A 57671-nucleotide genomic window follows, 5' to 3' on the forward strand; every position below is an offset into this window, starting at 1 on the left:
TCGTGCGGAACGCGGCCGAAGGCCTCATCGTCGACCGCCTCACCTTCGGCTACACCATGTCCTACACCGCCAACCCGCTGGGCCTGATCTGCTTGATCACCGTGCACAGCGGCACCATGGTCGACACCACCGAGGGCCGCTCCGACGTCTACGGCCCGGGCGAGACCTTCCTCATCGCCCCTCCCGACCGCCCCTATACCGGCGCACTGCACTCCGCGCGCTACACCATCACCATGTTCGACCCGACGGTGCTCGACAAGGCTGCCGCCGTCGGTGCTCAGGCCGCACCGGGACCGGTCCGGCTCACCGGTCAGCGCGCACTCGACGGCGGAGCCAACCGTCGCTTGGGCAGCACCATCGCCTTCCTCCGCGATCATGTCCTGACGGGACCTCCCGCCCCGGACCCTCTCGTCGTCACCACCGCCACCCAGCATCTGGCCGCCGTCGCCCTGGCCGCGTTCCCGAGCACCACACACCGGGAGGAACACCACCGCATCGACAGTCGTGACGCGCACACCGACACCCTGCGCCGGGCAAGAACCTTCATCGAGGAGAACGCCCACCGCGCCATCGGCCTGTCCGACATAGCCGCCGCCGCGTTCGTCACCCCACGCGCCGTGCAGTACGCCTTCAGCCGGCACGCCGACACGAGCCCACTCGGCTACCTGCGCCACGTACGCCTCACCCGTGCGCACCACGAACTGAAGACCGCCGACCCGGCCACGTCCAGCGTGACCCAGATCGCGGCCCGCTGGGGCTTCGCGCACGTCGGCCGCTTCGCAGCGGCGTACCGCCAGCTGTACGGCGCGACCCCCGCCACCACTCTCCGCGCCCGCGGCTAGGCCCGCTCCGCCTCCTGGCCTCGGGAGGTGCCGTAGGTGAACCCCGCCCGTGGTCTCACCGGGTTCCGGTCGACCGTCCCACCGCGGTCTGTGCGTCGGCTGCCGCGAGCACGAGGTCAGCCAGCTCGGCGGCGGACTGTGCACCCCCGGCGTCGATGTGCTCCAGGCCGAGCCTCTCCACGGCCTCCCTCATGAGTGCCTGGTAGCGCTCGGTGCGGGCCAGAAACGTGTCCATCAGTACCTGTTCCTCGCCCAGGGCTGTTTCATAGCAGCCCGCCGCGTGCACGCGGGCGCGTACAACGGAGGCGTCGGCGGTGAACCACACGGCGGCCGTGCGCGGGAACCGCAGCGTGGCGACGCGGACGGGCCAGAGTGCCGACCCTTCCAGAACCAGGCCTGGTCCGCCGGAACCTTCGGAGGCATGCGTGCTGATCAGCTCTTCGATGCGGGGCCACAGCCGGTCGTAGTGGCCGAGAACGGACGTGATCAGCTCGTCGACCGTATGTGATCCATAGTGCTCGGCCACGTGCGCCGGCACCTCCCTCTCCGGGGTTCGCCAGGGTCGCCCGGGATGCCGGGCCAGCCCGTCGGTGCTCATGCATGCGAACCCGAGCCTCTCCGCCACCACGTGGGCAACGGTCGACTTTCCGACGTTCGACGTCCCGCCGATCAGAACCACCCGTACGTCCTGCACGCCGACGACCCTACTGATCATCCCGGGCCCGTGCTCGCTTCCGCACCTGGTACCGGACCGGACCAGGTCACCAGGACGGTGGCGGTGCGCGACGGTCCGCCCGCGACGGCACCGGCATCCGTGACGGCACTCCCGCCGCCGGGTCCCTCGGCGCGGTTGAGCGCCTCAGCCACCTGGTCGGCGAACCTCCGGTCCTGGGCGAGCATGTCCGCGAGAGCGGCGCGGAACGTGCCCTGCCACAGGGTGCTTTCGGGCTCCTGTGCCAGGCGGTCGAGCAGGAGCGCGGTGGCGGGCTCGACGTCGAAGCGTTCGCGGACGACGGCGTAGACGGGTTCGGCGCCGGCCGGCAGTGGCTGAAGGCCGGTCTCGTCGCCTGCCGTCTCCTCCCGACGGCGTCCCAGGAACTGGAGCACAGGCGCCAGCATGGACGACACCGCCGTGACCATGGTCTCGATCTCCACCGATCCCCCTCCAGCGGACCGTGTCGGCCCTCGTGACTGTCACAACACCGTCCTGGTCACCCGCCGGACGTCGAGTCCGCACCGGCGACCGCCGGATACCGCAAGATGTAGACCATGAGCCGTCAAGCTGGCTGTTACGACGACGAGTTGGCCACCTACGCAACGGCGGAGCCACTGCTGGACGGCTTCTTCGGCGAGATCCCCCGTGCCCGGCAGCTTCGCGTCAGAGCCAGACGAGTCGTCCTCCGTCGACCTTGCAGACCGGATGGCTGCCATCGGCGATCTTCGTCAGCATCTCCGCCACGGAGTCGAAATAGTGAGCCAGGGATTCGTACTCGCCCGTGACCGTGATCTCACCGACGAACCACCTGCCGATACGCCCGTCCCGCGCATCGATGAACTTCCCCGTCCAGCCGTCCTGGTCCGACAGGAAGGGGATCCACTCATTGCGCCAGAACGGATTGTCCGGCTGGTCCGGAGGGTCGAAGCCGCCGGGCCTGGAACGGTTGGCATGGAGCTTCTCCATCGCTCGGACGCCCAGATAGAAGCTGCCCTCATCCGGGAACCCGGCGAAGCCGCAGCATTGCACATCGTCGTCCACATCCTCCTCCGGAAGATCCAGATTGTTCTGCAGCAGCCACACCCGCAGATCCTGAGGGAGGGGGACACCCATCCTCTCCTCGGCGGCCGCGAGCATCTCTTCCGTAGCGGGCCCAGGCAGATCCGCGTGCTCCGCCGGGGCGTGCAGCTCCAGAAGACTCATCACGCGGGACCAGCTCTCCACCACATTCATGCCCTCTCCCCTCTCCGCACGGACGGCCCTTGTGACTGCGCCACTGTGGGGGTTGCCGTGCGAGCGTCGATGCCGTGCGCCGCGCTCCCCGACGTGTGTGCAGAATGCGCACGCCGGGGAGCGCCGGCGGAAACCTCGGCAGGGAGGGTACTCGAAGTAATGTCCTGCCCCGCCCGGTCGACGACGGGACGGACCTTTCCGGCGTCGACGAGGGGGGGAGTTCGCGCAGCTGGTCGGCGAGCTGGTGACCGCCGAGGCAGAGGGAGGGGAACGGCCTCAGGCCAGCCGCACCGGGTTGCCATCGGTCCGCTCCGTCTCCAGCACCCACACCTCGTTGGCCCCGGGACGCAGTACGGGGCCGGGGACGTACAGGGCGGACTGGGGGCCCATGGACCAGTACCGCCCCAGGCAGAAGCCGTTGACCCAGACGAAGCCCCTCTCCCAGCCGGGGAGTTCCAGCATCGCGTCCCCCGGGCTTGATACGTCGACGCTGCCCCGGTAGAGGCCCGGCTCGCTATGCACCGGGAGGCGGGACGGTAGCCCGGCGACCGCCTTTGCGTCGTCGAACGCGTCCAGCCGTAGGCCGCGTGCGCTCACCCCGTGCAGGTACTGCCGCTCGTGCAGGATCCCGCCGGTCAGTCCCTTGGTCTCGCCCAGGCGGGGACCGTAGTTGACGCGCCCCAGGGATTCCACCCACAGTTCCAGCTCGGCAGGGCCCGCGACCGCCGTGCCGACCGGGGTCTCGATGCCGTCGACGGACAGCCGGACCAGGTCCCGTACGCCGGGCAGGGTCAGCGGTAGTGGCGGGCGGGGGCCGGGAACACGGACCCGGTAGCGCACCAGGCCCCGGTCGACGCCCAGGTCCTCGAAAGTCGGCGCCGTACCGAAAGCTTCCTCTGGTCCGCCGAGTGTGTCCATCACCTCGTCCAACGGCGTCCACGCATCGAGCACGGCCGTGGCCGGTGCCGTGAGGACCGGCGGGGCTGCCGGCACGGGAGGCGGCGGGGTGTCGGTGAAGTCGGCCAGTACCTCGCGGAAGCGCCGGAACAGTTCCGTGGGCCTGCCCCGTTCGTCGACGGGGGCACCGTAGTCGTAAGAGGTCACCGTCGGCTGGAAGGCGCCGTCGTGGAGGTCGCCCGCGCGGTTGGCGCCCGCCCAGCCGCCGAAGCTCGTCCCGCCGTGTGCCATGTAGATGTTCACCGACGCCCCGCAGCCCAGGATCTCGCGCAGTACCGCCGCCGCGTCCCGGGCTTCGCGCGGCTCGGGCTCGTCGGCGCCCCAGTGGGCGAACCAGCCGCACCAGAACTCCATGCACATCAGAGGGCCGGTGGGCTGGTGACGGCGCAGGGTGCGGAAGGCCTCGGCCGGGTCCGAGCCGAAGTTCACGGTGGCCAGGACACCGGGCAGCGAACCGCCTGTGAGCATGTGGTCCTCGGGCCCGTCGGAGGTGAACAGGGGCACGGTCACCCCGCCGTCCCGCAGGATTCCGGCGAGCTCGCGCAGGTATTCCTGGTCGGAGCCGTAACTGCCGTACTCGTTCTCGACCTGCACCATGATCACCGGCCCGCCGTGGTGGACCTGGCGCTCGACGACCTGCGGCAGCAGGCGGCCGAACCAGCGGCGCACCGGCTCCAGGTACGCCCGGTTCCTGGTGCGGACCTGCCCTGCCAAGGTGCCGGTGAGCCACTGTGGCAGCCCGCCGTTCTCCCATTCGGCGCAGATGTAGGGACCGGGCCGGACGAGGGCCCACAGGCCCGCTGCGTGCACCGCGTCCAGAAACCTGCCCAGCGCCTCCGCGTCCCGGTACTCTCCGGGAAACGGCTCGTGCAGATTCCACGGCACGTACGTCTCGACGCAGTTGAGCCCCATCGCTCGAAGCATTTCCAGCCGGTGCGCCCACTGGGCCTCGTGCACCCGGAAGTAGTGCAAGGCGCCCGACAGCAGTTGCACAGGCCGGCCGTCCAGGGCGAATCCGCTGTCGGTCACGGTGAAAACGCCGTCAGCCGGTGGTTTGGTCATCGACGGTTCACCTTGTGTCTCTCGTTGTGCATGTCAGGTCAGCCGACGTCCGCGTGGGCGGTGCCCACGCGCAGCCGGTCCAGTCGGTTCACGGCGTCGCTCTGTGGGGTGTCCCGGTCGTAGATGCCCCACTTGGGTTCGTTGGCGCTGTCCCAGGTGCGTGCGGCATAGCGGGAGCCGCCGCTGGTGAAGGTCTGCTGGGACCCGTTGAAGGACAGCTCCACCCAGCCTGATTCGGCCGAGGCAGAGGTGTGGATGCCGAGGGCGAACCGGTTCCACGCCCCGGCTGAGACCGGCGCCGACCAGATCAGGCGCCACGTGGCGTCCGTGCTGACGTGGAAAAGGCGTACCGAGCCGTCCTTGACAGTCATGATCAGTGGGTAGTTCTGTGCCGCGTCGGGATACGACTTCCACTGCCACACCACGAAGTCCCCGCTGACGGTGGACAGCTGGGACTCCCAGCCCAGCCAGTAGGTGGAGCCGGGCGCGAAGGCGTACCGGGCGCCGCCCACCGAGATGCCCCGGGACTCACAGCGGACGAGACCACCAGGCTTGGTGAACCGGAAGACGGCCCCGTGACCGTCAGGGTTGGCGGCGGTGACCAGGCTGCCGGGCTCGGCGCACTCCACGCTCCCGAAAACCCGGGTGCCGCCTGCCGCGTCACCGTCCCATACCGTTGCCGCGCGAGCCGGGGTGGCGGAGATCAGGAGGCAGGCCAGCGCCGCCGGCACGGTGATGGAACGTCGTACCGTCATCCTCATGCTGTCCTCACAGTGATCTTCTGCGTGGCGCCCGCCTCGGCGGTGAGATCTCCGAACGTGACGGTCAGCTTGCTTCCGGGTACGGCCTGTCCGACCGTGGCGGGGCGGGATACGACTGCGGTGACACGGTGCCGCCACGTCACGGTGAGCGTGGTGAGGGTACGGGTCGGGTCGGAGACACATACGACCGCGGTGCCGTCGGCCCGGTGCCGGATCAGCACTGAACAGGGGGCGCTCACGGTGAGGTCGCCGACCGTTCCCGCTGCCCAGAAGTTGACAGCGGTGACGCCGAGGGAGGGGACGTGGACGCCCTGGGCCCGTGACGTGTTGGCGAGTGTCCTGAGGAGTCCGCGCGTGCTCGCGGCACGGGCCGCGGTGCGGGCGGCACTGGCGCCTGGCAGCAGGACGTAGGCGTAGCCGCCGTCGACCGGGTCGATGCCGTGGTCGACGTACAAGGTGAGGTAGCGGTCGGTGAGGAGGGCGGTGGACGAGCCGGTTCTGATGTCGCTCCATCGGCCGGTGCGCTCCTCGCGCAGCGCGGTGATGCGGCCGCCCGCCGGGAAGACGTAGCCGCCATGGCCGGCGATGTGCGCCCAGCCGGGGTCGCTCAGCGTCTCCGTCCATCCCTGGGCGCCTGGCTTGCGGTGGCGGTCCACGGTCAGGGCCTGGGTGCCGGTGGGACCGAGGCGGCGGTTGTCGATCACGGTGTCGACCGCCTCGCCGTCCGTCGCGGTGACGCCGGCACCCAGACAGACGATGCCCTCGTCCAGGAAGAACCAGGATTTGCGTGCCTCCAGCGTCGAGGCCAGGCCCTTGAGGTGCTGGCCCACCGCGGCGTACGTGCCGTCGGTGGTGCCGCCGACCCATCGCACCGCGGGGCGTTCGGCCCCCCACTGGCCGCCCTGGCCGTCGGCGAGCTGCTTCCTGGAAGCGGTGATGCCGGGCAGCCGATTGGGGTCCACGGTGGCCCAGAAGGTCTGCGAATACTGCTCGTTGGCGGAGTCGTCCCCCCACCAGGACAGCCAGCCGGCCCCGGTGTGGTAGCCGCGCAGGTTCTCCCCGTTGCCCCACTCGTAGTGCGCGACCCGGTCGGAGGCCATGGACAGGCAGGCGGCCCACCCCCGGCGGCGGTGCACCGCCCGGTCCTGGGACGGGAAGAGCCGGTGTGCGACCGGCTCGGGCAGGGGCTTGACCGAGGAGTCGTCCACGACGCCCTGGAGCTGGGCGAGTTTGTAGACGCCGAGCATGGGATTGGTGTGCGGAGGGCTGAAGTACGCCCGCTGGATCCAGCCCTTGGCCAGGGCGCGCCAGCGCGCGTTCTGCTCGGGGCTCGCGGCGCGGCCCAGGGCGACGATCGACGCGATGATCGAGTGGCCGCGCAGATGGTCGTCGTTGGCGCCGCCGGGATCGCCGGGGGGCAGGCCCCGTGCGACGGCGCGTCCGGAGACGGCGTCCATGCACAGGCCGTTGTAGAGGAAAGGGGCCCAGGCCCGTTCGACGGCGTCGAAGTAGTTCTCCCGGGCCGGGTCGGTGATCTCCCAAGGGGAGTCCGCGAGCAGCGCGCACAGCAGGCTGAGACCGGTGAACAGATCCGCGCCGTACGACCCGGCGTAGGGCACCCACGTGTGCTGGACGAAGGAGCCGTCACGGTAGAGGCCGTCCCCGGATGTCACGTAGGGGAAGACCGGGGACAGGGCCCTGGACGCGAGAGCGAGCCGATCGGCGTCCTCACCGACCAGACCGCTGAGCGCGATCGTCCGGCAGAGGTCGACGCGGTTGGCGCCCGTCGAGGTACCCGTGTACGAGGCCACCGCACTGTCCGGCACGAAGGCGCGGACGGCTTCGGTGATCGTGGCGATCAGGTCGGCGTCCAGGTGCTCGTGAAGGATGGTCGCCGCGTCCAGCAGCGCGTGGGGCCCGCCGATCTGCCAGTTGTACCAGTTGCCGTAGCGGGCTTGACCTGCGTGGTAGACGTCGGTCACCACGTGCCGGATCCCGGTCACGACTTCCCGAGCGAAGGCTGCGTCCCCGGTCAGACCCGTGGCGGGCTGGGCATACGCCTCCGCCATGGAACGCAACCGCTGAAAAGTGAGCTGGATCTGCGCGGAGTGGGCGTACGACTCGGTGTCCGTGTCGGGATCCGGGTCCAGCCACACCATGCCCGGCCACAGGGAGCCCGGCGCGGGCAGCATCGTGGTCCGCCAGGCGGCAGCGTCCCTGCCCAGCCGGGCGAGCTTGGAGGCGAACGGCTCCGCGGTGGGGCTGAAACCGGAGCCGAGTATCAGGCCACGCCAGGTGGCTCTGAGGCTTTCGAACTCGGCGGACGCGGCCGACGCGGCGTGGGCGGGCCCGGAGGTGGTCAGGACCGTCGCCGATGCGGTTGCGGGGAACCCCAGTGCTGCGGCGGCACCTCCCGTCGCCTTGACGAATCCGCGGCGGGACCAAGGTGTGGGCATGGCGTCTCCAAGGACGGGACAGAGGGAGGAAGACCGGAGGGGAACGCGAGAAGGCGGAGCACGAGTGCGGTGGTGGGTTTCTAGCACGGTACGCACAAGATGCTCAATACGTAAGACTCATAAGAATCGATCACTAGAGTACGGTGGGACGTGCACCAATCGGGGGATCGTCAGGAGGGCGACAGATGCGGTCGCATGTCAATCAGCGCCACGAACGGGTGCTGGAGATCGTGCGCAGGCGAGGCGGTCTGCGGGTGACGGAGCTGGCGGAGGAGCTGGGCGTCTCGGCCGTCACCGTGCGGCGCGATGTCGAGACGCTGGCCGAACAGGGGCGGCTGATGCGGCTGCACGGCTCCGTCACGTGCCCTGAGCCGCCCGTCTCCGGCCCGCCCGCCCCCGGCCCGGCCGCCGACGGCGCCGGCGTGGACGCCTCCGTGCGATCGGCGCCTCCCGGACTGGTCCTGGGCATGGTGGTGCCCAGCATGGAGCACTACTTCGCGGAGCTGGTCAAGGGAGCTCAGGACGCTGTCGCGGCGCGCGGCGGCCGGCTTGTGCTCGGGATCGCCCACTGGCGGTCCGAGGAGGACACCGCGCAGATCGGACGGATGCTCGACGCCGGTGTCGACGGCCTGCTGATCCAGCCCAGTTGGCAGCGCGGGGTACCCAGCGCCGAGCAGGAGCAGCAGCTGCTGGCACTCCGGGTCCCGGCCGTTCTGGTGGACCGGCGCGTTCCCCTCGGGAGCAGGCTGGCCGGACTGGACAGCGCGCGCTCCGACCACGCCCTCGGAGCCGCCGCCGCCGTCCACCATCTCGCCGGGCTGGGCCACGAGCGAATCGCCCTGCTCGCGCAGGACAACCCGACGTCACCGCAGGTCCGGGAGGGATACGAGGCTGCCATGGCGGCGCGCGGCCTCTCGGTGTCGCCGCCCGTGACCGTCGACCCGGGGGATCCGGCCGCCTTGGAGGCGGCGGCCCGGTCGCTGTACCGGTCGGTGGCGGCGGGCGGGGTCACCGCCGCGATCGTCCACAACGACCAGACCGCGATCGGCGTGGTGCAACGGCTGCGCGAACGCGGCCTCTCCCTCCCGGGCGACATGTCGTTGGTGGCGTACGAGGACGAGATGGCGGCTCTGGCCGATGTGCCGCTGACCGCCTTGGCGCCGCCGCGGCAGGCCGTGGGGGAGACCGCCGTCGAGATGATGTTCGCCAGGCTCGGAGCGGGGCCCGAAGCAGCGGCGCCGAGCCGACACGTCTCACTGGTGCCTCGGCTCACCGTGCGGGCGTCCTGCGCTCCGCCGCGCTGATCTCCAGAAAACTTGATTGTTTTGATCGAATTGGTTGTTTGGTCTTGACGGGCGATCGTTCTGCACGAAAGATGACCGCAATCGCCTCCGGTCGTTGAGGCGCCTTGCTCATCGAGGAGCCAGTGCAGATGAAGCCCGCCCACCGCATACCTCGCCTCGCCCTCACGGCCTCCCTGGCCTGTCTGGCCCTCCTCGCCACCGGCTGTGGCGGCGGGGGCAGCGGTACGTCCGGGGCCTCGGACGGCAAGCCGGTCACCCTCACCATGTGGTCCTGGATGGTCGGCACCAAAGAGGTCGTCGAGGAGTTCAACGCCACTCACGAGGACATCAAGGTCGAGTACACCGAAATCACCGCCGGTGCCGACGGCTACTCCAAGATCGACAGTGCGATCAAGGGCGGCAACGCACCTGACGTCGTGGGCATGGAGTACGCGATGCTCCCCGAGTTCGCCAGCCAGGGGAACCTGGAGGACCTGACCGGACACTCCGGGAAACTGGTCAAGTCGTTCCCCGAGAGCCTCCAGTCGCTGGTCACGCCCGGCGGCCGTACGTGGGGCGTCCCCTTCGACGTCACTCCGCAACTCCTCTACTACCGCACCGACCTGTTCGAGAAGGCAGGCGTGGAAGTACCGGTCACCTGGGCCGAGTTCGAGACGGCGGCGAGGAAGATCAAGGCCGCCGGCAAGGGGGCCCGCATCCTCAACGTCCCCAAGGGCGGCGACATCCCGTTCATCAACGGACTGGCCTGGCAGGCTGGTTCGCAGGGCTTCGGCGTCAAGGGCGACGCCTGGACGGTGCACGTCGACGACGAGCCCGCCCTGAGGGTCGCCGGGTTCTGGGACGGTCTGGTGCGTGACGGCCTGGTGCTCAACCACCCCGCCTGGAGCGAGGAGGAGAGCACCGCCAGGAAGAAGAACCAGGTCGCCGCGTTCATCGGCGCCCCCTGGAGCGGAGCCGGCCTGATATCCCAGACACCGGAACAGAAGAAGAAGTGGGCCGTGGCTCCGTTGCCCACATGGGACGGCACACCGGCCACCGGAACCTGGGGCGGCACCTCCTTCGCCGTGCCCAAGGGGAGCGACCACATCGAGGGCGCGGCGGAGTTCATCGAGTGGCTCACCACCGATCCTGCCGCGATGAAGGCCCGACTCGCGAACGCCGAGGCACCGAGCAGCGTCCTGCCCGCCGACTCCGGCTTGCAGAAGGTCGCGGCGACGGAGTTCACCCGAGCCGCCGACGGTTACTTCGCCAACGACCTCTACCAGGTCGCCGCCGACCAGGTGGACACCGTCCGCGACGGCTGGACCTGGGGCCCGGTGCAGGGTTCGGTGAACGAGGCGTTCGAGAGCGCCGTGGCCGAGGGCGGCTGGAAGGCCGGGTTCGAGGCGGCCCAGCGGGCGGCGCTGAAGGCACTCGACGACCGCGGTCTGAAGACCGCCGGCTGACCCCACGCCCGGCGGACCCGCGCCACCGGGTGCGGCCGCGACACGGCCCGACCTGGTGGCGGCCACGTGACGCGGGCGGGTGCCGCAGAGGTGCCTGACCTGGTGGACCGGCCCGGTTGGCGTGAGCGCCGCGCAAGCCCCGTCCGCCCCACATCAGCATCCCACGAAAGCCGCCGGCCCCGCCGTCTCGGGCACGTCGCCCCCATCTCAGGCACGTCGGTCCCGATCTCAGGCACGTCGGCCCCGCGGCACACCGTCGGCCTGCCACATCCGGCCGCCTCGCCACCCTGATCCACCACTGTTCCGGCCCCGCTGCCCCGGGCGCCACGGTCAGAAGGACTTCATGACAGTTCCGGCCCCAGCCCTCGTCCGCCGCTCGGCCGGGCGCGCCCGACAGCGTGCCGCCGCGGCCTACCTCATACCCTTCTTCATCCTCTTCACGCTCGTCATGGTCGCCCCCATCGGCTACGCGCTCTGGACCAGCCTGTTCAAGGAAGAGTCCTCCGGCCTCGGCTTCGGGGGCGCCGAGAGCGTCTTCGTCGGCCTCGGCAACTACGCCGACGCACTCGGCGACACGGCCCTGCGCGCCTCGTTCCTGAACGTCGCCGCCTATGTCACCGTCTACATCCCGCTCATGACCTGCACGGCGCTGCTGCTCGCCCTGCTGCTGGACTCGACCGTCGCACGGGCCAAGCGGCTGTTCCAGCTCGCCCTCTTCCTGCCCTACACGGTGCCCACCGTCATCGCGGCGATCATCTGGGTCTATCTGTACTCCCCAAGCCTCAGCCCGGTCATGGATTGGTTCGGCGCCGCAGGCGTCAGCGTGGACTTCTTCTCCGCGTCACTGGCCGTCCCCTCGGTCGTCAACATCGTGACCTGGCACTACGTCGGATACAACATGGTGATCCTCTACGCAGCGCTCCAGGCGATCCCCCGGGAGACGCTCGAAGCGGCCACGATGGACGGCGCCGGGGCGATCCGCACCGCGCTACGGATCAAGGTTCCCCACCTCCGCTCCGCCCTGGTCCTCAGCCTCCTGTTCACCTGCGTCGGCGCCATCCAGCTCTTCAACGAGCCCTACATGCTCACGACCCAGTCAGAGGCCATCAACCGCGACTGGTCCCCCGTGATGTACGTGCACAAGGCGGCGTTCGTCGATCACCAGCCCGGCCTCGCCTCCGCAGCGGCGATCCTGATCGCTCTCCTGGCCGGCGTCCTGTCCTACGCAGTAACCAAGCTCGGCAACCGCTGGAAGGCAGCATGACCCCGCACACCGTCACCGGGCAGCCCACCCCCCGCACGGCCGGCGAGGAGCGTGGACCGAAGATACGAACCCGGCCGTCCGGCCCACATCCGAGCGGCCGGGGCCACGCCCGCCCGAGCCGCTCGTGGACCTCCAAGGCCGTGGTCAACGGCCTCCTCGCCCTCTTCGCCTGCTACACCCTGATGCCTCTGACCTGGCTGTTCGTCGCCAGCACGAAGGACCACGGTGATCTCGTCGGCACCGGCGGATTCACCTTCGCCGACTTCAACTTCTTCGCCAACCTCGGTGACCTGTTCACCTACGGCGACGGAATCTACGGCCGCTGGCTGCTCAACAGCATCCTGTACTTCGGCCTGGGCTGCCTGGCTTCCACCCTCGTCAGCACGGCCGTCGGCTACGCCTTCGACAAGTACGACTTTCCGCACAAGGAGAAGCTGTTCGGCATGGTGCTGCTAGGGGTCCTCGTCCCGAGCGCCGTCCTCGTGCTTCCCCAGTACCTGCTGGCCGGCAAGGCGGGCCTGGACAACACCTACTGGGCCGTCCTGATCCCCCTGCTGGTCAACCCCTTCGGCGTGTACCTCGCCCGGGTCTTCTCCGAGGGGTACATCCCCGGCGAGGTGATCGAGGCCGCCCGGATGGACGGCGCGGGGGAGTGGCGCGTCTTCCGCTCGGTCGGCCTGCCGATGATCGCCCCCGGCTTCGTTACCTTGTTCCTCTTCACCTTCACGTCGAGCTGGAACAACTTCGTCCTGCCGCTGTACATGCTGAGCGACGACAAGCTCTACCCCGTCACCCTCGGCCTGGCGATCTGGAGCAAGTCCTCGCAACAGAACCCGGAGTTCTACATGCTGACCATCGTGGGGGCCCTGGTCTCGGTCCTCCCCCTGATCATCGCCTTCGTCTGCCTCCAGCGCTTCTGGCGCTCCGGGCTCACCGCAGGCGCGGTGAAGTGACAATGACCGCACGGCACACCACGGCGCAGGCCGCCGAGGCCGTTCTCCCGCTCGCGCCCGACCCCCGTCCGCGACGTCCCCGCACCGTCCTCGCGATGTCGCGGGAGACCCGCGACGCTCTGCGCGACGAGGGCGCCATCGACCTGTTCCGCCAGGCGGCCGACCTCGATCCGGACCTGCTCGTCACCGACTTCGCAGACCCTTCCGTCGCCGAGACCCTCGGCCGGACAGAGGTGCTGCTCACCCACTGGGGCTGTCCGCCACTGACGGAGCAGGCGCTTGCGGCCATGCCACGGCTGCGGGCCGTCGTCCACGCCGCAGGATCCGTCAAGCACCACGTGACCGACGCCGTGTGGGAGCGCGGCATCACCGTCTCCAGCGCCGCGGCGGCCAACGCGCTGCCGGTCGCCGAGTACACGTTGGCCGCGATCCTCCTCGCAGGCAAGCGGATCCCGCAAAGCGCACGTGCCTACCGTGAGCGGTGCGCCCCGTATCCACTGCTGCCCTACTTCGCCGGTCACGGCAACTACCGGCGGGTCGTCGGCATCGTCGGCGCCTCGCGCACCGGCCGGCGCGTGATCGAACTGCTGCGGCCGTACGATTTCACCGTTCTGGTCCACGACCCCTATCTGGACGACGCCGGTGCGGCCCTCCTCGGGGCGCGGCCCGTCGGCCTCGACGAACTGACCCGGCTCAGTCACGTCGTCTCCATCCACGCTCCCCAACTGCCCGACACACATCACATGTTCGACGCCAGACGCCTGGCCCTGCTGTCCGACGGTGCCACACTGATCAACACCGCGCGCGGCTCCCTCGTCGATACGGACGCGCTCATCACCCACCTGACGTCCGGACGCATCCACGCAGTCCTCGACGTCACCGACCCCGAGGTACTGCCCCCCGAATCGCCGCTGTTCCGGCTGTCCAATGTGCTCCTCACCCCGCACATCGCGGGCTCGCTGGGCAGCGAGCTGGGCCGCATGGCCGACTACGCAGCCGCCGAGATCACCCGCTACGCCCGGGGCATGCCCTTCGCCCACGGCGTGGAGTCCCAGGACCTGACGCGGACAGCGTGACGGCACCGTCTGCCACACTCCGGTGAGGGGTTCAGCTGCGATGCCCGTCGAGACGGAAGTGCCGTGCCGATCGTCGATGCCACCGGACACCTGCACAGGGCATACGGTCGGTCGGCGGGCAGTAGCAGTACTCCGGCACTGCAGTCACTCCTGCGGGGGACACAACCGGCAAGGGGCCATCTCCTGTGCCACTACGCCCTGTCATGCCCCGGAACAGCCGCAGAGGTGGGACAGCAGCGGAGACATCGGGAGTCGCTCCGCACTCCGCCCTGCGGATCGAAAGCGCTCCTGGGAGGCGCCTGACGGGGGAACCCCCACGTCAGACGCCCTTGCACAGGTGCCTAGAAGAAGCCGAGCTTCTTCGGCGAATAGCTCACCAGGAGGTTCTTCGTCTGCTGGTAGTGGTCGAGCATCATCTTGTGGGTCTCGCGCCCGATGCCGGACTTCTTGTAGCCGCCGAACGCCGCGTGCGCCGGGTAGGCGTGGTAGCAGTTGGTCCACACCCGGCCCGCCTTGATCTCGCGGCCGAGGCGGTAGGCGGTGTTGCCGTCACGGGACCAGACGCCCGCGCCGAGTCCGTACAGCGTGTCGTTGGCGATCTTCAGGGCCTCGTCCACCGAGTCGTACGTGGTGACGGAGAGCACCGGACCGAAGATCTCCTCCTGGAAGATCCGCATGTCGTTGGTGCCGCGGAAGACGGTCGGCTCGATGTAGAAACCGTCCTCCAGGCCCGCCACCGTGCGCGGGGCGCCACCGGTGAGCAGCTCGGCGCCTTCCTTCTTGCCGATGTCGATGTAGGAAAGGATCTTCTCGTACTGTTCGTTGCTCGCCTGCGCGCCGATCATGGTCGCCGGGTCCAGCGGGTCGCCGCCGACGATGGCCCGGGTCCGCTCGATGCAGCGGGCCATGAACTCCTCGTAGATCGAGGCGGGGACCAGCGCACGGGACGGCGAGGTGCAGACCTCGCCCGAGTTGAGGGCGAACATCACGAAGCCCTCGACGGCCTTGTCCAGGAAGTCGTCATCGGCGGCCATCACGTCCGGCAGGAAGATGTTCGGGCTCTTGCCGCCGAGTTCCAGTGTGACCGGGATGATGTTCTCGCTCGCGTACTGCATGATGAGGCGGCCGGTCGTGGTCTCCCCGGTGAAGGCGACCTTGGCGACGCGAGAGCTGGACGCGAGGGGCTTGCCCGCCTCGACACCGAAGCCGTTCACGACGTTGACCACACCGGGCGGCAGCAGGTCCGCGATCAGTTCGACGACCAGCAGCAGGCTGACCGGCGTCTGCTCGGCCGGCTTTATGATCACGCAGTTGCCCGCCGCGAGTGCCGGCGCCAGCTTCCATGTGGCCATCAGGATCGGGAAGTTCCACGGGATGATCTGACCGACCACGCCCAGCGGCTCGTGGAAGTGGTACGCGACCGTGTCCGCGTCGATCTCGGCGACGCTGCCCTCCTGCGCGCGCACCACCCCGGCGAAGTAGCGGAAGTGGTCGATCGCCAGCGGTATGTCGGCGGCCAGTGTCTCCCGGACCGGCTTGCCGTTCTCCCAGGTCTCGGCCACCGCGATCTTCTCGAGGTGCTCCTCCAGCCGGTCCGCGACCTTGTTGAGGATGTTGGCGCGTTCCGTGGCCGAGGTACGGCCCCACCGGTCGGCCGCGGCGTGTGCCGCGTCCAGCGCGAGTTCGACGTCGGCCGCGGACGAGCGGGCGACCTCGCAGAAGACCTTGCCGTTCACCGGCGACGGATTGCCGAAGTAGCGGCCTTCGACCGGGGCCACCCACTCCCCGCCGATGAAGTTGTCGTATCGCGGGGCGAAGGCGACGATGCTGCCGTCCGTTCCGGGCTGCGCGTACACCATGGCGGCTCTCCTCGGTGACGTGAAGGGTGGGTGCGGTGCCTCGACGCCGTGGCGTCGCGGTGCGCCCCACCATGGGCCCGGAAGGTTGGCGAGAGGTTGGCGTCGCCCGCCGGGCGGCGCCGATCGTGTACCGCTGAGCCCGGTGACTTCCTCCCGCCGCTACAGCCAGTCGTGTTCGCGGGCGTAGCGGGCCGCTTCGTGACGCGTCCGGGTCTGCGTCTTCTGCATCGCGTTGGAGAGGTAGTTGCGCACGGTGCCCTCCGCGAGGTGGAGCTGGGCGGCGATGTCGGCGACCGAGTACCCGTGGCCGGTGGCCCGCAGCACGTCCGTCTCGCGGTCGGTGAGGGGGCAGTCGTCGACGAGGGCAAGGGCCGAGACGTCCGGGTCGATCCATCGTCGGCCCGCGTGCAGGGCCTTGATGACCGAGGTGATGTGGTCCGGGTCCGCGGACTTGCTGACGAAGCCCTGCACCCCCAGCTTCAGGGCCTTGCGGAGCACCCCTGGCCGCGCATGGCGGGTCAGCATCAGGATCACCTGCTCCGGCAGTACGTCACGGATCCGTGCCACCGCGCCGAGTCCGTCGACATGGGGCATCTCGAGGTCGATGACGAGTACGTCCGGACGGTGCCGCAGTGTCGCCTGCACGGCGGCCTCGCCGTCGTCGGCCTCGGCGAGCACGGTGATCTCTCCCTCCAGCGGGAGCAGCGACGCGAGCGCCTTGCGGAGCAGGGCCTCGTCGTCGGCGAGTACCACGGTGGTCATCGGTCGTCCTTACGCGTTGTCGGAGGTGGCGCCGGGGCGAGGGGAGGGGAACGCGGCGGCCGTGCGGAACCGTCCGTCCTCCTGCTCCACCAGCAGTTCTCCGCCGTTGTCCACGACCCGCTCCCGGAGGGCGGCGAGACCTCGCAGTTCGGGAAGCGGGGTGTCCGGAACCCCGTCGTTGACGACGGTGATGCCCGACTGCGAGAGAGTGATCCACACCTCGTCGGCCTGCGCGTGCCGGAGGATGTTCGTCGTCGTCTCACGCAGTACCTGCCCGAGCAGTTCGCCCGGACGGCCGTCGAACCCGGCCGCACGGTCGACGTGCACGCGGATGCCCGCGGCTTCGAACAGGTTCTTCGCGTTCTCCAGTTCCGCCGAGAGGTTGAGCCTGCGCTGTGCGTAGGCGAGCTCCTTGGTCTGGCTGATGGTGTCGGCGATCAGGGCGTGCACCTCTCGCAGTTCCTCCTCCACCCGCCCGGTGTCGCTGTGCAGCAGCTTCTGCGCCAGCGCGATCTTCAGCTTCACCACGTGCAGGGTGTGGCCCTGGATGTCGTGCAGGTCACTGGCGAACCGTATGCGTTCACGGGCGACGGCCAGCTCGGCCTCCCGCTCGCGCGCCTCCTCCAGGTCCGCGACCACGTCGTAGAACCGCTTGTTGGGAAACATCAGCCCGGTCAGCGCCGCGGTGACGCCGACGGGGACGATCAGGTACTTGATCAGATCGCCCGAGTCGTCGCCCTCGGTCAGCAGCTTCGCCGCACCCACCGCGGCCACGAAACCCGACAGCAGCACCGCTGCCGCGCCCCGGCGGCGTCGCAGCTGCGGGATCACGTGGGCACCCACGAACGAGATGCCGTAGAAGGCCGTGCCGCTGTCGATCAGGAGCGCGCCGACCGGCCACACCGGCGCGGCGACGGCCAGGCAGGGGACCGCCACGCGTGAGAGGTCGCCCGCGGCCCACCGCGCGAAGGTCACCACCGCCGCGGCCACGCCGAGGCCCAGCACGACGGCGTGCCACCAGGTCCGGGAGTCCATCGCGACCAGCAGCACACCCGTGGCGACGATCAGCGGGAGGATCATCACGAGATTGAGGCGGTGCAGCCGTCCCTGCGCCTGCTCGGGCTGATCGGACACCGTCCGGGCCGGCATCACCGGTCAGCACCTGACTGCCGAGCCGGCAGGATGCGCAGGGGGCTGGCGTGCATGGTGAGCTCTCCGGGATCGACAGAATTGTCTCCAGTATCGAGCCGCCACCGTGCTGCCACCAGTGACACCGTGTCATGCCTGCGGGAGGAAGTCTGTCACGCGGGGTGATGACACGGCGGCACTGCCGCCCGGGTGGCGAGCTCGCCGAAGATCGGATCCATGACCACTGCACCTGTCATCGACGTCGACCGTCTCCATGTCACATACGGTGACTTCCACGCCGTGAAGGACCTGTCCTTCCAGGTGGAACGCGGAGAGCTCTACGCACTGCTCGGCACGAACGGCGCGGGGAAGACATCGACCCTGGAAATCATCGAGGGCCACCGTGCGGCCACATCGGGCTCGGTGCGTGTCTTCGGACAGAGCCCGCGTGACCGGCGAACCGTGCGGCCCCGGATGGGCACCATGCTGCAGGAGAGCGGCTTCTCGCCCGACCTGACCGTCCAGGAGACCGTCCGGCTCATCGGGAAGCTTTCCCGGCGCTCGGACAGGACCGACCGCGTGCTCGGTCTCATGGACCTCACACGCAAGGCGGCGACCAAGGTCTCCCAGCTCTCCGGCGGTGAGAAACGGCGCCTGGACTTCGCCACCGCCGTGTACGGGTCACCCGAGCTGATCTTCCTCGACGAGCCGACCACCGGCCTGGACATCCAGTCCCGGGACGGTCTGTGGGACGTCGTGGACAAGCTGCGTGAAGACGGGACCACCGTCGTCCTCACGACGCACTACCTGGAGGAGGCCCAACAGCGCGCCGACCGCATCGGGCTCATGCACGAGGGAACGCTCCACCTGGAAGGCACCGTCTCCGAGCTGACGCGCACGCTGCCGGCCGTGATCCGCTTCACCCTCCCGGCCTCCGCGCCGACGCCGCCGCTGCCCGCCACCTCCGAGGGCGACGGGACCTTCCGCATCGAGACCACCGACCTCCAGGACGACCTCTACACCCTCCTCCACTGGGCGCGGACCGAGGCGGTGCGGCTGCGGGACCTCGAATCGGGGCCGACCCGGCTCGACGACGTCTTCCGCGCCATCGGCAGTGACTGAACCGCCTCCGGAACCTCCCAAAGGACCTGCACCATGCTTGCCATAGCGCTCAGTGAACTGATCCAGATCTTCCGGAACCGGCTGGCACTGATCACCAGCTTCATCATGCCCGTTGCCGTCTGCGCCTTCTTCATCCGACAGCACGAGCAGTTCGCGGCACTGGGGAGCCTCGGGTACATCGCGGCGGTGGTGATCTTCACCGTCGGAGTGTTCGGCCTCTACACCGGTACCGTGACCACGCTGGCCGCACGCCGGCAGAACCTCTTCCTCAAGCGGCTGCGCTCCACCGCTGCCGACGACGTCGGCATCCTCTGCGGTCTGCTGCTGCCGATCACCCTCATCGTGCTGGTGCAGATCGTCGCGATCCTGTGCGTCCTGGCCGTGGTCACCGGTGCACCGGCCGACATCCTCCTCCTCGGCGCGGCCGTGTTGCTGTCCCTGGTCATGATGCTCGGCCTGGGGCTGGCCACGGCCGGACTGACGAACTCGCCCGAACAGGCCCAGATCACCACCCTGCCCGTCAGCCTCGGAGTCATCGCAGTCGTGAGCTGGGTGGGAATCGCCGGCACCGAAGATCTCACGCTGCTCAAGCGGCTGCTCCCCGGTGGGGCGGCCACCGAGCTCGTGGGCAACGCCTGGCACGGCGGCGTGGCCGTGGCGGACTCCCTGCCCCTGTTCGCGCCCATGCTGGGCTGGATCGTCGTCGCCGTCGCACTGGCCTCACGGCTCTTCCGCTGGGAACCGCGCCGCTGAGGTCCAGGACCGCGCGTCGCGGCTCGGGCCCCCGGGGCCTCGTGATCCACCGGGGCAGGGGCAGCCGGCACCCCGCGTGAGCTCCCTCCCGGAGCCCGTACCTACAACGCGCAGGCCAGCCGGCCCGCCGCGATCGCCCGGCGCGCGTCGCCCGGGTCGAGAAGGTGCAGCGCGTGCTGGTGGACCTCGGCGTCGTACGGTGCCCGCTCGCCGTACAGCAGGGCGTGCTCGGGGCGCTCGCTCGTCAGGACCGCCTCGCGTACGGCAACCTCCAGATGCGTGCGCCACTCCTCGATACCGGGGGCCTGGGACCGGGGGAGCAGCGGGCCGCGGTACAGACGCAGCGCGGTGTCCACGTCTCCGATCCGCAGCGCACGCAGGACGTCGACGGCGTCGCAGGAGACCGGCACGGTGAGTGCGTAGCGGCGGGTGGCGACACCGCCGCCGAGGGCTCGGCGCAGGTGGGAGATCTCCGCCTTGAAGGTCGAGGCCGTGACGGGCCGGTCGCCGTACAGGGACTCGCGCAGCCGCTCCGGGGCGTATCCCTCGGGTTCCAGCGCCAGCAGGGTCAGGATCTCCAGCTGCCGGGGGCGCAGACCGAGCCGGGTACCCGCGCGGACGGCGTTCTCGGCGCCGAGACATGTCAGGCGCAGCGTGGGAGCGTCCGCCGGCACCGGGGAGGGCGCCCCGGCGCGCAGACCGGCCTCGATGGCGGACACGAGGCCCCGCACGGTGGCCATGGCGAGGGGATGCGAGCGGTCCCAGGTCGTGGACAGGTCCAGGACACCCAGGACGCTTCCGTCGGGTCCGTGGACGGGGGCGCAGTAGCAGACCCAGCCGTGGAGAGCAGTCACCAGGTGCTCGGCAGAGAAGACGGTACTCGGGCGGCCGGTGCGCAGGGCCAGCGAAAGGGCGTTGGTTCCCATGGCCTGCTCGTCCCACCGCCCGCCGGGGGCGAAGTTGACCTGTTCCGCCCGCCGCCGCATCGTCCGCCCGCCGCACGTCCACAGGATCGTGCCGGACGCGTCGGTGACCGCGGTGACGAACCCGGCGTCGTCCGCGACACTGCGCAACTCGTGCGCGAGAGCGTCGACCGGACCGCGCAACGGTGAACCGCTCCACCGGTGGTGCACCGCGCCGTCGCCCGTCTCGGGGGCGCTCGCCCGCGCCGGGTCCACGCTGGCCAGCGAACGAGCCCAGGACTCGGTCACCTCATCGCTCAGGACGTGGCCGGTCCGGGGAGGCGTGCCCGGGGCCTTCAAATGCGGAATCAGCCGAGACCACTCGTCCTCCAGCGTGGCCCTGCGCTGCGCGAGGTCACCACTCCGTGACATCTCGTCCCCCATCGTCGAACGGGCACCACCGCCGTGGTCCGAGGGAAGGCGTGGGCGCGCCCGGCCCGGCCTTCGACGTGCTGCCAGTGTGGCCCGTGCGTCCCGCAGGACGCCATGGTGGCGTACGTACCCGGGCGCGGGCTCGCGTATACGGCGCCTGCGTGCGCCTGTGGAGGGCTTACCCGTGCCTGGAAGGCGGCTTCGGGACCGGGCGTGTCGCATTATCAGCATTGACGAGGGTCAGTTGTCGCAACGCGAGCCGACCGTCCCGGGGCCGTTCCCGCAGCGCGGATCTTCCGACGTCGGGGGATCATCCGAAGAGCGAGCGTGCTCCCGGGCTGTCGGCGGTGAAGCGTTGGCCTGCTGCGATCTCCTCGCCGACCACGGACCAGACGGTCTCGTCCTGGAACGGGAACGGGTCGCTCGTCTCCTCACGGACACGCTCGACCTCCCGCTCCAGACGCTCGAAGTCGGCTTCCTCGTCACCGTCGCGTGAAGGTGAACTTCTCCAGCAGGCGCTGGAAGCGGAGGGTGACGTGGATGAGGGACGAGACGTCCGCGTGAACCTGCCGTAGCTCCTCCTCGTCGGGGTCGAAGGCGTACACCGCGCCGGAACCAGGATCGAGTGCGAGGTGCGCGTTGAGGAGCCATCCGATGACGGGCCATTCGCCCGCGCCCTCGGGCGCGTCCTCGAAAGCCTCGGCGTGGACGACGTCCTCGACGAGCGGCAGGCGGCCGGAGTCCTTCTCGAGCGCACGCAGGAGGAGCGTCCCGGTGGGGACGCCGACCGTCTGCAGGAGGCGGGCGCCGTCGGTGTCCGCGATGACGGGCGGGAAGGCGCCGGCGGGCAGGGTCGCGAGCCGGTCCTCGCCGAAGATGTCGGCGAGTTCGCCACGGGTGACGTCGAAAAGCACTGCGCGGACTCCGAACTCGGTGGGGGTACAAGTGCCGGCAGACCTTGGGGTTACGGACGTGGGCACGGGACCGTCCGCTCGTGCAGGTCGAACGACGAATCCGAGGTGAGGTGCCCGACGAACGTGGCGAAATCCGTTGCCAGAGGCAGTTCGGTGCGGTCGTCGGCGTCGAACCACGTGACGGACGGCTCGCCGTGGGCCCCGCACCTCCGGTAGTCGAGAGCGATCCAGTAGTGCCCGTCCCCGGAGAGCAGTACCAGAGGCGAGGGCAGGCCCCACTCCTTGACCAGATACGCCGAGTCCAGCAACGACAACCGGCCCTCGTGACGCCCGATACCCATCAAGCCGTCGAGGGGGACGTGGTGCTCGCTCCACGACGTCGGCTCAGCCGTCGGGAACGCGTTCCACGCATCCGCCACCGGACCGCCGTTCCGGACCCGCAGGATCTCCAGCAGCGACGCCGGCAGACGGACACCCAGCTGACGCTCGGCGTCCAGAACTGCCGCGTCGCTCAACGGCGGCTGAACCCCGTAGGTCCCCTCGCCCCAGAACGTCGCCTTCACCTCGTCGAACTCGGCCATGAGCGCATCCTACGGACCACACCACGATGCCCCACGGCAGCAAGGGTGCGGATGGACGTGATCAGCCGATGTGGTGCCAGGCGCGCGTGCGACCGGTCGTGTCGCGGAGGTCGCCCAACACGGGCGGGGAATCGCGGGCACTGCGCAGGACCCGCGGGCCGAGGTCGGCGGTGATCAGCAGCCCCCGGAGCCCTCACCGCTCGTCAACTGGAAGCGCGGCGCACGTTCGTTACCCTCCACGGAGTGCGAAATAACCTGGTCAGAAGCATAATTGGAGGCAGGGGGGCCACCCCGAGGAGTCGCCATGCCGATGCTTCTGATCAGAGGCTTCTACGATGTCAAGGGCACCCAGCCGGACGGGGACACGGTGGCCTTCACCGCCGGCGACCCGGCCGAGTGGGACCTCGTGGGCGGTGGGCTCGGCCGCGCCGTCGAACACGGTGTCACGGGCCGGGCGAAACTGCGGCTGGACGCGATCGACGCCCTGGAGACGCACTACGGTGCCAACAGAGTCCACCAGCCCCTGCAGTTCGCCCACGCGGCACGTGACGAGTTGCTGGACTGGATCGGCTTCACCGAGGTCCAGCGGCAGGGCGAGAGCGTGATCGCCACCACCCCGGCCACGGTCCCCGGCTTCGTCCTGACCCGAGGCACCGACGTCCACGGCCGGTGCATCGCCCTGGCGGGCCGGGGTGCACCCCCTGGGGACAGCGGCCGGGAGATCGACGTCGACCCCGCCGTGCTGAGGACGACGCTCAACCACCACATGCTCACCGTGGGCCTGGCCTACCCGACGTTCTATCGCAGCCTGTTCACCACCCTGCGCGCCGAGATGGCCACCACCTCCGCACAGGCCCGGACAGAGGGCCGGGGCCTGTGGCCGAGCGACGACACCCTCACCGGAGTGAAGGTGGCCGGCCTGTCCACCCTGACGGACGACGCCGTGCTGCTGCCCAAGCTCTTCCGCCGGCTGGTGGACTACCTGAACCTCGGCATGCCGCCGATCGCCTGTTTCCCCGCCTTCCTGGCAGGCGTGGGGGACCGGTTCTCCATCCTGTCCACGGGCGAACGCTGCGTGGGACTGCACCGGGTCGTGGAGACCACGAACGGCGCGACCGTGCGGATGATCCGCCCGCCCGAGGACCTGCTGTTCGAGGACTCCTGAGACTGGCTGGAACCGGTTCACAGGGCCCCGCCGCACCGGCGGGGCCCTGGTCGGTCATGGATCAGCGTCTCGGTCCTGGCCAGTCCTCAGTCCTCCTTCAGCACGTCGAAACGCAGCCCGCTCGACCCGCACCCGGTCCCGCTGACCTTGCGGCGAGTGGTCCACGCGTGTGCCGAGCCGTCCTGCCACCGGGTGAACTGCCGGCTGCGCTCGACACGGATGCCCGAGCGCGGCACCTCCTGCTCGTGGAGGCCGGCCGTCTCGGCGAGGAGCCGTCCCAGCGGACTTTCGAGCGAGGCGTCGTCGCGGTCCAGGCGGGCGAGCCGCAAGCGGACGGACTCCTCGTCGGCGAGTGTCTCCGGCACCAACGGGTACCAGTGCGCCGGCACTTCGGTGGCCAGCAGATAGCGCGCGGCGGCCTCGCCCGGCGGCCCGGCGGCGGCCGGGGCCGCTGCGGGGGGCGAGGTGGACGCGATCCAGCGCGCGTACCGGTCGACCCGGTCCTCCGCGCGGTCGGCGACCGCTTCCTCGACTGCCCAGCCCAGGTTGGCCTGTTCGTCGCGGAGAAGGAGTACCGATTCGACAGCGGGGCTCTCCAAGCCGTTCGGGAGTGACGCCGGCCTGTAGATCCAGGGCGAGGGCGGCATCGCCATGCCCTCGGCCGGAGGGATGCCGCCGCCGGCGGGGTCACCCAGTCCGAACAGATTCCAGGTGACGGAGTCGCGGGCGGTGGCGTGAGCGAGTGGTGTTCGGCCGCCGAAGACGTCCTGGACGGAGCAGTCCACGACCCGGCTCAGGGAGCCGACGACGAGCGGTAGCGGCACGCAGAACCAGTCGTTGCCGTAGACCGTCGCGAAGGCGATGAGCATGAGCCGGCCCAGGTCGACGGGGGAGGCGTCGACGGAGCCGAAGTCGATGCGGGCGTCCTCCATCTCCCAGAAGCGGGACACGGGCATGCCGCCGTACACCGCCGGGGTGGGGACGATCGTGCGCTTCTCCCGTTTCACCGCCGCCTCGGCGACCGGCAGCCGGGCGTCCGGGGCGGCGTCCACGGCCCACCAGTCGAGGTGGCCGCCCTGGTACTGCCCGGCGCGCAGTTCGAGGCCGGGCAGACCGGAGGCGCGTACCTCGAAGGCGTACTCCAGACGTTCCGGGTTCCAGGCCTCGGGCGGCTTCTCGGGCTGGGGCGGCGCGGCAGCCGGGACGTGCGCGTGCCACCACGTCAGCCAGGCGGCGGCCGCTCTCGCCAGGGCGTCGCGATCGGGCCCGGTGTCGGGCACACCGAACTCCTCGGCGGCCGTCTTGTCGCGCTCGGCGATCCGGGCCAGCCAGGGTGCGAGGGCGACCGGGTCGGGGAGCCTGTCGCGCACGGCGGCGGACAGTCCGGTGGGGGCCAGCGGGCCGCCGGTGGCGAAGGGGCAGACCCGGGTGAAGGCCGGCAGCAGGGCGAGGTGTCCGGCGGCGGTCAGCGCCCGCCGCCAGCGCAGCGCGCCGGCCATCGCCAGCCGGGCGTCGATGCCGTTGCCGGGTTCCCGTTCGACGAGTGCCTCCAGGACCATCGTGTCCGGTTCGTACGGCTGCCACTCGGCGTCGGCACGGGGGCGCCAACCGTCGAGCCGGTGGGTCTCCTGCGCGAGCGAGACCGTGACCGGGGAGGCGGCGTCGTCGCCCCTGAACTCCCCGAAGGCGTACTGGCGGGCGAGGAACCAGGCGGCGTCGGCGGTCCGGGCGGCGAGCGCCTCGTCCAGGCCGGTGTCACGCGGCACGGGTTCGTACCGGAACATGGTCATAGCGGTCCCCATCCGTGTGCGGGCATCGTCCACTGCACCGGCAGCAGGCCACGCAGCTCGGAGAAGTCGTTGAGGTCCATGCCGCGCAGCCGGGCGAGCGCGAAGGTCTCCTCGATCACGGCATGGACGTCCTCCATCCGCCAGCCGCGTGTGCGGTCGGGCGGCAGTGCGAGCAGCAGACTCTGCGGGGCGCGGGCGTCGGGCTGGTTGTAGTGGAAGGAGAGTCCGCCCAGTTCCTCCGGCGGGTGCTCGCCCACGCCCGGCTCGGGTACGGCCTCGGTCCAGGAGTCCACGACCAGTCCGGCGGCGTTCCCGGCGTCGGGCGCACCGTCGGTGCGCAGCACCGCGCAGTGGTGCGGGGCGGGACGGGTGTGCGACGGCGCGGGTGCCCGCCCGCGGGCGATCCAGGGCTGCCCTGCGGGGAGCTGGGCCACGACGGTGGTGCACGGGGCTGTGCCGGCCAGGGTCTCGGCGGCCGTCAGCGCGTCGCCGAAGGCCCGTGACCGGGGCCGGACGCGTTCCATCTCCAGCAGCCAGTCCGCGACCGCGTCCTCGCCGGCCTCCAGCGGCGCGGGCCCGGTCAGCGCGGTCGCGGCGGCGCCGGCGCCCAGACGGAGCACAGGCAGGACGGGCAGGGTCCGGCCGAGTACCGGGGACACCGCCGCGCGCAGCCGGGTCACCCACTCCAGTACCGCCGAAGGATCCTGCGGCGGCGGCCCCGGCAGCGGGGGTACCGGCTCGGCGTCGAAGCGGTTCAGCACCGCGACGGCCTGCTCGCGCAGCGGCTCGACCCGATCGGCACCTTCCGGGGCCGGCGGCGGCCACGCGCCGGACATCCCGAGGTCCGTGAGGGTTTCCAGGACCCGTACGACCTCGTCGACCGTACCCGGCAACGCCCTTACCTGTTCGCGGAGTTCCGCGAGCGCGAAGGTCACCGTCCCGTGCCAGGCCGTGACGCGGGCGGCGAGCTCCGGCAGGTCGGCGGCCGACCAGTCGTCGCCCGCGCCGGCGTCGAGGTCGGTGACGAGCAGCGGCCGCGCGGAGGCCAGGACAGCGGCCAGTGACCGGCTCAGCAACTGCAGTTCGGCGAACCGCGCTGCCCCGGCGTCGGTGACCCGCGCTCCCGCCGGGACGCGGCGCAGCAGCCGGTGCGCCAGCACGCTCTCGGCCCCGGTCACGGCGTCGGGTTGCCCGTCCGCGCCGTCCTGGAACGACCCGGCGCCCAGGACGACGTCCAGCGCACAGACCCCGAGATCGGCGAGGGAGACCCGGTCGGGCGCGGCCGGGTCGCCGAAGGCGAAGGTCCAGCCCGCGGCGTCACCGAGCCGCGTCTGGCACCAGCGCTCCAGGGCCGGTTCCAGCGCCGCGAGCGGCCGGCTGCCCGTCCAGCCGTTCGTGCCGGCCGAGGGCGCCAGCAGACCGAGCCGGTGGGTGAGTGCCACGGCCGCGCGGGGCGTGCGCAGGACCTCGAACTCCTCGGGCAGCGTGTCGCCGCGCGCGATGCCGTCGGCGGCGACGCCGGCTCGCAGCGGATGGCCCGCGACGAGCTGGTGCACGCTCTCGGCGAGCAACAGGTCGCCGACCGCGTCCACGGTGGCCTCCAGGTCGTCCACGTGCGGACCCGCCTGGTCCAGCAGCGGCCGGCTCTCGTCCGTGAGCTGCGCGGTGAGCGCGTCGAGGTCCTGGAGCTGACGGCCGTGGGACGTGTAGTCGGCGACCAGGGCGCGGCCGTCGACGACGTCACGGGCGGCCGTCGCGGTGCGGGCCTCCTCCGCGCCCGGTGCGTCCGGCTCGGCGAGGAGCGGGGTGGGATACGCGGCCCGGAAGGGGGCGATCAGCCCGTCCAGGTGGGCGTCGTGCAGGGCGCGTTCCAGCTGATAGCCCAGCAGGGCGCCCAGGGTCTGGCCGGAGCGGACACCGTCCACCACGGCGAGGGCCTGGCGCACCCGGCCCGCCCGGAGGTCGACGCGGAAGGCCTCCGCGTCGGCGTGGCTGAGCCACCCCGAGCGCAGGACGGCGGCGGTGGTGGCCTGGTGCATGGAGGGGGCCACGAGATAGCCGTCGTTGGTCTCGGCGCTCCCTTTCTCGGTGGCCTCTTCCTCGCCTGTCTCTTCCTCGGCGGTTCCTTCCTCGGCGGTTTCTTCGGCGGGTTGGGCCGGAGTCTGCTCGCCGGTCCCTTCGGCAGGGTCGGCCGGAGCCTGCTCGTCGGCCGGGGGCTGAGGGCTCTCCTCCGGGTTGCCCACGATCTCCGGGTCCTGGTCGTCCTCAGGGTCGGTCGGTACGGACTCCTCGCCGAAGTCCCGGGGACGCAGATCGGTGACCCAGCCGTACGCCCCGAGGTGCGTGCCCTCGGGGCGGTCGCCGCGCAGCCGGTTCAGCCGGGCGGAGGCGACGGAGGTCACCCAGGCGTCCAGGCGGTGCGTCTGCGTGTCCAGGACCTCGCACAGCAGGAGCTCCAGCCGGGACAGGTCGCCGTCGGCCATCTCCTCGACGGCGGCGAACTGGTCGATGGCGGTGGCCGCCCAGTCGAAGAACGCGGGGACCGTGCCGGGCGCGACCGCCACCTGACCATCCGTCAGGCTGATGGCGGGGTCCACCGGGCCGCCGGACTGGATCCGCTGGTCGAGCCGGAAGTTGTACAGGTGGAGGGCCATGACGGTGAGGTGGTACCAGAGCCCGAGCTTGCCGCTGCGGGTCCCCTCGAAGGCGGGGGCCAGGTCCAGCAGCCGTTGGGTGACCTCGGGCGGCACCTCCTGCTGGAGGGACCGCCGGTGGGCGACGTCCTGCAGGGTCCCGAGGAGCGTCCGCAGCGGGTGGGCCCGGAGCAGGTCCAGCACCTCCGGGGCGGGTTCGGCGGTGACGGCGAACTCCAGCGGAGGCGGCAGGAACGCCGGGTCGGGCGGCTGCTGCCAGGCGAAGCCGCTCTTGTACGGAACCGTGCCGGTCGGCGTCTCCGGTGCGGGCTGGAACGGCGGATCGACCGGTTCCTGCTGCACGAAGCGCAGCCGCCGGGAGGCGGGCAGGCGGTGCAGCAGGTCGTTGATCACCTCGTCGGCCTCACCGCTGCCGACGGTCGGCGAACGCCAGCCCTGCGACTCGGCGAGAGTACGGAAACTCTGGAGGTGTTCCAGGATCCGCAGGTCGACCTCGGTGCCGTGCCACAGGTCGAGCGAGGTCACCGGCAGGATGCCGTACGGCTGCCGTCCGATCCGGAGCGTGGGCAGCGGCCCGCGGCTCCGCACGTGCTCGACGAAGTGCTGGACGAGGAAGGTCAGGTCGGCCTGGGTGTCGGAGTCGTAGTTCATCCAGTTCGTGGACGCGGCGGCCATGGCACCGAACGCGGTGTGCAGCCGGCGCAGCAGGTCGTGGTCGTCCACGTCGAGCCCGTCGGTGGTCTCGGCAAGGACCCGCCCGGCGGCGGCTCCGAGGGCCCTGGCCGCGCGGGCGGCGGCCTGGGGGCTGCGAGGCGCCGCATCGCCGAGAGCGGCGAGGGCGGCACGCTGCTCCTCGGCCTTCTCGGGGCTCGGCGGCGGCATCCGGGTGCGCCAGGCCGATTTGGTGGAACCGGTGTTGTTGGTCGGTGTGCCGGTGGGCAGCACCCCCAGGCCGTCGGTGCAGCGGTGGGCGTCCAGCAGCGTGCCGATGAGTTCGGCGGTGTGCTCCGAGGTCCCGCCGCGCACCCCGGCGACGGTGACCAGGCCGAAGTCGGGGCGCATCTCGCCCTCGATGAGCACCTTGACGCCCATGCCGACCCGCACGGCCTCCTCGAAGTCGCCGAGCCAGCCGGGCGGCACCGGGCTGTCCGGGCCGAGGCCGACGTCGAGCACCTCGGGCACGGGCGCGCCCTCCTGCCGCCAGACCAGCCCGATCTGCCCGTCCCCGACCGTCTCGTAGCCGGAGAACACCAGCCGGTCGGGAAGCGCGTACGTGTGCGCCGGCCGGGTCCAGTGGCCGTCGCGGATCTCCGGTTCCACCGCCCAGGGGGCCGGTGAGGGCGCGCTCGCGCCGGGCTGCGTCTCGGTCGTCGGCGGATCCTGGCGGCCGGGCCGCAGGGCCTTCACCGCCCACGCGGCGCGGCCCGGTCCGATCGCGGCGACGAGCCGGGTCCAGGCGGCCTTGCGACGCTCCTGGTTGGGGCCGGCGGCCCAGACCTCGCACCAGTACGCCTCTGCCGCGACGCGCTCGGCCGGAGTCAGGGCAGGCTCGTGGGAGTCGACGTGGACGTCGTCCGGGTAGGCGCGGATCCACAGCTCCAGCGCGGCCTCCCCGGCGTTGCGGTACACCGTCTCCAGGCGCAGCGGCAGGAGCAGCAGCGGGTCGGAGCGGCTGTCGGCCGACCACAGCTCCGGTTCCTCGGAGGCCATTTCGTGGTAGGCGTCCCGGGCGGCCTGGTAGCGGGTCTGGTTGGTGGCCGTCTCCTGGCCCTGGGCGAGGTGTTCGGCTTCCAGCCCACTCTCCCCGGACGCTATGCGCTTGTCGTACATGGCGAGTCCGGCGCGGGACCAGTCGAGCGCGGTCCGGGCATCGGCAACGGCCCGGTGGGCCCTGGCCAGTTCCAGGTTGACGGTCACCGCGGATCTCCGATCAGTTTGCGGGCCGACATGACGACCCGGAAGGGACGTTGCAGACTCACCTTGGCCACGGTGGCGGCGTTCCAGCGGTCCGGCCTCGGTTCCTGATCCGGCACGGCGGGCATCGCCGAGAGATCGGCGAAGCCGCCCTCCGGGACCGGCCAGCTCAGGTCCGACCAGTGCCGGTACGGAGGCGCCGGAACGACCGGGTTGTCGAAACCGAACCTCATCCGGTAGCTGTTCTCGGCGAGGACGAACCACCAGTCGTGGATGTCCCCGGGCAGCACGAACGCGTACGCGCAGGTCCGCTCGTCCAGGGTGAGCACCATCTTCGGGTGCTCCCAGGTGCTCTGTCCGAGGTCGGCCGCGCCCACGGACTGGGCGGGGACGGCGGCCACGACCATCTGGGGGTACCGGCGCACGAGCCGGCCCCGGATGAGGAGCACGTCCAGCTCGCCCGCGCCCAGGGTGAGCTGGGCGTTCAGCGCGGCGCCGGGGTCCCAGCCGTGCACGGGCGGCACGTCCGGTTCGCCGTCGGGGCGCGGCCAGAAGTGTGTGAAGGGGCTGCCGCGCAGGTCGGTGGGGTATTCGCGCCAGCGCATCTCGCCGTTCATCTCGTCGTTGACGCCGACCATGAACGAGGCGATGAACGGCGCGTTGGCCTGGAGCAGCACGGCCCGGTCCTCGGGGATCGTCCCGGAGCCCGGGAGGAACCAGTCGCGGGCGGTGTCCTTGAGGGCCAGGGCCATGGGCGCGGGGAATTCCGGGGCGGCCATGACCGGGTCACCCGGGGAGGCGGGCACGGCGAGCGACTCCTCGGACAGGACGGTGACGGTGCTGTCCAGCCGCGCCGCCAGCAGAGGGCCGGGCGCGAAGGCCTGCGTGAGGCGCTCGCGCATCCCTGGCGCGTCGACGGGCACACCGAACTGCAGGATGTGCGCCCCCTGATCGTCGGACATGGACGCGTCCGGAGACAGGACGGTGTCAGGCTCCGTCACCGTCATCACGGCGTCCGGCGACTGCTCGGCGAACGCGGGGGACAGATCGCCGCTCAGGTCGGCCGGTGCCAGGCCGGACAGCGTCCGGAACATCCGGAGCGCGTCGGCCGGGCCCGTCGCCCCCTCGGCGGGCGCCCCGCCCTCCGCAGGGCGCGCCAGGAGCGCGGTGAGCGCCCCCGCCTGGGCGTCGAAGCCGTTGGCCCACGCCGAGGGCGCCATGGCCGACAGCAGCCTGAGCGTCCGGGCGCCCCGGGTGGACGCGGTCGCCCGCAGGGCCGCGCCGACCTTGGCGTTGAGCTCGACGGTGTCCTCCCCGGCCGGCGCCCCGGCCTCCACGGGCCGGGTCACCATCGCCGTCGGCAGGGGCGGCAGCAGCTCGCCGCTGAGCGTGCGGCGAGCGTACGACTCCCCGTCGAGGCCGGCGAGACGGGCGACCGGCCCACGGCGCCGCAGCAGCCGCCGCAGGGCCGGCGCCACCAGCCCGTCCGGAGCAGGGCTCACCGCGACCTCGGTCCGCAGCGGGAGTGCGCTCGCGGTGCGGACGCGGTCACCCACCGGGGCGGCGAGCCCGAGCGTCTCGTCGGGGGTGAGGGTCTGCACGCTGCGCCGGTGGACGGAGTCGGCGACCGCGGTGCAGAACGCGGTACGGCTACGCAGCCGGTTGGCCTCCCGGACGTCACCGACCTGGTCCCAGGCCCGGGCCATCAGCCACTCCTGGTTCTCGCGCACCCAGCCCGCGCCGAGGGACGCCGCGATCCGGGTCTCCGGATTCAGGTTGAGTTCGGCCAGCCATCCCGGCTCACCGTCCTCGACGTCGTCGCGTACGACGGGACGGCCGCCGTACAGCGGCGGGGCGACGGTCCCCTCGGTGCCCCGGCTGATGTGCCGGGCGACCCGGGTGGCGAAGTCGGCGAGGGCGGTGGCGGCCTGTTCGGCGGGGGAGTCGACGAGCTGGAGCACGCCCTGCACCGTGATGGTCTGCCGGGTCCCGGGCGGGTCGGAGGAGGCCAGCGGGGGACCGTGCAACCAGGGTTCGGTGATGTCGACGGCCCGCCCGGACAGCGGGCCGCGCTCGTCGGCGGACAACGGGACGATCGCGGTGGCCAGCTGCTCGAAGTCGCCCGGTGCGCCGGTCCGGAACTGCCAGCTGTAGTAGACCGGCAGCCGGACACCCCCCTGGTCCCGGCGCCAGGCGTCACCGTGCTGGTCGACCTCGGTGAGGCCGCCGGTCAGTCCCGCCGCGGCCCCGCCCTGGAAGGCCGGCACGACACAGGCCGTGTAGGCGGTGTCCGACCGCAGATGCAGAGGACACAGCAGCCGTGAGATCAGCGGCTCCGACCGCCCCGCGGGGCGCTGGACGTGCGCCCACTGCCACGACTGGTCCAGCGGCGGCAGGGCAGCGGCGTCGACGTCCACGAAGGGCAGTGGCGAGCCGCCCTGCAGCGGATGCCCGGCGGTCTCGACGGCGACCAGCACCAGCCAGGGCCGCAGTATGCCGTCGACGGGCCGGGCGGGTGTGAAGAGCCACGGCAGTTCGGGAGCGTCGAACTCCACGCCGGCCAGATAGTTCGGCTCGGCGTCCAGGGTGCCGGGTGGCGGATCGACGCGCAGGACGTGCCGCGTGTCGATGCCGACGACGCCCTCGGGGCCGAGCATCCGCAGTGCGTCGCCGGGCGGCTTGACCGGGATCTCACCCCCCGGCCCGACCAGGGTCAGCCCGGGATCCAGCAGCGCGGGCCCGTTCGGCACCGTGGCACGGATCGCCCCGCCCACGGGGCTCTGCAGGTACGGGGCGAACTGCAGGTCCTCAGCCATCGCGGTCACACCTCCCAGGCCTCTACCGGCCGCACCCCGGCCAGACCGGCGTACAACCGCCGCAGCTCCCCGTTCGTCGCCGACGGCGAGGCGGGCAGGGAGGCCGCGGTCATCGACCAGGTCGACGCGGCCACGACGGGCGGCTCGTGCGACACGAGCAGCTTCATCTCGGCCGGCCACCAGCTCGGGTCGCGTACGGAGACGGTGGCCGCGACCTTCTCGGCACGCATGAGAGCCTCCAAGCGCAGGAACCGCAGCACGTCGAGCACCCGGGTCGGGTTCGGGTCGGGCACGACCTTCGTCTCCCAGTCCAGCGAGGCCGTGACGAACGCGTCGTCGTCCGGCTCGGAGGTCTCGGCGACGAAGCGGACCCCCGACCGGTAGCGGTCGTACGCGGATGCGGTCAGCTGCTCGTCGTCGGTGAGCCTGCGGAACTGGCCGGGGGCGAAGCTGTCCGTGGTCGCTCCCGCGTCGGCCTCCTCGCCGCCCAGTGCGGCCGAGGCGACGTCCCACTGCTCGGCCGGTTCGACGAGCGACGGTCCCAGGCGCTCTATGTCCACACCGAAGGGCAGGACGCGCTGCCGAGCGACGACGCCGCCGTGCGGGTGGACCCGGCGCCCCTCGCCGATCTGCCGGTTGGCGGCGGGGGACAGCAGCACAGGGATCCGGTCGCCGCCCGCGGGGGGCAGCGCGTTCCACGCCTCCGGACGGGCGAACGCCTCTTCCAGCCTGCGCCGCAGGTCCGCGGGCGGGGCCGGCAGGGCGGGCGGTGGGTTTCCCCAGCGTTCGTCGAAGTCGAAGGAGGCGCTGAACAGGAACAGGTCGATGCTGCCGCGCCCGACCGCGTGCCAGGGCGCCGGTCCTTCCAGGGTGAGGTCGAAGGCGACGCCCACGAGGGACTCGCCGAAGACCTCGACCGACAACGAACCCCGCATCCGCGCGCTGAACGACAGGCTCGGTTCACGGTGGATCAGGACGTCGAGCCCGAAGTGGCCGCGCAGCCCGCAGCCGGCGATCTCGGCCACCAGGGAGAGCTGGGCGCCGAACTGCAGGGTGTTGGTGGTGATCGCGAAGTACGCCTGGCAGCCCAGCTGGATCCAGGGCACCGGGGCCAGGTTCATCGACAGCCGGTGCAGCGCCGGCACGCCGCGCGGGACCGCGAACGCCGGGTGGAAACCGCCCGCGCTGAGCACGAACGTGGGATCGGGCCCGCCACGGCTCAGCACCAGCACGTCCCCGTCGAGCGGCACCCCGGCCATGTGCGAACCGCTGAGGCTCGCCATCAGGAACGCGCTGGGCTCGGCGCTGTCGTACTGTCCGGCGAAGGTGGCCTTCAGCTGGATCAGCGGTACCTCCGGGTCCGGCACCGCAACCCGCAGGATGCCGAGCACGGACAGCCGTACCGGGTCGGGGACCTCGGCCACAACGGCCGCCGCCAGGGAGACCATGCGTCCGCCCCACGAGATCTCGAACATCGGCCCGACGACGGTGCGCCCGGGTGCGGTGGGGAACAGGGCCGGCAGCCGGGGGACGACCCGTTTCGCCGCCGCCACCGGGTCGGGCGGGAAGAGCAGTTCACCGGCGGTTCCGTCGGCTATGGCGGCGATCAGGGCGTCCCGGTTCACCGCCTTGTTGATGCCCACGACACCGCCGACACCGCTCAGCGCGAAGCCGAGTCCCAGCTGGATGCCCGGCTGGGGGAAGGTGGCACCGAGCAGCGCCACGAACGCAGGGCCGCCCGGCGCCGCCAGGTCCAGCTGCCCGAAGGCCGTCACCGTCGTGGCGGGGACGGCCGCGCTCAGCACGCCCGAGAACGAGCGGAACTGCTGCCGCTCCAGCCAGCCCCGCAGCCGCACCGGAGGCAGCGGGGAGTCGATCTCCACCGTCGCCGGGAGCAGGTCGTCGGCCAGCCGTTCCAGATCGAGTCCGAACATGCCGCTCATCACGCACCTCGCAGTCGGGACCGCCCGGCCAGGGAGCCGGCCTGCGGACGGCCGGCCCGGCCCGGCGCAGCCCGCGCCGTCCTCCGACGGCCCGTAGCTTTCGACGCCGCCGGCGTCCGGCCGGGGACCCCGCCGGCGCGCACCCGCCGCCGGCCCCCGGACCGCGCGTCGGTCGGGGCGGCGGCGTGGCACCCCACGGATGGCGGGGTGACCGTCGGAGGTGCGGCCATGAGGACCTCCTAGTACCAGTGAGGAGCCCGGTGCGGATCCGCCTGCTGGACACGGGCCGCGAAGTTCGAACCGGACCGGTTGACGTGGTAGCGGTCGCGGACGTAGTTGACGGTCGCGCACATGCAGGCGACCACGTCGTACGGCGTGGTGGCCGTGCCCGCCTGGTGGTACGTGGCGAACGTGGCCGGGATGCACTGGGTGGCTCCCCGGGAGCAGTTCTGTGGGTGGCCGTCGAGGACGCGCGGGCCCCGCGCGTTCATGTCGGTCGTGTTGATCCGGAACTTCGGGTGATTGCTGGCGGACTCGCGCTTGGCGATGGTGGCGAGCGCCGGGACGCCGAACCGCGTTTCCATCCCGGTCAGTTCGCATGCCTTGTGGGCATAGCTCCGCATGGCCTCCTCGCCGGACCGGTCGCCGGGATCACGGAAGGTGACCTGGCCGAGGGCGAGTCTGCCGCCGCCGGCCGCGGGAGCGCCCCCGCCGTCCAGCTGGAAGAGACCGGTGAGGCGGCCGAGCGCGGCCAGGGAGGTCGGGCCGGGTATGCCGTCGGCGTCGGGCCCTCCGAAGCCCTGGGCGAGCTGCTCGGCCCGGTAGGCGGCCTTGGTCCGGTCGCCGAAGAAGCCGGTGGCCCCGCCGGGGATGGCGCGGCCACGCTTGATGAGGGCCTGCTGGACGATGCGTACGTCCTCGTTGCGCTTGCCGGGCTGGACATCGGACACGACGACCATGACGAGACCTCGCTTGCTCCGGGCCGCGTACGACGCCACGGACCTCCTGCGCCGCGTACGACACGCGCTGGATGTCCTGCGCCGCGTCCGACGCCACGGATCTCCTGCGCCGCCCACGACGCTACGGACGCGGCGTCAGCGAGGCGTCATCCCGGCGTCAGCGGCGTGCTCTCCGGGCCCGGTTGCTGGGGGTGGACAGGCGTCAGAAAATGGGGGAGTGGTACGCGTCGTCGGGCCGTGCGACGTCCTGGACGTCGCGGTCGAGGCGACTGACGCGACCCCGCGCCCTCGCTGCGGAGCAGAGGCCCCGCGCGAGGGGCGCTCACGCGAAACCCCGTGCGCGAGGCGGTCGAAGTGGCGTCCTCTCCTCACCTGAGACTTCTCGGCGGGTTCCGGCTGGAACTGGGCACCGAGCACGTCGATCTGTCCGGCAACGCCCAGCGGCTGCTGGCCTTCATGGGGCTGCGGGGACAGGCGTGCCGTACGGTCCTGGCCGGCACGTTGTGGCCCGACGTGACCGAGGGCCGTGCCAGGGGAAGCCTGCGCACCACCCTGTGGAAGCTGCCCCGTTCCGAACCGCCCCTGATCAGCTGCTGCGGTGACGTCCTGCGGATCACCCCCGCCCTGCGGGTGGACGTCCACGCCCTCACCCGGACAGCGCTCGGCGTCGTGCGGGACCCCGGCCCAGCACCGCACGCCCTGCCTGCGCTGGGACTGCTGACTGTCGAGGATCTGCTGCCCGGCTGGGACGAGGACTGGGTTCTGCTGGAGCGTGAACATCTGCGTCAACTACGGCTGCACGCCCTCGACGAGCTGGCCGAGGCCCTGATACGGCAGGGCAGACCGGCCCTGGCGATCGAGGCGGCCTGGGCCAGCGTGCGGGCGGAGCCGCTGCGGGAGAGCGCGCACCGGGCGGTGGTGTCGGCCCACCTCGTGGAGGGCAACGTCGGCGAGGCAGTGCGCCATTACGAGACGTTCTCCCGCCTGCTGAAGGAGGAACTCGGCGTCGCCCCGTCGCCTCGGTTCGCCCGGATGCTGCCCGCGCGAACTGGAGCCGGCGGCGGAACCGGGAAGACAGCAGCCGGGGGCGGTACCGGGAAGACCGCAGCCGGGGGCGGAACCGGGAAGACAGCGCCATTCATCCGAGCGTCCGCGACCACCGGAACGAACACCGGAGCACCTTCAGCGGCCCGCTGGAAGGACGCGTGAAGGTCCCGCATGCAGTGAGCACGGGCAGTGGCACGGGCTACGAGAGCGACGAGACGGCATCGGACGAGACGGCGCCAGCAGAACCGGACGGCAGAACCGGACGGCAGAACCGGACGGCAGAACCGGACGGTACGGGATTCCGCATCGGGCGGGCCGGCCGCGGCAGCCGTACGGAGCGGCCGCCTCAGCGGTTGGCGCGGCCGGTCCCCGGCAAGGACGTGGCGGACGGCATCGGCGGCAGTCCGGCCGCGAGGTCCGGCACCAGGACGGGCTCCAGCCGGACCTGCTCCCGGCGGGCGAGGTACCGACTGAGCGCCGACGGCCGGTATCCGGCATCACGCTCGTAGCGCTCCCTGGCCGGGACCGCCAGGAACTCGTTCCCGTCGGGCTCGTTCCTGTCGTTCACCGCACTGCCCAGCGGCCGGTGGTAGGCCTTGGCCAGCCGGTACATCCGCGTCCGCGACTCGTGCAGCTCACCGGCGCCGCCCGGCTCCACCCGGAAGGCCACGCTCTGGTGCGGCCTCATCTTTTCCGGCCCGGCCGCGCTGAGCGCCTCGTCGTCGAACTCCAGCCCGTAGCGCCGGGCCTGGTCGACCATCCACAGCAGGGCGATGTCGGACAGCCCCGCCTCCGCGTATCCGCCACCGACGTCGCAGTGCACCCCGGCGAACCAGACCTGCTTCAGCTCCTGCCCCTGCCGGGCGGCGTCGGGCCGCTGGTGCCACAGCGCCGGTCGGAACGCCGAACGCTTCTCGTCGATGGCCAGCGCGTGGAAGGCCCCCTCGACCCAGCCGCTCAGCTCGGTGTCGTGGAACGCCCAGCGGCGGTTGAACCCGTTCACCGCCGACCGGAGCGGAGCGGCGTCCGGCAGGGGTATGCCCAGCGCACCCACGGTGTCCCACACCCCGATGAAGCGGATTGCCGTCTCGTGGGCGTACGAACGCCGGAACAACGTGGACGCCGCGCCGTTCGGATGCTCGGTCCGATCGCGGTAGAGGGACCACGCTGCCTGCGCGCGGTCGGCGTGTTCCCGCCGGAGGATGCCACTGTTGCGCACCAGCCCCGCCAGGCTACGGGCGGTGAACGCGCCCCGGCTGAAGCCCAGGAGGAACAGTTCGTCGCCGGGCTCGTACGTCTCGACGAGGAAGCGGTAGGCGTCCGCGACGTTCCGGGAAAGCCCCACGCCGAAGGCACCGCCCCGAAGCCTTTCCCACTGCTGGGTACCGACGCCGCCGTGGTAGTAGACCCGTTGGTCCTTCCCTCCGAAGGTTCCTTGACGCACCGTCAGGGCGACCTTGGCAACATTCGTCTTGTTCGGCTGGTCGGCGAAGTTCCATGTGCCGTCGCAGCAGACGACCAGACGCTTGGCCATGACCATCCCTCCTCGCGGGAGCGTGGAGTGGCATAAAGGCGTAAAGCACCACTTCCATGTTTCCACCACCCGTAGGGACCCGCCATCCGTGAGGTGCGCGGGGACCTTGACGGCGGAGCAACGCCGTTTCTCTCTCGCCGTGCTCGCGGTATCACCAAGGCCGCCCAGATCCTGGATGCCGGCCGCGGGGAAGACGTATCGAGGCGATCCCGGCGCGCTCGACGAGGTCGAACTGATCCACCACCGCGTGGACGTCACGGCGAGCGCACCGGCAGGTGGCATCCCGGTCTCCACGCCCTCGCTCACCTCAGGTTCAGCGAAGCGGTTCGGTCCGTCCGGTGAAACGGGCAAGCTCCTCGGCGGCTCCACGGGGCAGGTCCGCGACCGCGGCCTCCGGCAGTGTCGTGATCGCGGCGCGCAGTTGCGCGCTCAGGTCAGGTAGCGGAAGCCAGGCCGAGGCCGGGGAACCGAGGACGGTGAGCAGGAGGTCGCCCTCGTAGAAACAGGAGTCGAGCAGGGGCTCTTCGAGCAGCAGGCGCACCGCGAGCGGCAGCACGTGCGGGAGCGCCACCCGCTGGGCGACGAGCATCCGCAGGTCTGCGGGACCGAGTTCGCCCAGGCGTACACGCCGCAACGCGTGCACTGTGCGTACCAAGTGGGTGGCGTCGGCGGAGGGAGGGTCCCAACGGGGCGGGTCCAGCTCGTCGAGCGTGCGGTCCAGATGCAGGAGATGGTCCATGAGGCCCCATTCTCGGGGACTCGCCGTCGACGCCGAGGAGGCGGTCTCCAGCCCGGGGACGGTACCTCGTCCCGCCCCGTGAAACCGAGCTCCGAGAGGCGGTCGGCCGGCAGGCGGCCTCTCCTGGCGACCGGAGGTGCGCACTACGCCTCGCGGCCGGTGGCCGAGGGGCCCGGTGTTCCCTACGCGTATGCCGCGGACCGGCGGTGTCATTGCGTGCTCCACCAGCGGCTCCGGGACAGGTTCACCGCCGAAGCCGACATCCGTCACCGCGTGATCAGGCTCCAGCACCACGCCGCCGATGCACGGCACCCGCCCCTGTCCCATCACCCAGAACTCCGGCAGCGCCCGGCTCGACAGGGATTCCCAGGTCCAGGGCCGGCACTGATCACGGGAGACGCGTGCTCCCCGGCAGGACACCCTGGCGGAACAGGCCGAAACGGGCGTCGAGCCGTGCGGTGCCTGCCGCCCGCGGACTTTGCACCGTTCGCTCGGCAGACCACCCCGGGGGACCAGCTGCGGGGCGGCCTACGCCGCCGCGTAGGTGTGCGCCCGCCCTCCCCGCCACTCCACCCACTCCGGCCGGTCCAGCAGCTGCTCCGCGTCGGGGAGCCCGGCCCGCCGCAGGAACTCGACGACGTCCCGGTCCTCGTATGCGAGCCCGGCGATCTGCCCACGGATGGTGACTCGCCGCCCGCCGGTGGGTGAGACGCGGTGGATGACTATGGGCGCGCTCATCTCTCCAGGGTGCGACTCCTGGCCCGTCACAGCATGCCGGGCGTGCTCCCGGACTCGCGTCCCGGTGGGCGTTGCGTGCGCGTCAGTGTTCCGGGGATCCCGGCTTGATCCTTTCCCGGGCCTTCTTCTCGGCCGCGTCCTTCTTCTTTGCCTGACCGTGCGGTGACGCTTGTGAAGTGCCCTTGTCTTTCGACGCGGGTGGTTTCGGCCTGTCTGCTGAGCTGCCCGAGGACGCGCCGTGCGAGTGAGGGGACACAGGGCGGAGGATCTGCTGGGTTCCGCCGGGGCGTGTGTCGGCGGATGCGCTGTGGTCAGGGGGTTGCGCCGTCGGCGAGGCGGTTGGAGCACCTTTCCGGCCTGTGGTGCCGGATGGGTCCGTCATGCCGCTGGGGGTACCGGTGGCCTCGGTTGCTGAGCGGTCGTTGTCCTGTGGTGTGGAGGTGCCGGTGACGCCGAGCGCGGTCACCACGGCAGCAGTGAGTGCCATCGTGCCGGCTACGAGGGTCCGCCTTCGTCGTGCGGGCGGGCGTGGGCGAAAGTCGTGCGTTCTGGCGGGTATCGGATTCGCGTGTGTGTGGTCGGCCGTTCGTGACGACGGTCGAGCGGCGACGAGGCTCGTGGTGGACGTCGATGGGGCGGGAACAGGGGTTGTACGGGCCATGGCGATCAGTTCGCGAGCGCAGTCGCGGGCCGACGGCCGGTCCTGCTCGTCCAGAGCCGCCATCCTGCCCAGCAAGCGGCTCAGTCGTTCGGGGAGCCCAGGAGGCAGGGCGGGGGGACGGTGCAGTCGTGCGATCGCGGCCTCCAGAGGGCCGCCGTCGTACTCGAGCTTTCCCGTGAGGCATTCGAGGAGCACCAGGCCGAGGGCGTAGATGTCGGCAGGCCGACCGACGGGCCGGCCGAGGACCTGCTCGGGGGAGAGGTACGCGGGTGTGCCGATGATCGTGTCGGTGGCCGTGTGGGTGGTGTCCAGACGATGGGAGATGCCGAAGTCAGCCAAATAGGGCCGTTCGGCGTGGTCCAGGAGGATGTTGGAGGGCTTGACGTCGCGGTGGACGATCCCGGTCTCATGTGCGTGATCCAGCGCCTGGGCGAGCCCGGCGCCGACTGCGGCGGTCGCCTCGGGAGGCAGCGGGCCCCGGGCGATGCGCTCCTTCAGCGTGATGCCTTCGATCAGCTGCATGACCAGGAAGTCACGTCCGTCGTGCTGCCCGGCGTCGAAAGCGGTGACGAGCCCGGGGTGGTGGAGCCGGGCCAGGATCAGCGCTTCGCTGTCCAGGCTCTCCTCCCTGCTCATGCAGGCATCGGGCCGGAAAATCTTGACGGCGACCGGTCGTCTCAGCCGCAGATCGAACCCGCGGTGCACGTCCGCAGCACCGCCTGAGCCGAGGCGGCCGTCCAGACGGTACCGGCCGCTCAGCACCTCCGCTGAACACCGGGAACCTGTGGCCTGAGCGAAGTCGCGCAGTCTCATTCCCACTCCCTCTGCATCGGAGGGCTCGCACCCTTGGTGAGTCCGTGACGACGGGCCTCCGCGACGCGGGTACCCGCCATGAGCGGGAGTAGCCTCGTGCAATCAGAGGCACAGCCCCTCCTGCGGTGGCTGAACGTCAGTGACTGGACGTTCATGTGCACGTTCCTGTGGTGCGGCTCGAAGCAGAGGGAGCGGCCGGCGCAGGCCCTTGCCTACGATGTTGCGATGCTGACGTTCACCGATGTCATTCTCGACTGTCCCGACCCTTGGAAGCTGGCCGAGTTCTACGCTGAGCTGCTGGGATGGGAGATCGACACCGACACGAGCCAGAAGGACTGGGTTGACCTGCGCAACGACGGCGTCGGGCTGTCGTTTCAGCGGGTGGAGAGCTACCAGCGGCCCAGCTGGCCGGGCCAGGAGCACCCGCAGCAGTTCCACCTCGACTTCGAAGTGGACGAGTTCGAGCCCGAGCAGCGCAGGGTGATCGGCCTGGGCGCCACCCTCCAGAAGACTTTCGTCGGCGAGTCCGGCTACGGCTGGCAGGTCTACACGGACCCGGCCGGGCATCCGTTCTGCTTGTGCCGCAACCGTCCCCGGCCCTGACTGCGCAGCGTCTGCCGAGGTGGTGGCGCGAGCCCGAGAACGCGTGCACGTGGTGGTGTTCTCGCGCATGCGGATCAGCCCCATGGGCGCGTGCTACCGCCGTTCGAGAGCGTGTCTACCGGGTGCGGTGGCGGATGCTGAGCATATGGACCCCTTGGCAAGGGCGGTGATCTACTTCGTGCCATGACGACTGTGACGAAGCTTCAGCCTGGCCCTGTCATCGAGGAGACGGTCCGGCTCCTGACCGAGCACTACGTCTTCCCCGAGATAGCCGCGCAGCTCGCCGGCCTGCTGCAACGGCGCCACGCCGAGGGCGCCTACGCCGTCGACGGCGCCGAGGAGCTCGCCCGGCTGGTCACCGCGGACCTGCATTCCGTCAACGGCGACCGGCATCTGAGCCTGCAGTACCACGCCGAGCAGGTGCCTGAGAAGCAGGGAGCGGCGGTCCTGGAGTCCATCCGCGGAGACTTCGACACCTCGCTGGGCGGTGCGCCCCGGGTGGAACTGCTCGACGGAGGGGTCGCCGTACTGGAACTGGCACCGATGCTGTTTCCGCTGGAGTGGTCAGCCGAACCGCTGACCGCCGCCCTGGCCTTGACGTCACGGGCCCAGGCGCTGATCGTGGACCTCCGTGCCAACCGGGGCGGCGACCCGGACACGGTCGCCTTCATCTGCAGCCACCTGCTGGACAAGCGGACCCACCTCAACTCCATGTTTTGGCGCGAGGGCGAACGCACAGAGCAGTCCTGGAGCCAGCCGCACATCCCCGGCACCCGCTTCGGCGGCAGCAAGCCGCTGTATGTGCTGACCAGCAACCACACCTTCTCCGCGGCCGAGGAACTGGCGTACGACCTGCAGCAGCTCGGCCGCGCGGTGGTCGTCGGCGAGCGCACCCGCGGCGGCGCGCACCCTCGGGAGGGCTGGACGGTACACCCACATCTGGAAGCTTCGATCCCTGTCGGCCGCGCCATCAACCCCGTCTCCGGCACGAACTGGGAGGGCACCGGTGTACAGCCGGACATCTCCTGCGCTGCTTCCGACGCACTCGACCGCGCGCACACTCTGGCCCGCGCCCGACTGGCAGGCTGAGCCTCCGGCAGTACCGCACGCGGCGCCGCCCCCTGATCGCGTCGGCCGCCTTCGCCCACGAAGGCCCAGGCTCCGTCGGCCGACGCCGCAACACGACAGCCGGCGCGTGCTCCCACCCGACGGCCGGGTGCAACGACGGTCTGCCAGGTCGCGGAGAAATTGAACAGCGCCAACCACGACCTGTTCTACGGCAAGAACGGTTACCTGCCCGGCTCCCGCAAGGAGTCGCAGAAGGTGTCCATCGGTGCTGCACCTCCTCCAGTCGGCTCGGTGCACGTCAACACCCCGCCGCTTCACGGCATTCTGAGCGAGGAGCAGTGGCAGAAGCGGATCACCGACGTCGACCGGCGGGCTCTGCCACCCCGATTGCCCTGGCTGCCCGTGTACGTCGACGACACCGGTGAGGGTGCGTGGACCCTCGACGGTCTCGGAAGCGTCAGGAGCCTCGTCGGGGCCGGTGAGCCACTGCGTCAGCGGACCGGTGACGCAGTGGCAGTGCATGCCTCAGCGCAGGCCGGCGTGCCCCTGGTTGATCGGCCCCGTCATCGTGTGAACGGTCCCGTGTCCCGTGCTGCTTCTGTGCGTGAACGGACCGGTCCCGTCTCTCCGGCAGTCGGCCGGATCAGGGCCCAGCTCGCCGCCTTGCCCCGCCGCGACCGTAGTGCCCCATCAGCCGCGTCAACCCTGCGGGTCAATACACCTAGCGCGGGCACGAGTTCACGTCTTCGGCGCCCCGGCGACCCGATGACCCGGCGATCCAGGGCACCGTGCAGGCGGTGACGGCCACGGACACCGGCTGTCAGCGCGCCTACTGCCGGACGCTCTTAACCGAGTGCGAGAGTCCTGGTCCCGGTGATACAAGGTCTGCGTGACTGAGCATCGCTACTTCCCCACCCTGCTGCGGATGATTGACCAGCGGTCCGCCGCGTTCCGCGCCGCCGTCGCCGCGGCCCCCAGCCTCGACGCCGCTGTCCCGTCCTGCCCGGGCTGGACGCTGTACGACCTGGCGAACCACCTCAGTGAGGGGGACCGCTTCTGGGCCTACATCGTGCTGAACACCGCGCCTGGCGACGAGCGGCCGAACAAGGACGGGCTGGCGGCGCCCAGGGAGCGCGAGGCCCTCATTACCTGGCTGGCCGACTCGACGGAGCAGCTGCTGGCTGCTCTGCGCGAGGCCGGCCCGGACCGGGGCTGCTGGGCCTGGTGGGAGCCGCTGGCCTCACCGCACGCGGCGGCCGCCGTGGCCCGCCGCCGCGTCCCGGAGTCGCTGATCCACACCTACGACGCCCAGCTGGCCTCCGGTACCCCGCAGGAGCTGCCGACGGCCGAGGCGGTCGAAACCATCGAGGAGTTCCTCGCCACCGTCTGCACCGTCACGGTCGCATGGCCGGGCGAGCCCGCCACCATGGACTACCGCGCAGCCGAGGCCGGCTCCTGGCGCCAGACGGTGGACGCCGCCGGTTCCCGCTTCACCCGCCTCACGGCGGCGGAGGCCGCCGAGAGCAAGCCCACCGCCGCCGTCTACGGCACCGCGAGCGAGATAGCCCTGCTGATGTACATGCGCATCCCGGCCGGCTCGCTGCGGATGGAGGGCGACGCCGGCCTGCTCCAGCAGCTGCAGGACTGGGACTGAGCCGACCGGCACATGGATCACTTGGGGCGCCGGCTGGTGGGGCGGCCGTCCCAGCGGTAGCGCGGGACAGGCTGTACCCAGCCGACCCGCCCACCGCGAACAGCGAAACGAACCCCGGTTCAGGAGGCCACAGGGCGCTGACGGTCGTTCCAAGCAGGGGCGTTCGGCCGTCCACGCCAGTCCACGCAGGCGTGAAACCGCAGGTCAGGGCCTCCTGGTCAGGGCGGCAGTCCGCGACTTCCTGGAGGATCTGGCCCGCAGTCGGGAAGAAGGGGCGACGATAGGCCCCAAGCACTGGACGCCGGTCGTCCTTCGGGCCCTGGCCTCCAGTGACTGGTTCTGCTCCGAAGGCTGCATCGTCCCTCGAGGACCCGACCACGGCGACCGTCGAACCAGGCTCACAGCCGATCTCTCCCGATGGATCGGTGCGCGTACCGGTAGGACTCGAAGCACTGACCGGCTCTGACAGAACCGGGGGAAACGCCTCATGGATTCACGTCACTCACATGTGGCACTGTCGACCACACTCGAGATCGAAGCGCTGTACGCGTAGGCGCAGCGAAGCGCACCGCGACGCCGTGCGCGTCCCGTAGGTGGGCGGCGAGGTCGGCCAGGGCGGGCCGGGTCGCCATACCTCGTCACCGGCAAGGACGAGCCGATCGACGTCAGCGGCGTCGACGTGTCCATGGACGCCATCGAACTCCAGGACCTCGATTTCGTCGCGGCCGTCCGGGAGGGCCGGGAACCCGAGTTTCCTCGCCCGCGTCATGCCCTGCTACCGCACGTTGGTCGAGCTGGATACGCAACTGGCCTCTCAGCGGCTTCCGTGGCCGGCCGACGGCGCCGGCCGGGCTTCCGCAGAGGCGCCTGCCGGGCACATGGCCCCGGCGACAGGTGGTAGACGAACAAGAAGCGGCACAGGTGCGGGTGTTCGGCCATCGAGCCCCTGAACCACCGCAGCACGGAGCCGTCGAGCCACCAACCCACGGAAACGGAGCACGCCATGCGGGAAGCCACTCAGACCGAGGTACGACGTGCCTTCGACAGCGGACTGCCGGGGCTGCGGCCCCCGCGATCCGTCATCGTCGTCGGCGCCGGACTCGCCGGACTGGCCGTCGCCCACGAACTCGCCACGCGGGACTGCGAGGTGACCGTCCTGGAGGCGTCCGACCGGCCCGGCGGGCGCGCGTATACCTTAAGGGCGCCGTTCGCCGACGGCCTGCACGCCGAGGCCGGCGCGATGACGCTCACCCCGCACTGCCACTACGCCATGCACTACCTGCGCGAACTGGGTGTCGAGACGGACACCGCCGACCTCTTCGGCACCACGTTCTCCTACTTCGCGCGGGGCCGCTTCTTCACCCCGGACCCGGAGTCCGTCGCTGAGGCTGGGCTCGACCTGCACCCGCACGAGAAGGACCTCGGCGTCGGTGGCATGATCGAGCGGTACGTCTCGGCTGTCGCTGACAGCCTCCAACCCGATCTGAGCGCCACCGACTGGGCGGTCACCCAGCGCCTCGCCCCCTACGACCACCTCTCCGTGCACGAGGTCCTTACCGACCGGGGCGCCTCCCAGGCGGCGATCGACCTCATGGAGCCCCTCTTTCTGGAGATGCGCGGCGGCGACCTGAAGTCGGCGTCCGCGCTGTCCTGGCTGCGCCACGAAGCGAGCCCGCACTCGCTGGGCAACGCCGACCCGCGCTGGGCCAAGGTGAAGGGCGGCACCGACCGCTTCCCGCAGGCCTTCGCGGAGCGGCTCAAGAGCCGCATCAACTACCGCCGCCCGGTGGTCCGCGTGGAGCAGGACGCCGAGCGGGCCCGGGTCACCGTTCTCGCCCACGGCCGGATGCAGACCTTGGAGGCCGAACGGGTCGTCGTCACCGTCCCGTTCAGCGCGATCCAACACATCGACTTCACCGAAGCGGGCCTCTCCAGCGCCAAGCACGAGGTGATGCGCCGGGTGAAGTACGCCTCGATCGTCCGCGTCTACCTCCAGATGCGCCGGCAGTTCTGGCCGCAGCACAACGCCAGCTTCTCCACCGATCTGCCCATCCGCTGGATACGCGACGCCACGCCCACGCTCCCCGGCCCCCGCAAGATCCTGGAGTGCCTGATGACGGGGTGGCGGGCGCGGGCGGTGTCGGTCATGACCGAGGAGGAGCGCCTTGGCTTCGTGCTCGACGAGGTCGAACGGATGCTGCCGGGCGCCCGGGACCACTTCGAGACCGGCACGTCCGTCTGCTGGGACCAGCGCCCGTACGCCGAGGGCGCGTACATCCTGCCTGAGCGCGGGCACAGCGCCCTCATGCCGGTGATCCGCAGGCCCGAGGGGCGCATCCACTTCGCCGGTGACCACGCCGGTTTCGAGCCAAACGGCGGCTCGATGACCTTTGCGCTGGAGTCCGCGGCCCGCACCCTGCTGGAACTCGGCGCGGCGGCCGAGGAGTCCTGAGCCCGCGCCGGCGGGTCCGGGGGAGTCAGCCGAGGAGTCGGCGCAGTACCCCGGCCCCGTCGGTGGTCAGCACCGACTCCGGGCGGAACTGTACGCCCCGCACGGCACGTTCGCGCAGCACGATCACCTCGCGCCCGTCGGGGCCTGACACGATCGCGTGGGCGTTGCGGAAGGCGGCGGTGACCGGCCGCCCGAAGACTTCCACCTCCCGCGCCAGCGCGGTCCCGCCCGTCCTCGGCACGACCCGGGCGTCCGGCAGGGCGGCCAGCGCCAGCACCTGGAAGCCGAGGCCCACTCCCGCCACCGGGGGCCCGTCGGGCGGCCGCTCCCGGACCAGGGCCGCCGCCGTGCGGCGCAGTCCCGCCATCCGTGCGCACCCGGGGTCGTCGGGGCGACCCGGCCCGGACGCCAACAGCACCGGTGCCGGGTGCCTGACCAGGGTGCCGGCCACGCCGGGGGCGTCGTGGCGGACCACCTCGACCGGGCCGTGCACCGCGCTCACCAGATGCAAGAGGGCCGCCAGTTCGGTGCGGGCGTCACCGCCCGGGTCGAGCACCAGCACCGGGCCGGCGTCCATGGGCGGCGCGGCGGCGCCCCGCGTCCAGAACGACGACAGCGCCGCGTGCCGCCGGGCCAGGGCGTCCCGTACGGCCACGTCCAGGTCCGGGTCGGTGCGGGCGCGCGCCGGCCTGGCGGCGGGACTGTCCGCCGTGAGGGCGCTCAGCACGGCCCGCGCCTTGGCCCGCGTCTCGGCCGCCTCCGCCTCCGGCGACGACCGGCCGCCCACGGTCGCACCCACCGACAGCCGCGCCCCGCCCCGGTGGTCCACGATCAGGGTCCGGATCACCGCCGCCGTGTCCAGCTCCTCCTTGCCCGCCCCGTCGCGGCCGATCAGCGCGAGGAGACCGCCGTAGTAGCCGCGCCCGGTCGCCTCGTACTGGTGGATCGCCCGGCACGCCCGCGCGTACGGGCTGCCCACCACCGTCGACGCGAACAGGGCCCGCGAGAGGGTCTCCCGGGCCCCGGCTGCCGCGGGCCCGCTGATGCGGCACTGCGTGTGCACCAGGTGCGCCATCCCGCGCAGGAACGGCCCCTCCACCCGCACCCCCGGTCCGGCCAGCCGGCACAGCACCGCCAGCTCCGCGTCGACCGTGGTCGCCAGCTCCTCCGACTCCTTGCGGTCGGCGAGGAAGGCGAGCAGGTCTCCGGGGCGCGTCCCCCCGGGCGGACGCCGGTACGTGCCGCACAGCGGGTTCATCACCACCCGGCCGCCCTCGACGCCCACATGCCCCTGCGGGCTCGCGCCCACCAGGGTGACCGGCCGCGTGCCCCCCGTGTGCACGACGAAGGTCCAGTACGCACCCGACTCCGCGGTCAGCAGCCGCCGGAACAGTTCGACCGCCACCGCGGGCCGGAAGTCCGCAAGCCGCGCGGTCCAGTCCCGGCGCAGGAGGACGTTCAGCCCGTCCCGCGCCGCGTCCGACGCCACGAACTCCTGTACCAGGTCCTCGTACTGCGCGTCGGTCGTCGTGAACCCGGCGTCCTGCCACTCCAGCGACCGTTGCGCCGGCGCGCGCCGGCCGGTGAACGCCTCCTGCGGCAGGACGTGGTGCTCGCGCACCCGCAGCACCCGCAGCGGCGTACCGTCGTCGTGGCACGGCAGACCGTGTTCCGCCAGCAGCCGGAACGGCAGCAGCGCCAACAGACCAGGACCCGGCACGGCACCGCGCGCACTCGTCCCGTCCGGCGACCGGACGGTCTCCACGGCCTCGTTGGTCTCCGCGGTCTCCATGGTCCCGAACAACAGCTCCACCGGGGCCGGTCCGGGTACCCCGGGGCGCTGCCTGCGCAGCAGCGCGAAGGGCGGCACGTCCGCCCCGTACAGCCGCTCCAGCACACCCGCGTCCGTCGTCAGCCTCATCGACCGCGCTCCCTCCCGGTCGGCCGCGCGGCGGCGGCCCGCCCGAGGCGATTGGTTTCCCTGCGGACAATACTTTCAGCCTGACGGGCAATAAGTAGCCCGTCGGAGGGGCCACGTGCCGCCCTCCGGTCGCGCCACCCCGTCACTCGACCGAGTCCCCGTGAGGTGTCATGCGAATCGCGATCATCGGAGCCGGACCCGGCGGCCTCTACACGGCCGCGCTCGTCAAACGACTGCGGCCGGGAAGCGAGATCGACGTCTGGGAGGTGAACCCCCCCGACGTGACCTTCGGCTTCGGCGTCGTCTTCTCCGAGGGGGCCCTCGGCGGCATCGAAGCGGCCGACCCCTCGCTGTTCGCCGCGCTCGGCGCCGAGTGCGCCCACTGGTCGAGGATCGACGTCCACCAACGGGGACACACCACGCGCAACGGCGGCTACCGCTTCTCCGCGATCGGCCGCCGCGCCCTGCTCGCCATGCTGCGCGCCCGCTGCACCGACCTGGGCGTCACCGTCCGCCACGGCACCCGCGCCCCCGAGGCGGACGCGCTGGCCCGGACGTACGACCTGGTGGTGGCCGCCGATGGCGTCAACTCCGCGACCCGCGAGGCCCGTCGGGAGGAGTTCGGCACCGAGACCACCCGGCGCGGCTCGCGCTACCTGTGGCTCGGCACCGACCGGGCCTTCACCGCGCTGACCTTTGCCGTTGCCGAGACGGAGCACGGCACGCTGCACGCCCACGCCTACCCCTACGCCCCCGGCCTCAGCACCTTCATCGCCGAGGTCGACGACCGGGTGTGGGAGGCGGCCGGGTTCACCGAGGACGACGCCGGCACGCCGGACGGCTCCGGCCGGAGTGACACGGAGCGGCTCGCGGACCTCTTCGCCGACGTCCTGGACGGCCACGATCTGCGCACCAACAGGTCGCGCTGGGGCCGCTTCGTCTCCGTGCACAACCGGCGCTGGAGCCATGGCCGCGTCGCCCTCGTCGGCGACAGCGCCCACACCACGCACTTCTCCGTCGGCTCCGGCACCCGGCTCGCCATGGAGGACGGGCTGGCCCTCGCCCTGGCCCTGGACGACCACGGGTCGGTCCCCGAGGCGCTCGCCGCGTACGAGGCGGCGCGTCTGCCGGAGGTCGCGGCCATGCAGCGCACCGCGCGCACGAGCCAGGAGTGGTTCGAGGAACTGGAGCAGTACGCCGACCTCGAACCGGAGGCGTTCAACGCCCACCTGATCACCCGCAGCGGCCGCCTCACCCGCGACGACCTCGCGTCCTGGTCCCCGGAGCGCGTCGAACACGTCCGCGAGCGCTTCGCCCGCGCCGACCGCAGCTTGCGCGGGACCGCCGTCCGCTGAACCGGCGGCCCCGGCCGCCCCGTGAACCCCGGGGCGGCTCGCGCTGGGCCGGGCAGCTCCGGGGCGGGTCACGAGGGGGAGTTGCGCCGCTCGGCCACGGACCGACCGCCCACGAACCAGCGGTCCGGCGGCGTATCCTCCACGATCACCCGGACGGCCTCCGCCGGGGCGCCGAGGGCCTCGTGCGCCGCGGCGGTGAGCGCCCTGCCGAGGGCGGCCACCTCCTGCGGCGTCCGGCCCTGAAGCAGGGTGACGCGGATGAGGGGCATCTCCGACTCCTTCCGTTGCGTGCCCGGGACGGTGTGTCCCGGGCACGGCGTCTCAGGACGAGGTGTGCTTGCGCGCGGCCTGTAGATCGGCCGCCAGACAGCGGCCCGTGTGCGAGTCCTTTGACCGGGCCAGCTCGGCGGGCGTGCCCTCGAACACCACCCGGCCGCCCTGGCTGCCCGCCTCCGGGCCCAGGTCCACGACCCAGTCGGCGTGCTTGACGACGTCGAGGTCGTGCTCGATCACCAGCACCGTGTTGCCGCCGTCCACGAGCCGGTCGAACAGGTTCAGCAACCGGCGCGTGTCGCTCATGTGCAGACCGGTGGTCGGCTCGTCGAAGAGGTAGACGGTGCCGGTCTCCTTCAGGCGGTGCGCCAGCTTCAGCCGCTGCCGCTCGCCGCCGGAGAGCGTGGACAGTGGCTGGCCCAGGGTGAGGTAGCCGAGCCCCACCTCGGTGAGGAGGGCCAGCTTGCGCCGTACGGGCGCGTCGTCGAAGAAGTCCGACGCCTCCTCGGCGGTCATGGCGAGGACGTCGACGACCGTCCGGCCGCGCACGGTGTGGCGCAGCGCCTCCTCGTTGAACCGGCGTCCGTCGCAGCGCTCGCACACCGTGGTGACCGGGTCCATGAAGGCGAGGTCGGTCTCGATGACGCCCCTGCCGCCGCACTCCGGGCAGGCGCCCTCCGAGTTGAAGCTGAACAGTCCCGGCTTCTCGCCTGAGGCGCGCGCGAACCGCTGCCGAAGGCTGTCCATGATGTCGGTGTACGTCGCCGGGTTGGAGCGCGCGGAGATGCCCACCGACGACTGGTCGATCACCACGGCCTCGGGGTACTGCGCGGTGAACACCTTCGACACGAGGGTGCTCTTGCCGGACCCGGCCACACCGGTCACCGCCGTGAGCACGCCGGTGGGGAAGCCGACCGTAACGTTCCGCAGGTTGTGCAGCTTCGCCGCCCGCACGGTCAGCTCGCCGGTGGGGGAGCGGACCTCCTCCTTGAGCCCGGTCACGTTCCGCAGCTGCTTCCCGGTGACGGTGCCGGAGCGGCGCAGCCCCGCGGGGGTGCCCTCGAACGTCACCTTGCCGCCGTCGCGCCCAGCCCCCGGGCCCATGTCGACGACGTGGTCAGCGATCGCGATGACGTCCCGGTCGTGCTCCACGACCAGCACGGTGTTCCCCTTGTCGCGCAGGGCGAGCAGGATGTCGTTCATCCGCCGCACGTCGCGCGGGTGCAGGCCGACACTGGGCTCGTCGAAGATGTACGTCAGCCCGGTCAGGCTGCTTCCCAGGTGACGCACCATCTTGAGCCGCTGGGCTTCGCCGCCGGACAGGGTCCTGGTCTGCCGTCCGAGGCTCAGATAGCCGAGGCCGACCGCCTCGATGCGCTCCAGCGCTGCCCGCGCGCCCGCCACCACCGGCTTGACGGCCGGCGCGTCGATCCGGGCGAGCCGTTCGATCAGGTCGGTGATCTCCATCGCCGAGAAGTCCGCGATGTTGTCGCCGTCGATGCGTGAGGCGAGAGCGGCCTTGTTGAGCCGTCCGCCGTAGCAGACGGCGCAGGGGCCCTGGGTCACCACCCGCTCGATCTCCGCGCGCTCCTTGCTCTTCGCTTTGTCCAGGCCGGGGGTGATGTACCGGCGGGTGAAGCGCTCGACGATGCCCTCGTACTCGTTCTTGTAGACGCCGTTGCGGCCCTGCCGGTCGACGGTGAACCCCTTGCCGTGCAGCAGCAGTTCGCGGTCCTTGGCGGAGAAGTCGCGTAACGGCCTGTCGGGGTCGAAGAGCCCGGACTCGCCGTACAGCTGCCACTGGAAGGTGCCGACCGCGAAGGATGGGAACCGGATCGCCCCCTCGTTGAGGCTCTTGTCCTCGTCGAGGAGCTTGCCGAGTTCGAGGCGGACCGTCGCGCCGAGGCCCTGGCACTCCTCGCACATGCCGCGCGGGTCGTTGGGCGAGTACATGTGGGAGGGGCCCGCGCTGGGCGTGCCCGCGCGGGAGAACAGCACCCGCAGCATGGGCAGGATCTCGGTCATCGTGCCGACCGTGGAGCGGGCGTTGCCGCCGACCTGCCGCTGGTCGACGACGATCGCCGTGGACAGGTTCTCCATCACCTCCGCGTCCGGCCGTTCGTACTTCGGCATCCGGTGGCGGACGAAGGCAGGCAGGGTCTCGTTGAGCTGCCGCTGGGACTCGATCGCCAGGGTGTCGAAGACCACCGAGGACTTCCCCGACCCGGAGACCCCGGTGAAGACGGTCAGCTTCCCCTTGGGGATGCGCAGGTCGACGCCCTTGAGATTGTTCTGCCGGGCCTCGCCCAGCACGATGAAGTCCTCGGCGTGGTCTTTCCGGGGAGCCTCCATGTCAGCACCTTCCACGATAGGACGGTGGTTTCCTGTGGGAAACCATTTCATGTCCTTCTCTTCTACCCCGCGACCGCGTACGCCTGCGCGCCGCGCGGACTCGCCACGCCGAGCACCAGCCCGTCCCCGGTCAGACCGGTGGCGCACACCTTGCTGAGCGAACGGTCCGCCACCAGGTCCACCTGGTGCCCGCGCCGCCGCAGCGCCTCGACCTCCTCCGCGGGCCAGCCGCCCTCCAGGACGACGGTCCCCGGGCGGAAGCGGCGCGGAGCGAACGACGTAGGCACGTGGTCGGTGTGGAAGGTACGCGCCTCGATCGCCGCCTGCGGGCCCATCCCGTGCTCCGTGTGGTGCAGGAAGAAGCTGAGCGTCCACTGGTCCTGCTGGTCACCGCCCGGCGTCCCGAACGCCAGGTAGGGCCGGCCGTCCCGCAGGACCAGGGTCGGGCTGAGCGTGGTCCGCGGGCGCTTGCCCGGTGCCACCGTGTTGGGGTGGCCGGGGGTGAGGGTGGCCATCTGCCCCCGGGTACCCAGCGGGAAGCCCAGCCCCGGCACCACCGGGGAACTCTTCAGCCAGCCGCCGCTGGGCGTGGCCACCACCATGTTGCCTGCGGCGTCCGTGGCGCTGACGCAGCAGGTGTCGCCGGTCGCCGCGGTCAGCTTCATGATCGCCGGGATGCCCTGTTCCAACTCGCCCAGCCAGGCCGGGTCGGCGGGCGCACCGCTCTCGTCGTGCAGCGGCGGCAGCAGCGGTTCCCGCCCGCCGGGCCGTCCCGGCCGCAGCTCGTGGGAGGCCTCCGCGCCCAGCAGCGCCCGCCGCGCGGCGGAGTACGCCGGGTCCAGCAGGGCGTCGACGGGGACGTCCGCGTGGTCCGGGTCGCCGTACCAGGCCTCGCGGTCGGCGAAAGCGAGCTTGGCGGCCTCGACCACCGTGTGGACGTAGGCCGCGCTCTCCGGGCCCGTCGCCGCGAGGTCGGCGTCGGCCAGCAGGGCGAGCTGCTGGAGGAAGACCGGGCCCTGCGACCAGGGGCCCGCCTTGTGCACCGTGAGGCCCCGGTGGTCGAGGCTGAGGGGCCGCTCCAGGCCAGGCCGCCAGCCCGCGAGGTCCGCGCCGGTGAGCAGGCCGCCGTTGCGCCGCCCGGTGGAGTCCATCTCCTCGGCCTTGGCCAAGTAGGTGTCGATCGCCTCTGCCACGAAGCCGGTGTAGAACGCCTCCGTCGCCGCGTCGATCCGCCCCTCCCGGTCCCGGCCGGACGCCTTCGCCTCGGCGAGCAGCCTCCGGTAGGTGCGGGCCAGCGCAGGGTTGGTGACCAGCTCCCCGGGGCGCGGGGCGACCCCGTTGCGCAGGTAGGTGCGGCCCGACTCCGTCCAGGTGTCGCGGAACAGCTCCGTGAGGGCGCCGATCATGGCGGCGCACTTGGGTAACACCGGGTAGCCGCGCTCCGCGTAGCCGATGGCGGGCTCCAGGACGTCCTCCAGGGGCAGCGTGCCGTACTCCTTCAGCAGGCGGAGCCAGGCGCCGAAGGCGCCGGGGACGACGGCGGGCAGCAGCCCGGAACCGGGGATCACGGCCAGACCGCGCCCGGTGAAGGCCTCCACGGTGGCCGCCGCGGGCATCGGTCCCTGCCCGCAGACGACGTCGACCGCACCGGTCCCGGAGCGGTGGGCGAGGATCGGCACGTCGCCCCCCGGCCCGTTGAGATGCGGTTCCACCACCTGGATGACGAAGGCGGCGGCGGTCGCGGCGTCGAAGGCGTTCCCGCCTCGGTCCAGCATGGACATGCCCGCCGAGGAGGCCAGCCAGTGGGTCGAGGCGACGGCACCGCGGGTGCCGTGCAGTTCCGGTCGGAAGAGCACCGAGGTATTCCTTTCTGGTCATCCGGTCGCACGCGGTCGTGTCGCGTAGGGGAGACCGGCGGGTCCTGGGCCCGGGCGGGGGCCGCCGGGGGCAGGGCGTGTTTCGAACGTGGCGTCGTCCGCCCGGAGGGCGGGGTGGGGCGTCGCAGGGCGAGACAGTCCTCAGAGCCGCCCGGGGAGTGTCATCCGGCTGGAGGCGGTGGCGGTGACCCGGCCGTGGACCGTGGCGGCGACGGCCCGGCCCTCGGCCAGGTCGACTGTGCAGGACAGCGTGGCCGGGCGGCCGATGTCCTCGCCCTGGCGGACCTGGTAGGAGTAGCGACCGTCGGTGCCGGGCAGAGCCTTCTCCCGCGCCAGCCAGGCGCCCAGGCCCAGCGCGGCGGATGCGCAGGCGGGGTCCTCGGGCATGCCGTAGCCCGGGGCGAACACGCGGACGCGGGCGATGCCGCCCGCGGGGTCCCAGGCGACGAGCACCGCGTCCGCGCAGTCCTCCCAGACCGGGTCGCTCAGGTGAGCCGAGGCGCGGGCCAGGGCCTCCGAGTCCACCGGCAGGACGTGGAACGCCGGCCCGAATCCGGTCAGGTGTGGGGTGCCCGCCAGGTCGGCGTCCGTCAGCCCACAGGCCGCCAGCAGCGGGCCGGGGTCCCACTCGGGGTGCGGGAGCGGCTCGCCCGCGACACACAGGGTCGAGCCGTCGGCGGCTGCGGTCACGGCGAGCTGCCGCCCGCCGCACTCCTGCACCGCCTCCCCGGCCGCCAGCCGCCCGGCGCGCACCAGCACGCTGGCGGTGCCCACCGCGCTGTGGCCGCCGAACGGCGACTCTCCGGCCGGGGTCATCACCCGTACCCCGTATGTCGATCCGGGCAGGCGGGGCGGCACCACGAACGCCGTCTCCGTCAGGGCGATCTCCCGGGCGATGGCCAGCATGTCGGCCGCCGAGAGCTCCGCCGCGTCAGGGACCACACCGAGGGCGCAGCCGCCGTAGGGGGTGTCCGTGAACATGGCCACGATCTCGTACGCGATCAACGTCCCTCTCCTTCGCCGCCCGGCCGCACCGCCGCGGGCCCGGTCCCCGGCGCCGCCTCCCGCGCGGGGAGCAGCACCTCCTCCGCGACTGCCTCCAGCACGCGGGGGTTCCCCTGGTAGGGGAAGGACGCGCGCGGCCAGTGCACCACCAGGTCGGTGACGCCCAGCTCGCCGAAGCGGCCCACCGCGTCCCGGTAGGACTCGACGGACTCGAGGACGCCGCCGACCATGGCGCCGGTCAGCAGCAGCCGGTTCAGCGTGCCCGGATCGCGGCCGGTCGCCTCGCAGGCGGCGTCCAGCTCGTCCAACTGCCGGGCGATGTCCGGCAGCGCCTTCTCGTAGGGCAGCGCGTCGAAGCGGCCCGGCGGACCCGCCGTGACCCAGGTGTCCGCCTGCCGGGCCGCGAGCCGCATTCCGCGCGGGCCGGTCGCGGCGATCGCGAACGGCACCCGGGGCCGCGTCAGGCACCCCGGGTTCACCGGCACGTCCTCGAAGGCGTAGTGCTCGCCCGTGTACGAGGCGGTCCGCTCGGTGAGCAGCCGGTCCAGCGCCTCGACGAACTCGGCGAACCGGTCGGCGCGTTGGCGCGGAGTCCGCTCGGTGGGGTCCACCACCCGGTCGTCGAGGCCGCCCGCCCCCGCGCCCAGTCCGCAGACGAAGCGGCCCCCGGCGACGTCCTCCAGCGACATCACTTCCTTGGCCAGCGTCACCGGATGGCGGTAGGTGGGCGTGGCGACCATCGTGCCCAGTGTGATCCGCGAGGTGACGGCCGCCGCGGCGGCCAGCGTGGGCACGCAGGCGAACCAGGGCTCGTCCCGCAGCCACCGCCACATCAACTGATCGTATGTCCAGGCGTGGTCGAAGCCCAGGCGCTCGACCAGGACCCACTGCTCGCGCGCCCTGGACCAGCGCCGCTCGGGCAGGATCACCACTCCGTGCCGCACGCTTACTCCTCCTTGTTCGTGCTCGTCCGTGCTCGTTCCGTCCGTCGGTGCTCGGTCGCCCCGGCGGTCAGGGCATGCTGTGGTGCAGCACCCTCGGCCTGAGCTGCCGGGCGGCGGCGTCGATCCGGCCCAGGATGGCGGCGAAGCCCTCCTCGTACTCCCGCCGCACCTCCTCGCCTCGCAGTTCCTCGGGTAAGGCGGCTTCGTCCTCGGGCGTGAGACCGGGGTAGAGCCCGTTGGCCGCCACGTCCTGAGCGATCGCGCGCAGCCGGCACCGCAACTGGCCGACCAGCTCCGTCGCGTCGACCGGCGCTCGCAGGGTGAGGAAGTAGTGGTCGTAGATCAGGGCCTGGGTCTCGGGGCGGGTCGGCGTGACATCCGCGGCCGACGCCTGGAGCAGCGAGCGGCCGCCCGGCACCAGCTTGGCCGCCACCCCCGCGTGCACCGTGTGGTACATCCGCACCGCCTTCTTCAGCCGTTCGGCCTCGTGCGTCCCCTCCCACTCGGTCTTCTTCCCGCGCAGCAGCGAGCGCACGGGGACGAAGTCCGGGGCCCAGGTCCCGCTGAAGCTGCGGTGCTGGAGGTACATCGAGGGCCGGATGACCGTGCTGTAGACGTCGGTGGGGCAGGAGCTGGTGTAGAGCAGCATCGCGGTGTACGCGTCGGTGAGGTCCGTCATCGCCCGCAGGGAGGGCGCCGGGTCGGAGCGCGAGCGGGCCTGGTGCAGGGCGTGCGCCGTCAGCTGCCAGATGGCGAAGGTGGCCTGGTGACCCGTGATCCAGCGGAACCAGAACAGCTGGTGGGAGATCTCCTCGGCGGCGAGGGCCGGTCCGGTCCGCGGGCACGGTGCGCTGCGGACCGCGCGGGACGCGT

43 protein-coding genes and 1 pseudogene (2 of these 44 running past the window's edge) are annotated in these 57671 nt (G+C 71.5%); 16 read left to right on the forward strand and 28 right to left on the reverse strand.

From position 1 onward, the window contains the following. Window positions 1-842: the 3' portion of a helix-turn-helix transcriptional regulator gene (locus ACFYQ6_RS07095; RefSeq protein WP_361573010.1), read on the forward strand. The gene continues 112 nt to the left of window position 1, outside the view; 842 of the gene's 954 nt are visible here — the last part of the coding sequence; the start codon falls outside the window, past its left edge; the stop codon is at window positions 840-842. Window positions 843-897: 55 nt separating this feature from the next. Here the strand turns inward: ACFYQ6_RS07095 and ACFYQ6_RS07100 are convergent, their stop codons facing one another. The 6 genes from ACFYQ6_RS07100 to ACFYQ6_RS07125 all read right to left on the reverse strand — a co-directional run bounded on the left by ACFYQ6_RS07100 (window position 898) and on the right by ACFYQ6_RS07125 (window position 8026). Beyond that, window positions 898-1557, reverse strand: a complete 660-nt coding sequence (locus ACFYQ6_RS07100) for a hypothetical protein (RefSeq protein WP_361573008.1) — start codon at window positions 1555-1557, stop codon at window positions 898-900. Next, window positions 1554-1997 carry a hypothetical protein gene (locus ACFYQ6_RS07105; protein WP_388761296.1) on the reverse strand — a complete coding sequence of 148 codons (444 nt, stop codon included), beginning with the start codon at window positions 1995-1997 and terminating at the stop codon, window positions 1554-1556. The genes ACFYQ6_RS07100 and ACFYQ6_RS07105 overlap by 4 nt, the downstream gene beginning before the upstream one ends. A 223-nt stretch (window positions 1998-2220) precedes the next feature. Further along, window positions 2221-2790 carry an SMI1/KNR4 family protein gene (locus ACFYQ6_RS07110; RefSeq protein WP_361573004.1) on the reverse strand — a complete coding sequence of 190 codons (570 nt, stop codon included), beginning with the start codon at window positions 2788-2790 and terminating at the stop codon, window positions 2221-2223. Window positions 2791-3066: 276 nt separating this feature from the next. Further along, the gene (locus ACFYQ6_RS07115; RefSeq protein ID WP_388761300.1) at window positions 3067-4809 is read right to left on the reverse strand and encodes a beta-galactosidase family protein; all 1743 of its coding nucleotides are present in this window, start codon (window positions 4807-4809) and stop codon (window positions 3067-3069) included. A gap of 38 nt (window positions 4810-4847) precedes the next feature. Next, entirely contained in the window at window positions 4848-5564 is a 717-nt protein-coding gene (locus tag ACFYQ6_RS07120; RefSeq protein ID WP_388761303.1) for a heparin lyase I family protein, read from the reverse strand. Window positions 5565-5566: 2 nt separating this feature from the next. Continuing rightward, window positions 5567-8026 carry a polysaccharide lyase 8 family protein gene (locus ACFYQ6_RS07125; RefSeq protein WP_388761306.1) on the reverse strand — a complete coding sequence of 820 codons (2460 nt, stop codon included), beginning with the start codon at window positions 8024-8026 and terminating at the stop codon, window positions 5567-5569. A 185-nt stretch (window positions 8027-8211) separates the two neighbouring features. Here ACFYQ6_RS07125 and ACFYQ6_RS07130 point away from each other — a divergent pair, with 185 nt between their 5' ends. The 5 genes from ACFYQ6_RS07130 to ACFYQ6_RS07150 all read left to right on the forward strand — a co-directional run bounded on the left by ACFYQ6_RS07130 (window position 8212) and on the right by ACFYQ6_RS07150 (window position 14068). Further along, window positions 8212-9330 (forward strand): substrate-binding domain-containing protein, encoded by a 1119-nt coding sequence (locus ACFYQ6_RS07130; protein WP_361572996.1) that lies wholly within the window; start codon window positions 8212-8214, stop codon window positions 9328-9330. Between the two features lie 128 nt (window positions 9331-9458). Further along, window positions 9459-10775 carry an ABC transporter substrate-binding protein gene (locus ACFYQ6_RS07135; protein ID WP_388761309.1) on the forward strand — a complete coding sequence of 439 codons (1317 nt, stop codon included), beginning with the start codon at window positions 9459-9461 and terminating at the stop codon, window positions 10773-10775. Window positions 10776-11118: 343 nt separating this feature from the next. After that, window positions 11119-12039: a sugar ABC transporter permease gene (locus ACFYQ6_RS07140; protein WP_361572992.1), complete on the forward strand. Its 921-nt coding sequence runs from the start codon at window positions 11119-11121 to the stop codon at window positions 12037-12039. Further along, entirely contained in the window at window positions 12036-12992 is a 957-nt protein-coding gene (locus tag ACFYQ6_RS07145) for a carbohydrate ABC transporter permease (protein WP_388761313.1), read from the forward strand. The genes ACFYQ6_RS07140 and ACFYQ6_RS07145 overlap by 4 nt, the downstream gene beginning before the upstream one ends. Window positions 12993-12994: 2 nt before the next feature. Next, window positions 12995-14068, forward strand: coding sequence for a hydroxyacid dehydrogenase (locus ACFYQ6_RS07150; protein WP_388761316.1), 1074 nt, complete (start codon window positions 12995-12997; stop codon window positions 14066-14068). Between the two features lie 341 nt (window positions 14069-14409). Here ACFYQ6_RS07150 and adh read toward each other — a convergent pair whose 3' ends face one another. The 3 genes from adh to ACFYQ6_RS07165 all read right to left on the reverse strand — a co-directional run bounded on the left by adh (window position 14410) and on the right by ACFYQ6_RS07165 (window position 17838). Then, window positions 14410-15927, reverse strand: a complete 1518-nt coding sequence (gene adh / locus ACFYQ6_RS07155; RefSeq protein ID WP_361572990.1) for an aldehyde dehydrogenase — start codon at window positions 15925-15927, stop codon at window positions 14410-14412. A 159-nt stretch (window positions 15928-16086) separates the two neighbouring features. Continuing rightward, window positions 16087-16689, reverse strand: a complete 603-nt coding sequence (locus tag ACFYQ6_RS07160; RefSeq protein ID WP_361572988.1) for a response regulator transcription factor — start codon at window positions 16687-16689, stop codon at window positions 16087-16089. Between the two features lie 9 nt (window positions 16690-16698). Then, the gene (locus ACFYQ6_RS07165) at window positions 16699-17838 is read right to left on the reverse strand and encodes a sensor histidine kinase (protein WP_388761320.1); all 1140 of its coding nucleotides are present in this window, start codon (window positions 17836-17838) and stop codon (window positions 16699-16701) included. Window positions 17839-18054: 216 nt separating this feature from the next. On the opposite strand from ACFYQ6_RS07165, the gene ACFYQ6_RS07170 reads away from it, so the two are divergent. Both ACFYQ6_RS07170 and ACFYQ6_RS07175 read left to right on the forward strand, forming a co-directional pair. Next, entirely contained in the window at window positions 18055-18939 is an 885-nt protein-coding gene (locus ACFYQ6_RS07170; protein WP_388761323.1) for an ABC transporter ATP-binding protein, read from the forward strand. Between the two features lie 33 nt (window positions 18940-18972). Beyond that, the gene (locus ACFYQ6_RS07175) at window positions 18973-19692 is read left to right on the forward strand and encodes an ABC transporter permease (protein WP_388761326.1); all 720 of its coding nucleotides are present in this window, start codon (window positions 18973-18975) and stop codon (window positions 19690-19692) included. 101 nt (window positions 19693-19793) lie between these two features. On the opposite strand, the gene ACFYQ6_RS07180 is transcribed toward ACFYQ6_RS07175, so the two are convergent. From ACFYQ6_RS07180 to ACFYQ6_RS07190, 3 genes and pseudogenes are all read right to left on the reverse strand, one after another. Beyond that, the gene (locus ACFYQ6_RS07180) at window positions 19794-21026 is read right to left on the reverse strand and encodes a transcriptional regulator (protein WP_361572980.1); all 1233 of its coding nucleotides are present in this window, start codon (window positions 21024-21026) and stop codon (window positions 19794-19796) included. A gap of 310 nt (window positions 21027-21336) precedes the next feature. Continuing rightward, window positions 21337-21940 (reverse strand): annotated as a pseudogene (locus ACFYQ6_RS07185) (SUKH-4 family immunity protein). 50 nt (window positions 21941-21990) lie between these two features. Beyond that, window positions 21991-22521 (reverse strand): SMI1/KNR4 family protein, encoded by a 531-nt coding sequence (locus ACFYQ6_RS07190; RefSeq protein ID WP_361572976.1) that lies wholly within the window; start codon window positions 22519-22521, stop codon window positions 21991-21993. A 304-nt stretch (window positions 22522-22825) separates the two neighbouring features. Between ACFYQ6_RS07190 and ACFYQ6_RS07195 the strand changes: the two genes are divergently transcribed. Then, the gene (locus ACFYQ6_RS07195) at window positions 22826-23686 is read left to right on the forward strand and encodes a nuclease (protein WP_361572974.1); all 861 of its coding nucleotides are present in this window, start codon (window positions 22826-22828) and stop codon (window positions 23684-23686) included. Window positions 23687-23772: 86 nt separating this feature from the next. Here ACFYQ6_RS07195 and ACFYQ6_RS07200 read toward each other — a convergent pair whose 3' ends face one another. From ACFYQ6_RS07200 to ACFYQ6_RS07220, 5 genes are all read right to left on the reverse strand, one after another. After that, entirely contained in the window at window positions 23773-25476 is a 1704-nt protein-coding gene (locus ACFYQ6_RS07200; protein WP_388761330.1) for a hypothetical protein, read from the reverse strand. Then, on the reverse strand, window positions 25473-30047 hold the full coding sequence (locus tag ACFYQ6_RS07205; protein ID WP_388761333.1) for a hypothetical protein: 4575 nt from the start codon (window positions 30045-30047) through the stop codon (window positions 25473-25475). Before ACFYQ6_RS07205 ends, ACFYQ6_RS07200 begins: the two co-directional genes overlap by 4 nt. Further along, window positions 30044-32860 (reverse strand): hypothetical protein, encoded by a 2817-nt coding sequence (locus ACFYQ6_RS07210; protein WP_361572968.1) that lies wholly within the window; start codon window positions 32858-32860, stop codon window positions 30044-30046. The genes ACFYQ6_RS07205 and ACFYQ6_RS07210 overlap by 4 nt, the downstream gene beginning before the upstream one ends. A 5-nt stretch (window positions 32861-32865) precedes the next feature. After that, window positions 32866-34803: a DUF6603 domain-containing protein gene (locus ACFYQ6_RS07215; protein WP_388761336.1), complete on the reverse strand. Its 1938-nt coding sequence runs from the start codon at window positions 34801-34803 to the stop codon at window positions 32866-32868. A gap of 239 nt (window positions 34804-35042) precedes the next feature. Further along, on the reverse strand, window positions 35043-35801 hold the full coding sequence (locus tag ACFYQ6_RS07220) for a peptidoglycan-binding protein (protein WP_361572965.1): 759 nt from the start codon (window positions 35799-35801) through the stop codon (window positions 35043-35045). A gap of 315 nt (window positions 35802-36116) precedes the next feature. Here ACFYQ6_RS07220 and ACFYQ6_RS07225 point away from each other — a divergent pair, with 315 nt between their 5' ends. After that, entirely contained in the window at window positions 36117-36971 is an 855-nt protein-coding gene (locus ACFYQ6_RS07225; RefSeq protein ID WP_361572964.1) for a BTAD domain-containing putative transcriptional regulator, read from the forward strand. Between the two features lie 184 nt (window positions 36972-37155). Here ACFYQ6_RS07225 and ACFYQ6_RS07230 read toward each other — a convergent pair whose 3' ends face one another. The 4 genes from ACFYQ6_RS07230 to ACFYQ6_RS07245 form a co-directional block, all read right to left on the reverse strand. Further along, window positions 37156-38343: a DUF2235 domain-containing protein gene (locus tag ACFYQ6_RS07230; protein ID WP_388761341.1), complete on the reverse strand. Its 1188-nt coding sequence runs from the start codon at window positions 38341-38343 to the stop codon at window positions 37156-37158. Window positions 38344-38656: 313 nt separating this feature from the next. Further along, the gene (locus ACFYQ6_RS07235) at window positions 38657-39082 is read right to left on the reverse strand and encodes a contact-dependent growth inhibition system immunity protein (protein ID WP_388761344.1); all 426 of its coding nucleotides are present in this window, start codon (window positions 39080-39082) and stop codon (window positions 38657-38659) included. 528 nt (window positions 39083-39610) lie between these two features. Continuing rightward, window positions 39611-39820 (reverse strand): hypothetical protein, encoded by a 210-nt coding sequence (locus tag ACFYQ6_RS07240; RefSeq protein ID WP_361572960.1) that lies wholly within the window; start codon window positions 39818-39820, stop codon window positions 39611-39613. An 82-nt stretch (window positions 39821-39902) separates the two neighbouring features. Next, window positions 39903-41294: a protein kinase gene (locus ACFYQ6_RS07245; protein WP_388761347.1), complete on the reverse strand. Its 1392-nt coding sequence runs from the start codon at window positions 41292-41294 to the stop codon at window positions 39903-39905. Window positions 41295-41519: 225 nt separating this feature from the next. Between ACFYQ6_RS07245 and ACFYQ6_RS07250 the strand changes: the two genes are divergently transcribed. From ACFYQ6_RS07250 to ACFYQ6_RS07270, 5 genes are all read left to right on the forward strand, one after another. Beyond that, window positions 41520-41897: a VOC family protein gene (locus ACFYQ6_RS07250; RefSeq protein ID WP_361573424.1), complete on the forward strand. Its 378-nt coding sequence runs from the start codon at window positions 41520-41522 to the stop codon at window positions 41895-41897. Between the two features lie 183 nt (window positions 41898-42080). Further along, the gene (locus ACFYQ6_RS07255; protein WP_388761350.1) at window positions 42081-42986 is read left to right on the forward strand and encodes a S41 family peptidase; all 906 of its coding nucleotides are present in this window, start codon (window positions 42081-42083) and stop codon (window positions 42984-42986) included. A gap of 868 nt (window positions 42987-43854) precedes the next feature. Then, the gene (locus tag ACFYQ6_RS07260) at window positions 43855-44619 is read left to right on the forward strand and encodes a maleylpyruvate isomerase family mycothiol-dependent enzyme (protein WP_388761353.1); all 765 of its coding nucleotides are present in this window, start codon (window positions 43855-43857) and stop codon (window positions 44617-44619) included. Between the two features lie 685 nt (window positions 44620-45304). Continuing rightward, window positions 45305-45520, forward strand: a complete 216-nt coding sequence (locus ACFYQ6_RS07265; RefSeq protein ID WP_361572952.1) for a hypothetical protein — start codon at window positions 45305-45307, stop codon at window positions 45518-45520. Between the two features lie 102 nt (window positions 45521-45622). Further along, complete coding sequence (locus ACFYQ6_RS07270) at window positions 45623-47071, forward strand: NAD(P)/FAD-dependent oxidoreductase (protein ID WP_361572950.1); 1449 nt, start codon at window positions 45623-45625, stop codon at window positions 47069-47071. Window positions 47072-47096: 25 nt separating this feature from the next. Here ACFYQ6_RS07270 and ACFYQ6_RS07275 read toward each other — a convergent pair whose 3' ends face one another. Then, window positions 47097-48992 (reverse strand): chorismate-binding protein, encoded by a 1896-nt coding sequence (locus ACFYQ6_RS07275; RefSeq protein ID WP_388761356.1) that lies wholly within the window; start codon window positions 48990-48992, stop codon window positions 47097-47099. A gap of 170 nt (window positions 48993-49162) precedes the next feature. On the opposite strand from ACFYQ6_RS07275, the gene ACFYQ6_RS07280 reads away from it, so the two are divergent. Beyond that, the gene (locus tag ACFYQ6_RS07280; RefSeq protein WP_388761359.1) at window positions 49163-50347 is read left to right on the forward strand and encodes an FAD-dependent monooxygenase; all 1185 of its coding nucleotides are present in this window, start codon (window positions 49163-49165) and stop codon (window positions 50345-50347) included. A 68-nt stretch (window positions 50348-50415) separates the two neighbouring features. Here ACFYQ6_RS07280 and ACFYQ6_RS07285 read toward each other — a convergent pair whose 3' ends face one another. From ACFYQ6_RS07285 to ACFYQ6_RS07310, 6 genes are all read right to left on the reverse strand, one after another. Further along, window positions 50416-50616, reverse strand: coding sequence for a 4-oxalocrotonate tautomerase family protein (locus tag ACFYQ6_RS07285; protein ID WP_361572944.1), 201 nt, complete (start codon window positions 50614-50616; stop codon window positions 50416-50418). Window positions 50617-50668: 52 nt separating this feature from the next. Next, on the reverse strand, window positions 50669-52972 hold the full coding sequence (locus tag ACFYQ6_RS07290; protein WP_361572942.1) for an excinuclease ABC subunit UvrA: 2304 nt from the start codon (window positions 52970-52972) through the stop codon (window positions 50669-50671). 62 nt (window positions 52973-53034) lie between these two features. Continuing rightward, a complete protein-coding gene (locus ACFYQ6_RS07295) occupies window positions 53035-54828 on the reverse strand; it encodes a gamma-glutamyltransferase (RefSeq protein WP_361572940.1) in 1794 nt (597 codons plus the stop codon). A 162-nt stretch (window positions 54829-54990) separates the two neighbouring features. Continuing rightward, on the reverse strand, window positions 54991-55854 hold the full coding sequence (locus ACFYQ6_RS07300) for a PhzF family phenazine biosynthesis protein (RefSeq protein ID WP_361572938.1): 864 nt from the start codon (window positions 55852-55854) through the stop codon (window positions 54991-54993). Then, window positions 55851-56798, reverse strand: a complete 948-nt coding sequence (locus ACFYQ6_RS07305; protein ID WP_361572936.1) for an LLM class flavin-dependent oxidoreductase — start codon at window positions 56796-56798, stop codon at window positions 55851-55853. The genes ACFYQ6_RS07300 and ACFYQ6_RS07305 overlap by 4 nt, the downstream gene beginning before the upstream one ends. A 67-nt stretch (window positions 56799-56865) precedes the next feature. After that, window positions 56866-57671, reverse strand: the 3' portion of a protein-coding gene (locus ACFYQ6_RS07310; RefSeq protein ID WP_361572934.1) for a hypothetical protein. 151 nt of this gene lie beyond the right edge of the window; 806 of the gene's 957 nt are visible here — the last part of the coding sequence; its start codon lies off the right edge, out of view — the gene reads right to left on this strand; it ends in the stop codon at window positions 56866-56868.

Origin of the sequence: Streptomyces sp. NPDC005494 (assembly GCF_042872025.1) — a bacterium.
Classification (GTDB): domain Bacteria; phylum Actinomycetota; class Actinomycetes; order Streptomycetales; family Streptomycetaceae; genus Streptomyces.

Excerpts from the sequence above, each read along its gene's own strand:
- ACFYQ6_RS07100 (WP_361573008.1), bottom strand. The coding sequence starts at position 1,557 with ATGATCAGTAGGGTCGTCGGCGTGCAGGACGTACGGGTGGTTCTGATC.
- ACFYQ6_RS07110 (WP_361573004.1), bottom strand. The coding sequence starts at position 2,790 with ATGAATGTGGTGGAGAGCTGGTCCCGCGTGATGAGTCTTCTGGAGCTG.
- ACFYQ6_RS07115 (WP_388761300.1), bottom strand. The coding sequence starts at position 4,809 with ATGACCAAACCACCGGCTGACGGCGTTTTCACCGTGACCGACAGCGGA.
- ACFYQ6_RS07120 (WP_388761303.1), bottom strand. The coding sequence starts at position 5,564 with ATGACGGTACGACGTTCCATCACCGTGCCGGCGGCGCTGGCCTGCCTC.
- ACFYQ6_RS07125 (WP_388761306.1), bottom strand. The coding sequence starts at position 8,026 with ATGCCCACACCTTGGTCCCGCCGCGGATTCGTCAAGGCGACGGGAGGT.
- ACFYQ6_RS07130 (WP_361572996.1), top strand. The coding sequence starts at position 8,212 with ATGCGGTCGCATGTCAATCAGCGCCACGAACGGGTGCTGGAGATCGTG.
- ACFYQ6_RS07135 (WP_388761309.1), top strand. The coding sequence starts at position 9,459 with ATGAAGCCCGCCCACCGCATACCTCGCCTCGCCCTCACGGCCTCCCTG.
- ACFYQ6_RS07140 (WP_361572992.1), top strand. The coding sequence starts at position 11,119 with ATGACAGTTCCGGCCCCAGCCCTCGTCCGCCGCTCGGCCGGGCGCGCC.
- ACFYQ6_RS07145 (WP_388761313.1), top strand. The coding sequence starts at position 12,036 with ATGACCCCGCACACCGTCACCGGGCAGCCCACCCCCCGCACGGCCGGC.
- ACFYQ6_RS07150 (WP_388761316.1), top strand. The coding sequence starts at position 12,995 with ATGACCGCACGGCACACCACGGCGCAGGCCGCCGAGGCCGTTCTCCCG.
- adh (WP_361572990.1), bottom strand. The coding sequence starts at position 15,927 with ATGGTGTACGCGCAGCCCGGAACGGACGGCAGCATCGTCGCCTTCGCC.
- ACFYQ6_RS07160 (WP_361572988.1), bottom strand. The coding sequence starts at position 16,689 with ATGACCACCGTGGTACTCGCCGACGACGAGGCCCTGCTCCGCAAGGCG.
- ACFYQ6_RS07165 (WP_388761320.1), bottom strand. The coding sequence starts at position 17,838 with ATGCCGGCCCGGACGGTGTCCGATCAGCCCGAGCAGGCGCAGGGACGG.
- ACFYQ6_RS07170 (WP_388761323.1), top strand. The coding sequence starts at position 18,055 with ATGACCACTGCACCTGTCATCGACGTCGACCGTCTCCATGTCACATAC.
- ACFYQ6_RS07175 (WP_388761326.1), top strand. The coding sequence starts at position 18,973 with ATGCTTGCCATAGCGCTCAGTGAACTGATCCAGATCTTCCGGAACCGG.
- ACFYQ6_RS07180 (WP_361572980.1), bottom strand. The coding sequence starts at position 21,026 with ATGTCACGGAGTGGTGACCTCGCGCAGCGCAGGGCCACGCTGGAGGAC.
- ACFYQ6_RS07190 (WP_361572976.1), bottom strand. The coding sequence starts at position 22,521 with ATGGCCGAGTTCGACGAGGTGAAGGCGACGTTCTGGGGCGAGGGGACC.
- ACFYQ6_RS07195 (WP_361572974.1), top strand. The coding sequence starts at position 22,826 with ATGCCGATGCTTCTGATCAGAGGCTTCTACGATGTCAAGGGCACCCAG.
- ACFYQ6_RS07200 (WP_388761330.1), bottom strand. The coding sequence starts at position 25,476 with ATGACCATGTTCCGGTACGAACCCGTGCCGCGTGACACCGGCCTGGAC.
- ACFYQ6_RS07210 (WP_361572968.1), bottom strand. The coding sequence starts at position 32,860 with ATGGCTGAGGACCTGCAGTTCGCCCCGTACCTGCAGAGCCCCGTGGGC.
- ACFYQ6_RS07215 (WP_388761336.1), bottom strand. The coding sequence starts at position 34,803 with ATGAGCGGCATGTTCGGACTCGATCTGGAACGGCTGGCCGACGACCTG.
- ACFYQ6_RS07230 (WP_388761341.1), bottom strand. The coding sequence starts at position 38,343 with ATGGCCAAGCGTCTGGTCGTCTGCTGCGACGGCACATGGAACTTCGCC.
- ACFYQ6_RS07235 (WP_388761344.1), bottom strand. The coding sequence starts at position 39,082 with ATGGACCATCTCCTGCATCTGGACCGCACGCTCGACGAGCTGGACCCG.
- ACFYQ6_RS07240 (WP_361572960.1), bottom strand. The coding sequence starts at position 39,820 with ATGAGCGCGCCCATAGTCATCCACCGCGTCTCACCCACCGGCGGGCGG.
- ACFYQ6_RS07245 (WP_388761347.1), bottom strand. The coding sequence starts at position 41,294 with ATGAGACTGCGCGACTTCGCTCAGGCCACAGGTTCCCGGTGTTCAGCG.
- ACFYQ6_RS07250 (WP_361573424.1), top strand. The coding sequence starts at position 41,520 with ATGCTGACGTTCACCGATGTCATTCTCGACTGTCCCGACCCTTGGAAG.
- ACFYQ6_RS07255 (WP_388761350.1), top strand. The coding sequence starts at position 42,081 with ATGACGACTGTGACGAAGCTTCAGCCTGGCCCTGTCATCGAGGAGACG.
- ACFYQ6_RS07265 (WP_361572952.1), top strand. The coding sequence starts at position 45,305 with ATGGACGCCATCGAACTCCAGGACCTCGATTTCGTCGCGGCCGTCCGG.
- ACFYQ6_RS07270 (WP_361572950.1), top strand. The coding sequence starts at position 45,623 with ATGCGGGAAGCCACTCAGACCGAGGTACGACGTGCCTTCGACAGCGGA.
- ACFYQ6_RS07275 (WP_388761356.1), bottom strand. The coding sequence starts at position 48,992 with ATGAGGCTGACGACGGACGCGGGTGTGCTGGAGCGGCTGTACGGGGCG.
- ACFYQ6_RS07280 (WP_388761359.1), top strand. The coding sequence starts at position 49,163 with ATGCGAATCGCGATCATCGGAGCCGGACCCGGCGGCCTCTACACGGCC.
- ACFYQ6_RS07285 (WP_361572944.1), bottom strand. The coding sequence starts at position 50,616 with ATGCCCCTCATCCGCGTCACCCTGCTTCAGGGCCGGACGCCGCAGGAG.
- ACFYQ6_RS07290 (WP_361572942.1), bottom strand. The coding sequence starts at position 52,972 with ATGGAGGCTCCCCGGAAAGACCACGCCGAGGACTTCATCGTGCTGGGC.